This window comes from Candidatus Neomarinimicrobiota bacterium, assembly GCA_021734025.1.
In the GTDB taxonomy this organism is placed as follows: domain Bacteria; phylum Fidelibacterota; class JAANXI01; order JAANXI01; family JAANXI01; genus JAANXI01.
In genome coordinates, this window is the sequence record JAIPJS010000005.1 from 1 (window position 1) to 57,671 (window position 57,671).

Consider the following 57,671-nt stretch of genomic DNA (forward strand, 5'->3'; position numbering starts at 1 on the left):
TTGGCGGTTCGGGTTGTTTTACGTCAACGTGTTGCATGCAGCCCTCCGAAATTCAAAAAAATAGTCCGTCAAAGCAGCCCGTATTTGTGGTGTAAAAACCATAGATAGCATTAAAGTTTCAAAAGACATGCCATTCTCCCAAACCCCTGTAAAACCGAACGGATAGTAAATTTCCTATGTAAAAACTTATCAATAATTGTAAAATTTGACGGATTTCTCTAAGGATTAGGAAATTTTACAGGGAGAAATTTTGGCGGTATTTAAGTCTGAGGGGGCGGGAATTCTTATAAATTCACAAATCTCACACTGATATGTGGTGGGGCTGAAGCCCCGCGTGGAAACACCTCGTTTCATCCCCGCCATGTCCCATGGGGATCCCGTTTGGGAATGGCGGGGCTATTCAGTGGTGCTATAAAAAAAGGGCTGGCAGCGATTGATTCGCTGCCAGCCCTGAGTTGCTTGCCATTTTATTTCAGGCTACTCGACATAATCCGGATCTACGAAATCCTCCAGACTGAACCGGCCTTCGTCCTCAAGCTCTTTCGCCGCGCTGACCAGTTTCTTTTGGGCGCTTTCCACCTTCCGGCGTGGCTGCGGCCCTTCCAGGAGGCGCATTTCATCTTCCAGAATAATCTGGGCGCGTTCTGGCATGTTTTCCATAAATTTTTCACGGGTTTCGTCCGGTTGGCCTTTCAGCGAGTAGGCAATTTCCTTTGGCTCCACCTGTTTCAGGACTTCCCGAAGTACATCGTCCGGAAGTTTCACCAGATCCTCAAATAACAGATGGTAGCGCTTGATCTCTTTCGCCAATTCAGGTGATTCCTTTTCCAGATGCTGCAAAAACTGCTTTTCAGTCCGAACGTCCATTTTTGTAAGAACATCGGCAAGGCCTTTGGCCCCACCGCTGGCGTATTTGGCTTTGGACGGCATCAACCGGGATTTTTCTCGGAGATCGGCGGCAATATTAACTACGCCTTCGTACGGTACATCCTCAATTTTGCCCATTTCCATGAGAATTTCAGCCTGCTCATCGGATTCGAATCGCTGCAGGAGGGAGACCTGTTTTTCAATATCCAGCTGGGCCACGGCAATCGCTCGTACCCGCGGTGTTTCATTCTGCAGAAGGTATACGACCTGATCCTCGTTGAGATCCTCGAGAAATTTGAACGGTTTTTTCTCTTTCGTTTCCCCTTCCTCAGGTTTCACCTTGTCCGCAATAAATCCAAAATAAAATTCCTCCAGCACCTGTTTCTTGACCCGAAATGGTGCGCGTTGCACCTGGGGATCGTTCATGGCCTTGCGAATCCGCGCCACGTCATTTTCTCCGATATCTTTAAAAAGAGACCGGGCCAGATTGTACCCCAGCGCCTTAAACAGAATGGCTGCTTTTTGGGTGCCGTTTAGTTGTGTCCCGTTTGCCATAACTCCTCCCTATACCGTCTCCTCGGTTGGCGGCTCAGTGTCCTCCGGAAGGAGATCTTCCTCTTCGGAGAGCCAACTATTCAATATATCGCTTGCCGCATCCGGCTTACCAACGCTCATTGATACGACCGATTGACGAATGGATTGCACTTCTTTCTTATCGGCTGGTGTATCCTGTGCCGCACGAGGTTGTTCTTTACTTTCCGGTTTGTCCTTATTTAATCGTTCCTGCTGTTCAAGAAGTTGCTCACGAAGTCGTTCTTCCTGCCGGGAAGACTCCTGTCGCTGAGAATGAACAGTATACCAGACGATCCCACCAATAATCAATGCCAAAATAACTAAAGCCAGTACCACGAGCCACGGATTAATTCCCATACCCTGTTGCATTGCCGCCAGGGCGCTGTCTCTGGAAGCGATATTTTCTCTGAGATCCTGAATGGTTGTCTGAATTTCTGACGCTCTGGCTTCCGTCGTTTCCCGTTCCGCTTCCTGGAACTGGCTGGTACGCAGCTGACTGCGCAGGTTTTCCAGTTCTTCATTCAGCTGCTGAAGTCGCAGGGAGTCCCGTCGGAGCAACACCTGCTCTCTTGCGCGCTGCTGCTCCAGCATACGCCGGGTTTCAGCCTCGTTTTGTCTCCGCTCAATTTCTTCAACCTTGTTTGCGATATTTTGCAGGAGGATTGCCTCCTCGTCCATCGCGCCCTGACCTGTTCCCTGGAATGAGGCGGTCATCATACTGAGCATATCGCCGCGGGACCGGTCAAAATGGGAAGCGACCTTAACGACCTGTCGTGCATTTTCCAGAAGTTCCGGCGAAATGCCGTCCTCAAGAATGACGCTGATATTGAGCCGTTTGATACGTGGCAAACCCATACTGGATTGTTCCACGGAATGGCTTACCACTTCGGCATTCATTTCCTGACGCGCCGCTGTATCCTGGGTACCTTCTACCTGCTGCGGTGCACGTTGCCCCTCAAATTCCACATCACTGGGAATACCGGGAAGTATCATCCCGCCGCCCGCGGAACCTGACTGGTCAGTGCTTTCGTTCGCCGTCCCCGGAAGGGCTCCACTTTGGGTTCCGGCACCAGATCCATCTTTGGGACGGTAGACAGTTTCCGTTCGCTGCGACGGCTGGAACTCGATTTCCGCCTGCACATCCACAACGAATTTTTCGTCCTCAAGGACTTTACTCAGTCCCTCGGATATGCGCTCCCGCAACGTATTTTCCAGCATCACTTTTTGCGCAAGCGAGGAGTTACTCTCCTGCGCCAGCAAACCGTTGGAGAACAGGCATCCAACAGCGAAACCTGTTAACAGCAGAACCAAGCTCTTGAAACCTGAGCGATTCATTGTTGACTCCTTTATTACAAACTCTCAGTTAAAAATTGAATTTCAACCCGGCGATTCTTCGCCTTGTTTTCCGGGGTGGTATTCGGTACCAGTGGTTCAGTGTCGCCCTTGCCAATGGCGATTAGACGGTTGGGTTGAACACCCTCATCAATAAAAAAACGTGCCACAGCAGATGACCGGGAGGCGGATAACTCCCAGTTCGACGGAAACTGCGCCGTCCGGATGGGATCGGAATCCGTATGTCCGATAATCGCCACCGGAAATACGCTGTTTTTGATAGTGGGTACCAATTTTCGCAGAAAGGGCTGTAACTGCTCGGTCATATCCGCCTGTCCCGTCGAAAAGGTTAGTTCACTGGGAATGTTCATCTTGACGCCGAAACGACCGCTTTCAACGTTCACCACATCCTGCAAATTTTCCTCCTGTACGATCTCTTTCATCGACTCGTACAAATCTGCCAAACTTGTCCGTTGTGATTGTTTTTTCGATGCACCCTGCAGACCACCAACGCCTTCGGCAAATTGTTCGAGTTTTACCGGATCGATGGATGACATAGCGAACAGGAGCACAAAGAAGGTCATCAGCAGGGTCATCATATCGCCGTAGGTCAGCAACCACGGCTCAGCATCACCGGAATCCTCCTCATCATCGAGGCCCTGGAGGTTATAATTTTTGTATTGTGATTCGTCCATGGATCATTCGTCAGTTATTCTCTTCGCCAGGCTTTTTCCATTCCCGTGGGGGAATGAATGAATTGAGTTTTTCCCGTACAATCAAAGGATGCTTGCGATGCAAAACCTGCACGGTCCCCTCAATCAACATTTGCTGGAGCGTATTTTCCTTCCGGATGCGGCTCTCAAATTTCTCTGCCATAGGATTAAAGAACAGGTTCGCCAGCAGCACCCCGTAAAAGGTCGTAATCAAGGCCGCGCCCATTCCCACACCGAGCTGGGCTGCGGCATCTGCCGTTGCTCCTTCGCCCATGGAATAGAGCATGACCACCAGCCCGATGAGCGTACCAATCATCCCAAAGGCCGGCGAAAATTTACCCATGGTTTTTAGTACATTCGCCTCGCCCCGTTCGCGCTTGGCCCGGTTTTCGATCCGGGTCATCATAATATCCCGGAGTTCCGGCTCATTGTAGCCATCGACCACCATCTGTATGCCATCCCGCAGGAACGGGTGGGAAACATCGGAGACGGAATTTTCCAGTTCTTTCATACTCTTACGCGAGGTATCCGCCAAATCCACAATCTCATCGATGAAGGGAGACATGCTGTCCCGCTCCTTTTTGAAGACCACGCCCATAATCCGGAAGATGCGAAACACCTCCTTCAGCGGGAAGGAAAGCAATGTGGCAGCGAGGGTGCCGCCGAGCACGATAGCCAGACTGGGGATGCTGAGGAACATATTGACCGCCTGCTCCTGCGCGTAGCTCCACATGGCCCAGCCGATGAGACCTAAACCCGAAAGTATCCCTAAGAGAGTTGCAAAATCCATAAGACTCTATCAGTTTCTGTTTATAGTTGAAGTCGTCTGCAGTCGGTTTTCGTTCAGCGCCCGGAGGATATTGCGCACATCGTCGTACTCCGGATCGATCTGTAAAGCTAAATTCCAGTTGATGGTCGCTCTGTCCACATCGCCGAGTTTGTAGTAGATGGATCCCCGGCGAGCGTACGCCAGCGCCAAATTATCGTTCAGTTCGATGGCGATATCCACTTCCTGCAAGGCTTCCTTATAATTACCCGCATAGAAGTAGCGCAGGGATCGGGACAGGTGCTTCAACGCCAGGTTAATATTCTGTTCAGTTACGTGTTTCTGGAGTTTCACCCGCTGGACTGAATCCTTCAGCACCGACGTTTGCTGCTGCAGCATGGCCACTTCGTTTTGGAGGCGATCGATTTCCGCCAGGGTAATTTTCACGGAATCTTCCAATGTCTGGATCCGCCTGTTTTTCACCCGGAGGATGGAATCAATCTTGGCTTCGTAGTGTTCCTGCATCGCCACCAGGTCTTTATCCGTCCCCAAAACCCCGCGCGGCGCCCTTTTGCCGAAATCCGTATATCTGGGTATCGTCATTTCCATGCCTAGTATGATACCGGGCCGCCTTGATACATTGGTACCGAGCTTCGGCAAATTGTCGATCCGCTGCACGCCAAAATTGATGTTATAATTCTCGGTAAACGGTATCTTCACACCAACGTTTAACCCCTGACCGTCATACTCTCCAATGAAATCCACGCCACCGTGATGCTGCAGGGTCTCTGTCGTCATCCGAAATCCCGCAAATACCCCCGCCGTACTAATGGAGGTCTCTCCTCCACCGGTGAAACTACTGGCCAGCAGACCAGTGCCAAATCCCATGTACGTATTCAGCACAAAATCGTCCATCTGCTTTTCATTTGCGATCACGGCGAACATGGACACGTTATTTTCCTGAAGCGTCAATTGATCGTTGGCAACATCGTTTTGGAACATCACGTTGTAGAGGCCGGCGCTCACTGATATTTCCTCGTAGGAAAATATCCGTTTCTTCAAGTGCAAACCGTACAGGACTGGCAGGGTATCATCTGCCCCCTTGATTGCGGAAAAGCCCAAACTCAGTGCATTAGCAAATTCCGTATCAAAATATAATCCCTTGCCGGACGCAAAATCCGGTGCAAATTTGTAGACCGATCCCACAAAACCCGCCCGGAACATATACGGCGCCCGGTGCTGAGACGATGTGGGAATATTCATGGTCATATCCGGCTTAGTAAACGGGATAGTCGTCTGCGCCGTTGTTGCACTTGCCGCAAACAACCCCAATATACATCCCAGTGATATGATTCGTTGTACGCTCTTCATTATTAGTCGTCTGGCCTCAGGAGGTAACATACCGCAACCGCCGTACCTCGCTCCGGGCAATTCTTGCATACTCGCTGTCCGGATAGTTTTGAACGACCCGCTCAAACGTGCCGAGAGCCTGTTCTAGTTGACCAAGTCGTTTTTGGGATAATCCGGTAATGACCAGCGCATCGATGCGATGTTTTGTTGCCTTGAATGCGTTAATGTATTGATCCATTTCTTGAATTGCTTGCGAAAAATTTCCCAGTTGATAATAGCATTCACCCATCCAGTATTGGGCTGTGGCTGCCAGTTCCCTGTCTTCCGATTGGTCCACGACCTGCCGGAACTTCTTCAGTGCTTCCGCAAAGTTACTGCCATAATACTGCCGGACTCCCAGCAGATACTGGCGCTCCAAATGTGGCTGCGCCGGCGGAGTCTTTGGCGGTTTCGGTTCATCCGGTCGGAGCGAAGCCGGTGTTGAACTCTTTTCCTCCTGCTTAGATACATTCGCCTGCTGCGTCCGTTGGAATTCCTGCTCAAGATATTCGATTTTTCTGGTGAGCTGCAGATTTTGATCCCGCAAATCCGCAATCTGCTCCTGATACTTGACTCGCAATGCGTTCATTCGCTCCTGCAACTCAGCCAACGTTATCAGGCTGTCCGATGATTGGCCTCCGGCCAAAGTTGGTTGCGCTTGTTGGATTGTCGTATCAGCGGCCTGCGCGGCGGAATCCAGAGCGGCTTCGTCCGCTTGCATTATGGAATCGATGCGGGCTCTGGCACGAGCCTGTTCTTGTTGCGCAATGTTCCGGGCGCTTTTGTTGGCCATCTGCTCCAGCTGTCTGGCGGCGGAATCTTTTTCTGCCTCAGTCGGTTCGACCTGGATACCAAGATCATACATCCGGAATTTGTTTTCCACGGCTGCGGAATCCGGCGACACGGTCGCAGATTCCGTCTCCGGTGCGGCTAATCCCGATTCCTGGGCAAATCCTGTAATCGCCGGGAATATACATCCCAACAACAGGAGGACCGACAGCTTATTGCGCATTATTATAGTTGGGTACCTCCATGTATTCTGTCACCCGGGGTAACAGATCGCTCTTTGGATAATCCTTTTTCAACGATTCAAACGCTTCCCTGGCTGCCATCTTGTTATCCAGTTTCAGGTAACAGAGAGCCCGTTTAAATTGCGCATGATCACCTTTATTGGTTGCAGGGAAGTTCAACACCCGTTCGAACTCCTCGGCGGCTTTCTTGTAATCCTCCATAGAATAATAGCTTTCGGCGATCCAGTACTGGGCGTTATCAGCGTAATCATTGTGTTTATCAATAATAAGGAGCGTCTGGAATTCGGCAATAGCCCGGTAGTAATTCGCCCGGAAATATTCGTTCAGCGCCTTGTTATAGCGCTCCCGGTACTCGTCCTTACTGATGGGATCCAGCATGCCGGAAAGGTCTTCCGACTTCGTATAGAGGGAGTCCGAGTGCTTGATTTCAGCTGCTATGGCTTTGTTCTCCGCCGACTGAAGATTCCGGGTAATGAGCAATTCGCGATACGTATCCGACAGACTGTCGATTTCCACGCCGCCGTCATCGCCCGTGATGATTCCGCTGCTGCTCCGATATCGCTGCCGCAACCGATGCTGCAGCGTTTGATTTTCCTCTTTCAGTCGGACAATTTCGTTCTTCAGATTGGAGACTTCATCGTGCAGGTTTTCAATTTGAGATTCCATTTCGAGTACATCCATCCTTTTTTGTTCCAGAAGTTCCTGCTTGCTGAGCTGGGAAGTATCCGACACCGCTGATTCCGAATGGGGTTCATCACCGGACACCTGCCGGGCACTGCTGCATCCGAGCAGTAGTAAAAGCGAGATTCCCACCGAGAAAAATAATAGAAACCGCTTATTCATATTCTTCCCAATCGATGGAGTAAGAGTATCCAATGTAATTGCCAAACGACTTAGGCACATAGAGCTCAAACGTCCCCGAAGCCTCCGGCGGTAAGGCGGCATCGCTCTCAACGCCGGACTGATACTCGTATTGGATGCCGTCCACAAAGGCGGTCATCGTTTTGTTGTCGCCGCTCCAATTTCTCCGAAACTGGAAATGCACTTTTACAAAATCGGCGCGCCGTTGACCGGTGTTCTTAATGGTGCCAGAGAAAATATGGTTCCCGGAAGCGTCGGTGCGTTCTTTGATGCTGCCAACCAAAACGCAATTCGCGCTCTGATCCAGTCCCTGCGGAGCCGGCTCCTGGCTCCCGGTCATGGATTTCAATGGCTTGGTCGTTGAACTTTCACTTTTTTCGGCGGCAGGTTGAGGGGCCGGCTTTGGGGATTCTCCGCCTTTAGTCGAAGTCGTTTCCTGTTCCTGGAACACGGTTGCCTCGTTATCCACAATACGTTTTACGGCCGATCGTTCCAGCGATAGATAGCCAATTAACGTCTCTACCTTAATGACCCGCTCATCCTGGGCAACGATCTTTCCAAAGACGGAAGTCCCGTTGTTCAGAATTATTTCCTTATCATAGACAGAGAGCGGATTCAGCCAGATAGAGGCTTTCGCCTGCAGTTCATCCAGTTGATTCTTCACGTAATCCACCTCAGCCCGCTGCTTCTTCAGCTGGAAGTTCAGCTCGTCGACCCGCATTTCCAGATCACTCCGGGAAGCCGCCGAACTAGCTGCCGTTCGCCCGGAAGTATTCTGTGCAGACGATGCGGTATCCGACGCAGTCTGCCCGGATTGGGAGGTTTGTGTTCTTTCCGCTGCCGGTGTGGACGTCTGTGCATCGGGATGATCCCTGAGCGTAAACAGACTACAGCTCGTCAGGAATACTGCTCCCAACAGCACGTTCGGAAGCCATCGGATCATAGATTTAATCCTTATACATGGTTGAGGCGATTCCAAAATTTGTGGCGTACGAGGCGTCCGAATCTGCAGAACGCAAATCCGGAAATTTGTTATGCTTGCGAAAATATAGTCTCCCCCCAGGGGCAAGTCAAGCGGGAATTCAATAATTTTAGCAGGTTACCCGAATGACTTTAAAATTTAGTTTAAGTGATTACAGGAGGATTTACAGGTAAGATTTGCGGTGAACTCGGGGGTTAGTCAGCAGGATGAAATGAGTTTTTTTGCGGAGTACGCATTGCGTGACAATTTTCGCGCAATCGAAAAACCAGTCATTCTGGCTAAGCGCAGCGAGATGTCCCGGCAAGGGCTTCAATGGAGGAGAAATCTCGTAAAGAAACTTCTGCAGAAATTGGCGGAGGTCAGGATAATCTACAACAAAACCGTCGGCGCCCCTGGGAGGGAGCACCGACGGATGAATTAAAGATCACATTTTGGGTAGATTTACCCCGTCTTCTGGATGGGATACCGGAGGATGGCGCCGACGTTGTCCAGGTGGCCCATGTCACCGGCAATCATCTCAATCGACGCCCCCTGTTTCAGTACATTGAAAATCAGGTTATCGATGAGATCCGGAGTCCGCCGTAATTCCGATCCGTCCAGCGGACAGGTCTGCTCTTTCACCGAGAGGTGGTTGCATTCCGGGCAGTACCACCCTTTGGTTGAGAAGTTATCCTGAACAATGAGCGTCTCGATTTGTCCGCGCTGCTGGGCGTTGAGCGTGCCGGGAATACCGCTGATTCCCCGCTGTCCACTGCCGATTTCATCGCTGAGGCGATCCAGGAGCTTTGTCTCGTAGTCCGACCGGGTCGATTCGGCCGCCTCATTTGCCTTTTTCAGCACCTCTTCCATGGGCGCGTGTGGCTCCACAACCAGGTGGCCCTCAATGCGTTCTTTGAGATAGGAGTGCAGCATGCCTTCGAATTCATTTATTATTTCCTGCCGGCCGCCGACGTAAATCCATTTATAGTCGTGCTGCTGATGCAGTTCCAGCGCCTTTTCCGCTACTTGCTTCAGGTGCCGGTGGACGTGTTCGTTGATATGCCGTTCAATCCGGCGCTCGCTGGTGCCGCCGAAGTCACCCTCTTTCACCTGATCCGGCATATCTTCTTCCAACACATGCAGGCGTTCAATGACTTTACCCAATTTGACCTCCAGAATGCGTGCCTTTGCGCGGTCCACGAGGATAATAGCATAATTTCGGTATTCGCTGGCCGCTTCGACAAACGGCCGGAGATACGGATGCGGATTAATGACCATCGAGGTCTCCATGGGCATATCATATTTTTGTGTTTCCCAGAGATCCTCGGCCGCACAGGAAAAAATGGCAACGCTCCGGCTGCCGCTGCCATCCTGATCATATTCCATGGAAATATAGTCCTGTATCTTTTCGAAATCCCGCTTTACGGATTCCTGGGCGCTTTCGCTGAGATTGTTAAAATATGTTTTCTCTGTTTTATATCGAAAGAGATCCTTGAGTACAATTTTATGTTGGTTGGTCTTTTTGGCTTCTTCATCGAAACTGAGGTACAGCGTGGTAATCGGAATATTCGCAGGTTGATAATTGAGGATGCCACTGAGTTGTTTTTCTGTGACCATAGAAACCTGTCCTTTCTCGCTGTTGGATATATGGGATTAGTAAATTGAACTGCGGAACAATGAGGAATAATGAATGATGGCAATGTATCCCCGTCGTTTAACTACTTCTGCCCACAATATAACCGGTGGGTGATACCCTGTCAAGCAGACCGGCACTGCCATAAATTTTATCCGGAGGAAACGAGTGGCTGGCTCAAATTATATTGGTTGATCCATTTGAGTGCGATGGGTGCGTACTGGGAGTCCTGATAGTCGGCCTGGAATTTAAACAGAATTTTTTGGGCTTCCCGGTACTCACGCAATCGCAGGTACGAGGAGGCCATCATGATAAGTGCATCGTCGTTCTTATTGGAATTGGGATATAAAAACACCTTTTCAAATTCGCGGATTGCTTCCCGGTACCGACCGAGTCCAAATTTACATTCACCGATCCAGTATTGTACGTTATCGGCATAGGAAACCGGCGGATCAGAAATTTGCAGTCGCTGCATCATGACCATTGTAGCGAGATAATCCTTATCCTGAAACTGGCGGAGTCCGTCGTCATACGTCTCAAGAAATTGCTGCCGATGATTTGTGCCAAATTCGTACGGCTCCACGTCCGGTAGGTCGATGAGGGATGTTGCGGTTGCGGGTTCCGGCGTTTCCGAGATGCGCTCCGGGACACTGGCCACTTCTTTTGTTTCGGAGGTTGTCGTCTCTGCTGCAGCACCGAGTTCAGCTTGTTCCATCGGCGCCTGGGTAGTGTCGGTTATCCCGGCCGTATCGGCGACCACTGGCTGAGAGACCTCATCCGTCGCGACATCTGTGGCAACCTCGTCACCCGGTCCCCGGAAAGCCACGATACCTATGATTATGACCAATACGATAACCGCAGCCGAAACAATATACGGCACCGTGCTGGAGCGCTGGCGGACCGGCGGCTCCCAACCGGTGCGCTGCCGTTTTTCCATCCGTTCTTCGAGAGTTTCTTCGGAGGTTTCCTCTTCGTCTTTTTCCGCATCCGGTTCTTCCGCGTCGGCGGCCGCTTCATCAGCGGCGTCTTCCGGTTCCTCTTCCCGTTTGCCTGACTCCTCCTCTTCGGTCGCCTGCTCCTCAGTCTTTTCTTCAGATTCGGGAGTCGCTTCACCTTGTTCAGCCGCTGTCTCTTCGGTTTCTTCCTCGGCAGGATGGGATTTCCCTTCCCGGATCAGGGTATCGGACGGCGTCCAGTATGGAATCCAGCGCCCCTCAATTTCAATCTCTTCCCCGGTTTGGGGATCCCGGCCGGTGCGACTTTTCCACCATCGCCGACCAAACTTCCCGAAGCCATAGATAAGTGTTTCCTGGCCCTCTTTTATGCGGTCGGTAATGAGATCCAGGAATTCATCGAGTATGGCTTCCGCTTCGGTTTCGTTCACACCTTCCGCTTCGGCTACCTGCTGAATCAATTCCTGTCTGGTCATAATCTTGTCCTTTACGGGTTGGATTTATTGCAAGGTGAAAAGGCTGATACAGCAGGAATAAAGTCTGCCTTTTTCACCAGGAGTGCAAGTCGAAGTGTTTCCGGAATATCCGGCGTAACTCCTCTGAACAATACTTCAGGTCCTTGCCAGAAGGATGTTACTCCTGAGGGGCGCTATCCCCAGGTGCCGTATTATCCCGCATTTGCCGCAACAGATCCTCCAGTTTATTCCACCGATCGCCATATTCAGCCCAATTGCCTTGTTGGAGGCTTTGTTGGGCCTGCCGGTACGTTTCCAATGCTGATTTCGCCATATCTGAAATATTCAGATTTTGAATCACCGAGGTAGAAGCAGCAGCCCGTTGATCCACTACCGGTGTTGGTCTTTTTTCACCGAAGAGCACGGCAAGGGCCTCATCCAAGGTCTCTTCCATCACAATTTGGTTGTCGTAGGAGAGAATGATCCGTCTCAGTTCCGGAATTTCCCCCTGATCCGATCGCATAAAGAGCGGCTCAACATAGAGCAGCGATTTTTCAATTGGTATAGCAAGCAGGTTACCCCGGATGACCCGAGACCCCTGTTGACTCCATAGGGTTAACAGCTCGGAGATCTGGGAGTTCTGATCAATCCGTGCCTCAATCTGCATGGGGCCATAGATCAATTCACTCTTCGGGAATTCATAGAGCAGAAGTTCTCCATAATGTTCTCCATCAGAACGGCCGGCGAGCCAGGCAATCATATTGTCCTTGTTCACCGGTGTAAATGGATAAATCAGGATAAATTCTTCCCCTCGCTCCTCCGGTAATTCCATAATCAGATAGTACGGCTCAACCCGCTTTTCATTCCCCTCATAGACCTCTGTTGGGTATTCCCACTTATCTTCCTGATTATAAAACACATCCGGTTCAGTCATATGATACGACAGATAGACCTGCGACTGCACCTCAAACAGATCCGTGGGGTAACGGAAGTGCTTTTGAATCTCTGTCGGAATTTCAGATTTCGCCGTAAACAGGTTCGGGAAAATTTTCCGGTACGTCTGTAAAAGCGGATCTGTCTCGTCGACCACATAAAACTTCATGGTCCCGTCATATGCATCCACAACGACCTTCACCGAATTCCTGATATAGTTCGCATTTCCGCGTATCATCGGCTCGGCATACGGATAGTTCGAACTCAGGGTATAGGCGTCGATGATCCATTTTAATCCACCATTGATAATGGTGATATACGGATCGCTGTCATAGTGGAGGAACGGCGCGACGTTTTGCACGCGTTCCCGGATTTCCCGGTGATAATGTACCCTGGAATCTTCCGTAAAATAATCGGAGATCACCACCTTTAAGCTGCTGAACTCATAGGCATACAACAAACGCCGCCACAACGAACCCATTGGTACGCCGCCATTACCGCTATATTGCGTATATTTATTTTCATCCCCCATGGGATAATCAAATTCTTGTTCGGTTGTGCCGGTGAAAATATGGTAGTTAGACACTTCGCCGTAATAAATAGCCGGTCGCGTGATGTTGAAATCGGCCTCGGACACCGGGGGGATATTCTTGATAAAAAGGTCGGGCAATCCTTCCTCTGTCACGATATTCACGGGACTCATGACTGCCCCATATCCGTGGGTGTATGTCAGTCGCTGATTTTGCCAGGTCTGGGCTCTTGTGGGTACCTGGTTATAGTTAAACTCCCTGGCTGACAACATCACCTGTCTGTAATCTCCGTCGATGAGATAGCGGTCAATATCCACGTCCTGAAAGGTGTAATACAACCGGATTTCCTGGAGCTGGCGATAGGTGCTCAGCAGGGGACGGGTATCCCAGAGACGAACATTCTGCATGGTTGGCTCGTTCTCAGCCAACACTTCTTGATTCAGGTTGGATTCTACAGGATAGTTCTTCCGCTGCACGTCGTGTAAATCGTAGGCATTCCGTGTAAATTCGATATTATACTTGATATACGGCCGCTCACGATCCAGTTCGTTCGGTTCCACCACGAACTGCTGCTGAAACCAGGGATAAATTCCATTCACGAGGACCAGCGCGATGACAAACACCGCCACGCCGCTGATCAATAAGTTCACGCCTTTCCGAATCACCGAAATGATAAACAGGACAGCCACGCCGATGGTCAACAAGGCCATTACCCAGTAGGATAACAACTTCGCATGGACGTCGGTATACCCCGCTCCGTACACGACTCCACTAGACGAGAACAATAAATCATACCGGTCAAGAAAGAATCGCGTGGCAATTAATATCGCAATACCGACTAGCAGGAGACTGATATGGGTCTGCACCCCGCCGGAAAAAATATTCTGCCGGGATTTCACAAACCGAATGGCCCCCTTGAGAAAGTAGACGGCGCCGGACAATAACAACCCCAACAAAAACAATGAAAGCAACCAGCTCTGGGCGCCATTGTAAAAGGGCAACTGGAAGAAATAAAACCCGATATCCTTTCCAAAGATGGGATCGACTGTGCCGAAGCTGCTGGGATTCATAAACTTCAGTATCGTTTCCCAGGAGGGCAACGTGGCCCCGGCGGCAATAAACGAGATAACGAGAATCAGTGCCCCGACAATGTAGTTAAAAATCTTTTGCCCCGGCATCTTTATGTCGGAATTCTGGAACTGCCGGAACGGTTTGTTTTTTGTCAGCCGATTTGCGACCCGGTAATTAATCCAGAGAAACGCAGCAAAGAGAATAAACGAGCCGATCCAGACAATTATTTTCCAGGTAATGACTGTCCAGAATACCTCAACAAAGTTGACGGCTGAAAACCACCAGGATTCGGTGATAATATTGGACAGACTGCTGATCACCGTCAATAAAAGAAAAACGGCTACGATAAACCATATCGCCTTGTTTTGTTTGAAATTCATTAAAACCTCCTGAAGTCAGATCCCCCCGAACAAATCAGGGGGAATGAAACCAATGTGGTGGGGTGGTTAATTACGTTCCTGAATGTCTTCCAGCTGATCGCGGATGCGTGCGGCATCTTCATAGCGTTCGAGCCGGACGGCTTCTTCCATATCCGCCTTGAGTTTTTCGGATTTGGAGAGTGGTTTTTCTTCCAGTACAGTTTCACGCCACTCTTCCAGAATTGTGATCTCTTTCCGGGATTCCTCTGAATCCTGGATCCCCCATTTTTTATTAAAATCCCGAATTGCTTTAATACTCTTATCTATATCTTCCAGCGCACTGCGATACGTCTCATTTTCCAATGCCTGTTGAATTTTCGCCTGAGTCTGCATCATTTTCACATAGGGATAATACTGCATAAACGCCCAGGCACTCTCTTCATCTTTCGCGAATTCTTCTACAAATTCCAACACTTCCAGATTATGCGCTGTATCCCGGATAACTCCGGAGTAATCACCTAATTCGGCAAAGCAAAGATACCGATGATAATACTGTATCGATTCCTGTTGCAGCTCGCGTAAATCATCGGCTGTCAACTCAAACTGATCTTCCTCACCGGCCTCTCTCAGGGCATAATACTCCGACTGTATAAAATCCAGCACATTGGTATAGCCCTTGTACTCCTGTCCGTCAGGGCGTCCCTGCGCTTCCATCTGCAACAAGCCGAGATCGAGCCGGAGCTGTATCTTTTCGTTTCCGTCGCGACCAGTGATCTTCCGGACATTCAGTATATCCGGATCAAATTCCCAGTTATTTAATATATCTGAAATATCTTGCTTGCTCATAATATCTCCGTGTTATCGAAATTAAGACCTCCCCTTATGAATATAAAGAAAAAACGACAGTCTCCTGCCCTTCTGCGCGTACTTTTTTACAATCCATCCTTTGGTGTTAGTTGAAATTGAGTTGTACCAGCCGGAGTAAAATAAAGTTTCGCTCGGTAGTGCACGAACTCAGAGATCCCCGGGAAAAATCCAGTTGCTTGTCAGCTCATTTCTCATCAAATTCTGCTGGGGAGAATTAACAAACTCAAGGGGAATTGAGGGTACAGATGAACTGGTTAAAGCTAGAAGATGTTGCGCAGTGGATAAAGTCGCCGGGAAAAGCACAGTTGACTCCACAAGGGTTTCCGATGTTTCAGACGCCCAACGTAGAAATCGTGAAAAAAACTGAAGCAGACCTGTCAGGTCGTGGTTCGGTTATTCTGGCCGAAAATATGGATGCGATTTGGTACGTCGAAACCAAAGATCGGAAGACAAAATTTAATAAACAGGACAGCGAACGGTTCCTGCGATTAAAAGATGAGCTGAAGGAGCAACATCCCGATCTCTACATTCGGGGAATCATGTTGACCTCGGCTCCAATCGATGAAGAATCCCAGGAAAATTTGAAGGAAGAGGACTGTTTGCTAATCCACGTACCGGAAGAAAAGCGGGGGAATCATTCAGCCAGCGGCGAAAAATGAAAAGATCATGGCTCGCGATTCATTAACTTCCCAGTTAGAATCACTGGCAGATGATGCGCCGGATCCGGATTCTTTTTGCACGGATGCCGTCCGGCTCATAAAACAATCCAATGGAAAATACGATTGGGTTGGGATTTATGCTTCCCGGGAAAACCGGTTAAGCCTTCCGGAGTCCTGGTTTCAGGGCGCCACTCCTGAACATACGGAGATCTCCTTCGACGAAGGTATCTGTGGGGCTGCCGCCCGTGAGCGGAACACCGTTGTTGTTGATGACGTCAATTCCGACCCCAGGTACCTTGCCTGTAGTATTTTTACACAATCCGAGATTGTGGTGCCGATACTCTCAGAAGACGGCACCCTTTACGGCGTTTTAGATTTGGACAGCGACACCCCGGCAGCATTCCAGTCGGAAGAACAACAATCCCTGGAAAACGCCGCTGCCATAATCGCCCGGTATTTTTCCACACATCAAAATTAATCCGATTCTGACTATCTAGTGAAATTATGGGAATTTTCTTTACCATAACCATTGTTGTCGTACTGCTGGTCGCCGTTCCAATTGTCGCCGGACACGTCGCGTTTTCCGTGACGCCGCAACCGAGCAAGCGCACGCCTGAATCGCTGGGACTGGCCTTCCAGGACATTTATTTCCGCAATGCCAATAACGAAGTCCTGCACGGCTGGTGGATCCCGCACAGTGAGGCCTCCAAAGAAGAGCCCTGCCCTACGCTGGTATTTGTCCACGGATGGGGCCGAAATTGTGAGCGGATGCTGCCCTATATGGATGCGTGCAGGGATTTGCCGGTAAATTTGTTAGCCATTGACGTCCGGGGCCACGGCGAAAATGCGAAGAATAATTTTATCACCGAGGTCGGTATTGCTGACGATATCAACGCGGCAATTGACTGGCTGGTGCTGCAGCCAGGAGTCGATATTCAGCGTATCGGACTCATGGGGCATTCCTTTGGGGCTGCTGCCACCATCATGGAATCGTCCAGAGATAAACGCATTGCTGCCTTCGTAGCCGACGGCAGTTTTGCCAATCCCATGGATATACTGAAGGAGATGATGGAATCCAAAAAGGTCCCCTATATTCCCCTGGGATGGCTGATACGCCAATATATCCAGATGCGACTGAATGCTACATTCGACCAAATCGCACCGGAGAACCGGATCACCTCCACTCAGTCACCCGGCTTACTCATACACGGCGATAAGGATCCCGTGATACCGGTGGAAGACAGTCACCGGATCCTGGGGAATGCCGGAGAAAATGTCCAACTTTGGATCGCCAACGGATGCGATCATTCCAACACCCCAGAACATCCTGACTTTCAGAACGTTCTGCGGAATTTTTTGCGACAATCACTGATTGACCTGCCCCCCGCTCCGGGAGATTCTCCGGCGGAAGAGCATTTCTCACCCATTGTAAACTGAAGAATTCAGCGTAAACTCATATCATGGAATCGCGAAATCCGAGACACATCGTCGGGCAGTTTAACGACGGTATCAATGCTCATGATATTGACGGGATGGACCGACCCAATTTTCTGCAGAAAGTCCGAAAATACGCTGAAATTCTCTCAGGTTATTTGTTACTAGTGTCAGGTGTTCGCTCAGAGCATGCGCACCAATCATCATATCATAAGCGTCGATGACGTTGCCCCGCCTTTCTAGTGTCGCACGGACTTTTCCGAATTCCTCCACCACCTCTCCAGCGAATGGTAAAATATCGAATGGTGAGAGAAATCCCGCCAGAGCGATACGGTTTCGTTCCTGTTGTTCGCTTTTTTCGACACCGTACTGAAGTTCGGCCAGGGTTACCGATGAAATACAAAGATTTCCGACGCCGAATTCCCGAAACTTCGTGATCACCGGCTTCGGTTTTCGCTTTATAATGTAAATACAGATATTCGTGTCGAGCATGTATTTCATTCGGGATTATCTCGGTCCTGCACTCGCGGCTGATTCCGATTCTCCATGAAATTGTCGGAAAAATAGGCCCGGCTCTCTTCCATTACGGCCCACGGGCTCTCCTTCGGGATCAGCATTACAATATCCCCGAGTTTTTCCAATAGACCTCGGACGCGTCGAATCGGTATTCCTTTGGCAGGCGAACTGCCTGGCTTCGTCCGTTTTTAAATAGCTTGGCGGTGTCCATAGGTATCTCCTATTCTGAAGGAGACATCCAAAAACGCTTTTCCCGCCAAACGGCTTAATCTATCAGTTTTTACCGCGTTCGCCGGACTCACTGCCTGGGAACTATTTCAAACGGTGTGGGGCTATCCGGTGGATCTGAACGATATACTGATGAGCAGTATCGGATCCATTTTCACTCTCCTGGTAGTCAGGGTGTTCTACAGAGTTTAAGGCGGGAACGGGTTAAAAAATCTTCCGGTTAAACCGGCGATACAGCAGGATAAACAGTCCTGTGTGAGTAAAAATTCCCACACCCAGGTTGATTAGATAGACAAGAAATGAGTCCGCCCAGTACGCTTCGGCAATCCAGAAGACCGGTGAGAGTCCAGCGACGTACTGGACGGGAGACTGGACGAGGAAGCCCACAATCAGCGCAACTATATAGATGCCCATGGCCTTGCTCAGCGCGAGTCCTTCAACTTTATTTTCCGCCAGCCCCACCAGGAACATTCCGGCGAGTAACGCCTCTGTAGATAACAGCATTGCCAGTGGAATAAACCGGAGAAGTTTGCCGTTTCCGAAGCCGGAAAACCAGAAAAACACCAGCAGAAACAGGAAGGCCATCAGGGTCGGCAGGACAAATTTTCGCCGGATGTAGCCGTTCCGGGAAAGCGGCGTGACTGCCACGAACCGAATAATGTCTTCGTCCTGCTCGTCCAGCAGTACCAGTCCGATGAGCATCCCGTAGATCATCGGCGGCAGGGTGCAGAGAAAGATAAAGATCAGCGGCGTGTACGGGGTCAACTCGAAGGCAAACTGTGTCCAGAGGACAGAAGCCAGTTCCGGGATCCCGAACCGGAGCAGACCGAAGATCAGCACCGGCGCACACAGGATCAGCACGTACATGGCATCTCTGGTATAGTGCCGTGTATCGCCGGCCAGGAGTGTCAGTGTACGCTTCACAGATCCGATCCTATGCTTCGTATGACGTATTTATTGAACCAGCTCGCCGCCCACCACCAGGCCAAACCGTTCCAGATAACCAGGTTTATAACAGCTAATCCCATCTCTGGAAAAGAAACTGCCCTGAACGGTGCGCTGACCAGTACTATCAGTCCATAGGTCGGCAGTATGCGGAAGAAAACGCTTTCGACGAGGTGAAAATAGTCCATGAGGGGCAGCGCCAGGACAATTGTATAGACAATGGCCCGGAAGAAATAGCCATTCAGCGTGCGGGAACGTGCGACCACTGCGATGCCGATGAGGATGAAAAAGATCGAACCCAACACAGCGCCAATAAGAAACCAGCCGATATTCGCTTTGGTCTGTCCGCCGCCGAGGAGTACGACCAGACTCACCAGCACGGCGAGCGCGGACAGGGTGGCGGTTTTTGACCAGAGATATTCCCGGGGACGGAGCGGCGTGACGAACAGGCTGTCCAGCGTACGTTGCCTGCGCTCCAGCAGGATAATCCCTCCAATAAAGAAGAAGCCAAGTACGGAAGTATCGGTAAAGACCAGATACGGGATCAGCACAGCACGGACTTCCGGAGAAAGGCTCAGCAGGGCGGCAAGGTACACCGCGGTCACCAGCGCGTACGCAGCGTAAAATCCGTGGCGCCACTGGAATTTGAGATCGTATTGTATTGCGGCTGAAATTCTCATTGCTTATTCGTTCTATGTAAAAATTGAGTGGTTATCATTGGAAGTATTGCGTACTGCGTATTGCGTATTCGTAATCATTCGCACCTTGCTTTGAATGACCCTTTCAGGGGTCTGCGACCCCTGAAAGGGTCATTTTTACTTGTCTCCGTTGGTCCAGCAACCGCCAGTGTTTTTGTTGTGGTAAAAACGACCGACGGGAATTCTTTTACGCAATACGTAATACGCACTATTCGTTCACACTAACCGTCGCCCGGTCGTCTTTATAAAAACATCCTCCAGTGACGCCTCCTGGGTATGGATGGTCTCGACCTGGTTTTTGCGTAGTATATTAAGGAATTCGGCGTTTTCTCCCAGCGAATCGATAGGAAAATCCCTTGTTTCGGTTTGACCCTTTAATTGATATTCGACCCGGACGAGTTTCTTGCCGTCCCGGAGTTTCAGTTCCCGGGGCGAATCACACAGGACGAGTTCGCCGTCCACAATAAAGGCTACCCGGTCGCAGAGTTCGTCGGCCACGTGCATGTTGTGCGTGGTGAGGAAGACTGTGACACCTTCGTCCCGTTTTTTCAACACGATGTCCCGGATTTTTCTGGCATTCACCGGGTCCAGTCCGGCAGTCGGTTCATCCAGGAAGACCAATTTTGGATTGTTCAGGAACGCCCGGCAAAAGTTCAGGCGCATCTTCATTCCCTTGGAGAAATTACCAACCCGGGTGTTTGCATCCCCCGAAAGCCCGACCATCTCCAACAGTTCACCGGGATTAGCCGTATTATCCTTATAGAGCGCGGCAAAATAGTCCAGATTTTCCATGGCGGTGAACTTGGAGTAAAAGTTCGGGAATTCGAACGCCACGCCGACCTGCTCGTAAAAATCCGGTGAAATGTTGCTCAGTTCCTGTCCCAGCACTTGCACTGAACCGGCGTACCGTTTCAGGATCCCGATGAGGACGCTCTGGGTGGTACTCTTTCCTGCGCCGCTGGGACCGAGAAAGCCAAGAATTTCGCCGTCATTAACTGAAAAGTTGAGTGTGTCGAGGGTAAATCGTTCGTTTCCGGGATAGGAAAATGTCAGGTCACGGACAGTAATCATTAGGGGCGTTCCTCCGGGATCAGCTGATTCGCGATGCTCTCTGCCAGCAATTCCACGGTATCATCGAAATAGTCGTCACCGATTTCGTTTCGGTGAAGGATCATGAGAAACAGGGCGCGGATGGCGCTGGTGATGATCTCCGGGTCACGCCGGATCATCTGTCCGGCATCCTGCCACTGGTGAATCAGCGGCGTGAGCTCGGAGATATCTTCGGACGTGTGTTGGTCGAGGTATTCCTGCGGGAGTTTTCGTGCCAGGTATCGGTACTCGTCCTCCAGGTACATCCGGCGGATAATCGGATTTTTGCCGATGAGCCGAAACGCCTCTAGCAGGAAATCGCGAAACGTGGGTGCAGAGAATTCCTTCCCGGAGAGCTGCATCAACACCTTGCCCTTGAGTTTCTTTTCTTCCCGCCGGAAGATTTCAAAGTAGAGTACCTCTTTCGATTCAAAAAACGAATAAAACGATCCCTTGGCAATCCCGACTGCTTCCGTGAGATCCTCCACGGTGGTCTTTTTCAGCCCGAAGGTGCTGAATAGATCTTCACCCGTCTGAAGCAGCGCGTTTTTGATCTCCGTTTTTTCCTCAGAACTGAACGATTTTGGCATCTCTGGCAGCCTTAAATGTTTTTGTGACTATTTTATTCATTTGGTCACACAATATTTACAACCCGGAAATCTTATTGTCAAGCGCTTTTGTGACTGAAAAAATTATTTGGTCATAAAGAGTATTGCGTATTGCGTATGACGTATAAAATGATACAGGAGTGAGATTTACGCAATACATCATACGCAATAAAAAAACAAAACCCCGCCGCCAATTCCCTGGCGACGGGGTATGATTAACCCTGGTCTCTTTATCCGGCGTTACGCCGTTTTGCCAATATATTGGACGGCCAGCTGTATGCCGCGGTCTCCATTCCAGAGCTGTATTACGATTTCTGTCTCTTCGGTTTGCCAAGACGTTTGTAACTGTACCTCGCCGTTTTCCAGCCCCTCAGCCGGTTTGTCCTGATATTGCTCTGCCTGGACAAGTGTGGTGTCAACCTCGGGGGAACCGTAGTCTTCCCTCATGGTGGACTCCAATGATTCGAAATACTCGACAAACTGCGAGCCACTTTCAAATCCGGCATTGAGGATATATTGACCCTGGTTCAGCGTATTATTTTGGCCTTCGAACTGATAGACCACGTACACCTGTTCGCCTGCCAAATCGTCGGAATAGTACAGAACGTTGGCCTTTTCCTGGAGGAGCTGGTTATCTTCTGCTGATTTTACCTCAGATTTGGTCATGCCCCAGGATGTACTCCGGAAATCCGTGTCCTGTGCTATCAATGGCGAAACACCAATTAATAACATTAATACAAGTGCGGCAAATTTACGCATCTCGCGCCTCCTTTGGCTTTAATGAATCTCCTGTGTAAAAGGCTCAAATCTTTGCACAAAAAAAGAAAATATGTGTACGGATTACCGCGGAATCACCTCCCTGAAATTCTTTCTGCTTACTAGCTACGAATTATGGGCGGTAATCGCAAGGAATGCCCATTGGAACCGCGCCTGGGCGACGATTTCAGTTGTTTCACCCTGCGCGCTAGTCTATATTATTTTTGCTTCTTTCAGGTTATTCTCAGAACTATTACGTTCACATTGCTGTTTGTCAATCGAACTCCGAAGCGGATTGATATGATGCGGGTTTTACGAACGTTTATTGTACTCTTTATAACAACCGGAGCCGTCTTATCCCAGGAAACCATTCCCCTCCCTGCCGGGATTACCGCCGGCCTGGGAATCGGAAACTTTGGTGTGACAGACCAGTACATCTCTGCAGCGAAATATGCCGGCCTGACCAACAATTTCTATACAAGATGGGATAAAGATCATCAGAATTCCCACACGCGGATCGCATTCGGTTACCAGTACGGTGAAAAGATCGCCAATCACAATGTTTCGGCGCAGGTACGCCAGTTCTCGCTCCGCCGTGCAAATCTGTATCCGGTTGCCACAGAATCGTTATTTTCCAGAGATGTTGCTTTCTATTTAGGACCGTCGACGGAGTCATTTATCCATCTCAGACGCCAGCAGATTGCCAGCGGCGGCGCTGCATTCCGGACGTCCTACTCGTTTGCCGCCTTGTTTTCTCTGGGAATAAACGGAGAGTTGGTAACTCCACTTTCCGAGAAAACCGGTCTCCGGCTGGGCAGTAATCTGAGCTTGCTCTCTGCGGGACTCCGTATCATAGATTTGACGGGCGAATCCAACGATTCACCGCTCAAACTCCTGATTCCGTTCACCGGGATGACATTCTCCGCAAATGTGTCCATTGATTACCGGCTCCATCGCCGGGTCGCTCTATCCACCGGTTATGACCTGTTTGTCAGCCGGATTACCGCCTGGGAAAATTTTCTGGTTGCGAGCGACAATCTTTTCATCTCGCTGAGGTTTTTTCTGTGAAGAAACGGCTTTATATCATCAGTTTTTTCAGTATTACTCTGGTGACGCTGAGTTGCCAAAATCTTCTGGTGGAGCCTGCTTCTCAAAACGATAACATGGAAGACTTCATTACGGTCTGGCACACTGTGAATACGGTCTATCCGCTGTTGGAATTTAAAAACATCGACTGGGACAGTATTTACACCGCGTATCTTCCGCGTGCCGAGGCGGCCCGGGGTGACGAAATGTATCCCCTGTTAACCGACCTGCTCGGCGAACTGCACGATGGCCACGCCTCGTTGATCACTAACGGCGGATGGCCCATCTCAACGTGGGAATCCCCTAGGTTGCAACGCGATCGTCACGCCTTCAGTCCGCTGGTTGTCCGGAACTATTTTTCACATCCCCTGGAAATCGCCGGCCAGGGTAATCTGGAGTACGAATACATGACGCCGGACATCGGGTACATTTATATTTCCACATTTACCGAGGGAGACTGGAAACGTGCATTTGACCAAATACTGCGATATTTCGGTGACTCGAAAGGACTAATATTAGATGTGCGAAATAACAGCGGAGGCCACGGATCCACATTCTACTATTTACTGGCAAAGTTTCTGACATCCCCGGTAACTGTGACCGATTTTTCCAGAACCCTCACCAGAAAGACGACCATATCTCCAAGCACCGAAAATCAATACACCAAACCTGTGGTTATACTGTTGAACGGAACAAGCGCCAGCGCTGCCGAGATTTTTCCGGCGCTCATGCATGATGAGCAGGCGGTGACGCTAATCGGTGATACCACAGCTGGGTTGGGGGGGAATATCTACGAATTTGACCTGCCGTCCGGTAAAAGAGCACGGATTATCAACCGCTATTTTACCAGTTATGATGGCACTGTCATCGAATGGAATGGCGTCGTACCGGATATTCGCGTTGAGCAAACGCCTGCGGACTTACAGCAGGGCGCGGATTATCAACTTGAATTTGCCAGAGATTATTTGAGTGGGTTACCGAGCGGAAGATAAAACGCCTGATATGGTCCTTTGCGGGTCAAGTGGTGAACCGATACATTTTGATATTTCCGGATCTTGATTCATATTTACTTAAGTGTGTTATATTATTGAAAAAGATAAAAGGAGCGCGTTGGTGATACGAGTCCAATATGAGACGATAATTGACCGCTCCCTCACCGATGTGTTTGATCGCCTAATCGACATAAACGGTTACCCGGACTGGCTGCCGAAATCCAAAGTGTTTTTGCATTGTCGCAAGACATCGGAAGGGCCGATCGGAAAAGGAACCACATTTATCGATGAAACCAGAGTGGGAACCTATACAGGTGAAGTTCTGGAATTTGAGCGTCCCACCAAAATCACCTTTCGGAATGAACTGCGCTGGTTCGGTCTCAGGGTGATGGAAACCTATCCTGCCTACGAACTGGAGTCAGTGGAAGACGGAACCAGAGTACGTCACCATGCCGAAGGAAAAATGTTCGGCCTCTTCAAACTCATGCAGCCATACGTGGCCATGCGCGCGAAAGAAGAGCGGATACGGACGGTGGAAATGCTGAAAAAATCGTTAGAAGCGGAAGCCGCCTCGCAATGAGATTGCGAGGCTTTTTTGGATTTGATTTACGCAATCGATTAGCCTTGAAATCTAATTTCAAGGCATGCTCATCCCCACATTCCGGTACTCTTCAAATGGGGCTAATTCGGATTAATGTCGATCCTCAAATAAATTGAGGGTTAATACGCAGTAAGCAATATTTACCAAATAGAGTAAGATTATGATTAAGATTCAGAAACGCCAAAAACACCTGGTTTCCCACAGTATCCCTATCGTTTTAACGCCAGCGTCAACCCGTCGCTCAGCGGGAGCATGCTGAGATCGATGCGGTCGTCCTGGTGCAGTTTCTCGTTTAATGCGCGCATGGCGACGGTGTTTTCGTCGTCGGAGTTTTCGTTGAGGACTCGCCCCCGACGTAGCACGTTGTCGAATATAATCAGTCCGCCGGGTCGCAGCAGCTGCAGGCACTGCTCATAATACGTATCGTATCCGGTCTTGTCTGCGTCGATGAAGGCGAAGTCATAGCGGCCTTCTTCACCGGATTCTATCAGCTTTTGCAAAGTCTCGTCTGCCGGCGCGATACGAAGGTCGATCTTCTCTGCGACGCCAGCTTTTTGCCAATACTCCTGTGCCATCCTTGTCCACTCTTCACTCACATCACAGGCGACGACCGTGCCGTCCTCCGGCAGCGCCATGGCTGTCCAGAGTGCGGAGTATCCGGTAAACGTGCCAATTTCCAGCGTGCGTTTTGCGCCCATTAATTTTACCAGCAAATACATAAACTGGCCCTGCTCCGGGGAGATCTGCATCCGGGCCATTTCCATTGTGCCGGTTTCTTCGCGGAGATCTCTGAATACCTCCGGTTCGCGGAGGGTGACGGATAACAGATAATCGTGTAAATCTGGCGTAAGATTTATAGTTGAGCGGGACATTGGGGCTCCTTTTCATTCAAATAATTCAAGACAGCAATAAGTTTCTTGAACTTCGGCATTTTGAGGAATTTTATCTACCGGCATTCTTTCTTCTTTTGCCTTGATACAAAAGTGGAGAAAAAATCAAGGCTGCCAAATTAATTTCGGTATCGGCAGCAACGCCCTCCTTACCAGAACCAGAAACTCGTCCGGCAACTGCCGGACTCAAACAGCTGGTTCTGGCTTCACGTCGGACGTTGGCCGACAGAGCGAAATTAATTTGAAGGCCGAAACTCAAAAGCAAAGAGATTCGTTTTTCGGTCTCGCCATTCCTTAAGTACGAACGACTGGTGCGATGAGGACAGGATAATTCGGCTGTCTGACGGAGTGGAGCGACGGAGTTCCGAATTATCCCCGAATCGCAGCGTAGTTGTTCTAGAAAGGAATGGCATAACCGGATTTTTGCAGCACTTTTTCTAAAAAAGTGCGGAAGAAAAAGAAAGTTTATCTTTCGACATAGGTTAGTATTTATCAAAAACATTTACCTATTGTACCAGTCACATCAATTTGTTTGTATTCCCCTTTTGCCTTGATATAAAAGTGGAGGTCGGAGTAATACCAAACATTTTATGAGGAAAAAAGAACCACGATGGTCGACCAATTCCGAAATGATTTATTGTGATAAACTTTTCTCCTTTGACAATCTCAGTCGCTGCGGTAGGTTTGCACTATGCCTCTTCCAAATCTCACACTCACGAATTTTACCGGGGAAGTATCGTCAACTATCGTTGATAGAGGGCAGGACTATTTTTATCGCGATCTGGTAACTTCGCTTGAGGAATCGCTGGATGGTCAGTGGGTGGCGCAGGTCAGGGGTACCGCAACATATACCGTCGAAATATCACTTTCCAATGATGTGGTGGCGTCCTGGGCGTGCACCTGTCCTTATGATTATGGACCAGTGTGCAAGCACGTGGTTGCAGTATTGATGGAGTTGAAGGAGGGGAAATCTGCGAAAGCCGATCCGGAGCAGAAAAAGCGGTCTACCAGAAAATCACCGGAAAGGCGGTTTGATTCACTGGTCGACGACCTGCCGGTGGACGCGCTCCGGAAATTCCTCCGCGATTACGCGCAGTTTCATCCGGAGATGGAACGGGAATTCCTGGCAAAATTTACCACTGCGGACGTCCCCGACGCCTGGCGGGATTACGTCGCCGTGATCCGGGAATCGGCGCGGGCAGGCTCCGACCGCCATGGATTTATTAAATATTCGAACAGCTTCCGGGTTATGCAGCCGATCCATACGATGATTCAGCAGGCATACGAAAAATTGGAGTCCGCGGAATATCACGCCGCCTGGCACATCGCCCGCGCCGTAGTGCAGGAAGTGCCGAAACTCATCCAGCGGATGGATGATTCCAGTGGTGACGGCGGTTTTGTGACGAACAACGCCCTGGAGATCCTCCGGGAAGCCGGCACTGCCACCGAAGATGATGACTTACAGTCGGAGATTTTTCAGTTTTTGCTGAAAGAGTATCCAAAACAGCAGTATTCCGATTTTGGATTTGATGAGACTATCCTGTCTGTCCTGACAGCACTGATCAGGAATCCCCGGCAGGCTAAGCAGGTGGAGCGGCTCATCAAAGCACAGCTGGAAGCGGCGGAAAATGCGGAAGATGACTTTGGCTTCGATTACCGGTTTCAGCGAGCGCTGAAACATCAGATCGAATTCCTGGAGCAGACCGGCCGGGAGGACGAAGCCGCCGATATTATCGATGCGCATCTGGACATCGAGGAGTTCCGGGAGCGGCGGATTCAGGAAGCATTTGATCAAGAGGATTTCGACACGGCAAAATCACTGGTACGGGATGGGATTAAACTTATACGGGAGCAAAAGTATCCGCCTGGATACGAATATCGCTGGGAACAGTGGCTGTTCCGGATTGCCAAAGCGGAAGAGGACACGGAGAACATTCGTCAATATGCACGGTTCTTTTTCCTCCATCGACGGCAGGATATCTCCTGGTATAAGGAGCTCAGATCGACCTATACCGATCAGGAATGGCGCCCAATTCTGGCGGATCTGATTGAGGAGATCCGTTCGAAATCATACTTCCCGGCCCGGGCGCTGGCGGAGGTCTATGCGTATGAACATCACTGGGATGATTTGCTGCAATTGTTATCGGAGAACCCGGACCTTTCTCTGCTGAAGGAGTACGGCACTTATCTCAGGGAAGATTTTCCCGAAGACCTCCTCGCAATATACGGGGAGACCCTGCGCGCCTTTGCGGCGGAGTATACGGGGCGCAAGTATTACCGGGAGATTGTCAGGACGCTGAACAACATCCGGGACATCTCCGGTGGCGCCGATTTCGTGCGGAACCTGGTGGCGGAATTCCGGGAAACCTATAATCGCCGCCCGGCGATGCAGGAGGAATTGGATAAGGTAAAGGCATAGTGAGCCGGCCTACGTCATTGTGACCCTGCCAGGGTCTTTCGTCATCAATTCCTTTGCTCACCACAGCATTGCCCAAATTAAACCCAAGAATACAAGCAAATTGCCAAAGCAAGTTTTTTACGGCATCTGAAATCGTATTGTAGAACTTCTGCCGCGATGTCGGCAGGGAGAATCAGCTGTTTGACCGAGTGAAACGAGGGAGTTCTGATTCTCCCAGACGAGCGGTGTAGCAGTTCTTAATAGGATTTCAGCAGCCGGATTTTTGCAGCACTTTTTCTAAAAAAGTGCGGAGAAAAAGAAATTTATCTTCCGATACAGGTTCGGATTTATAAAAAAGGTTAATCTGTTGTACGGTTATGCAATCACATTAATTTAGTTTTAAGCATCCCCGTTTTGTCTTGATACAAAACGGGGTAAAAAATCAAGGCTGCCACTACAATTTCGGTATCGGCACCCATTCCCTCCGGGCCAGAACCAGAACTCCCTGCGGTCAGACAGCTGGTTCTGGCTGTCCTATGGTCATGGGCCGATAGAGCAAAATTGTAGTGGAGGCCGGAGTAAAAAACAACGGTGGCCAAAATTGAAAACGATGCCAAAACTAAAAAGTGAAGAGAAGCGTTGGTTTTATCGGTCTCGCCACTCCTTTGGTACGAACTACTGGTGCGATGAGGACAGGATAATATTAATGGCTCCAATTCTTTTTAAGATTTTCAAACGCATGCAGCAGTTTTTCATTTCTGCGATAGTATAAATTGTGTTCGAAGACCTGTTCTAACTTTACAATGGCTTCATCTGTCGTTAGGGTGTTTTCCATTACCATCCGATCAAAAGCCCACAACAACCCATGTGTCTTTATCTTGTGCTTTCTTCCCATTTTACGCAAAACGCCATCGCTGGTTAGCAGCAATGCACTTTCCTTTTTAGCAAGAAACCAAACTGAGCGGTCGGCAATCGAAAGGGACATGGACAGGTTGAAGGGATCCGTTTCGTCAATAAAGTTCTCTTCGATTTCAACAATAGTGAGTTTTTCTTTTTCTACCCATGTGGATAAAAATTCACGTTGGTCTTGATCTAACTCCATCCACACCTGATATGAGGTAATAATATTATGGGGTAATTGGAAAAAGGCATTACAAGCATCGCACAGCAGCAAATCGATAAATATCGAAGCATCTGTGACGGCTAATTTCATCTATCCCAGGAGGAAGTTGTGACGGAATTCGTTTATCGGCTGATTCTTCAGTGCTGCGGCCTTCGAAATAGAGATATACTCCTCTGCCAGCGCCTGGCCGATTAACTGATCGAATCGGAGAGCCTGTTCCTCTCCGGTGTATTCTGCCAGATCGGACTCATCCTGTCTCAGGTTATTGCTGTTGATAAATTTGTAAAAATCCCGGTAAGCCCCTTCACTCATAATCTCCAATTCCTTCAGCCGGGTCGCGATGGCTTGTATCGAGATCCCGTACTGTCGTTTCAGTGAAGCAAGTTCCTGTAAAGAAACTTTCTTCCGCTTTAAACCGAGTTCTGCTTCAACTGCCCGCTTATCCAGCAGCATCGCACCGGCAAAATGATGGCAAAGACTTTCCTGCTTCCGGTGATTCATGTGGTTAATATTCAAAAGGAGATGTCCGAGCTCGTGCATCGCATTGAACCGGTAGCGGTCAAGTGAACCTTTTTTCTCTTTATTCAGAACGATAACCGGGACAGAGTTGTTAATCCAGGAAGAAAAACCATCGATCGAATCGTCGCCACTCAATTCGATTATTTTGATACCCCGATCTTCCAGCAATTCCAGAACATTGTAGAGGGGATCGATGCCGAGATTCCATTGATCCCTCAATTGCTGCGCTGCGTTTTCGACATCCTTTTTATTGGTAATATTTTGTTCTTGTAGTGGATTTTTTACATGTGGCTGGGTACCGAGAATTTTTTCCAGCTCAAGATAGCGTTCCAGGAAATCACGTGCGGTTTCCACAATTCGGTTCTGTTCTTTTTTCTGGAGCCTTGACAGTTTTCTAAACGAAATCTCCTCGATTTCTACCGCATGATCCCGATAAAAGTAATCCGGTTTCAAATCCAAAGCATCTGCGATGTTTTGGATCATCACGTTGCCCGGTACGACCTGCCCTTTTTCATACTTGTGCAGCGCCTGCCTGCTGATTCTATTGTCGAGACGATCAGACAAGTCCTGCAACGAAAATCCCCGCATAAGACGCGCATGTTTTAAACGCTGTGCAAGTTGTGGCATTTTTACCTCCCAATCTTGTTGACAAGATAGATTAGTAATAGTAGTTTGTCAACCAAAGAAAGAACAATGTAAGGAGGTGATTAACCATGGCGACAAATGGCAAGTCCGGCGATAACCGTCGGCATGGTGCCGTTCGCAACCGCTCCCAGATTAAAAATCCGGTAAACGGCTTGTACATTAAACGCAACAGAAAAACCGGCCGGTTTATGGACGTGAAAACCAGCGGTGGCAGATTTAAAGGCGTCCGCCGGGAGAAGTGAGCGATGCGAGTCAAAAAGACCTTGACAGGTGTCCGGGACCCTGCCAGGGTCTATCGGCATCAATCATTCCAATTTGACTTTATTCCCCCTTTTGCCTTGATGCAAAAGGGGGCGAAAAAATCAAGGCTGCCACTACAATTTCGGTATCGGCACCCATTCCCTCCGGGCCAGAACCAGAACTCGGTCATTGCATTCTCTCAAACAGATAATACTGGCTTTACGTCGGACGTTGGCCGACAGAGCGAAATTAATTTGAAGGCCAAGTTCCAAAAGCACGAGAGTCGGTTTTTCGGTCTCGCCATGCTTGAGCCCCAGTTCCGGCGTCTACCTTTCGACAAGCTCAGCTCCGGAAGGAGCCTCTTCCGAGGGATGACGCCTCTAGGAGTCACTCTGAGCCTGTCGAAGAGTGGCAAACTCTTTGTCTATCGAATGTGAGGAATTTCCCAAATTGGAGTGAAAGATAAATTCATGAATTATTCAGGTTAGGTTTTCATAAAAACGTTTATCGATTGTATCGGGAAGCAATTATATCAATTTGACTTTATTACCCGTTTTGTCTTGATACAAAACGGGTAGAAAAAATCAAGGCTGCCACGACAATTTCGGTATCGGCACCCATTCCCTCCGGGCCAGAACCAGAACTCCCTTCGGTCAGACAGCTGGTTCTGACGATCCTCCAGTCATGGGCCGATAAAGCAAAATTGTAGTGGAGGCCGGATGAACAAAACAGTATACAATCTGAAAAATATCAGTAGTACACAAAATTGAAAGCGAGGCCAATACCTTAAAGCAAAGGGAATAATACTGTAGTTTATCTGTTGTACTTCAGTCACATCTTGGTAATATTACACCCGTAAACCGAGTCCTAAATATGGTACTTGGTAAAGTACCATTTTAAACGATGACGCTCACTTAAAATGACCGACGTTCACGAGCCGGAAGTCCGCAGTTACAATATGAGCCGGATTCGGGGTAAGGATACTAAACCCGAAATGCTGGTTCGGAAGTTTTTGCATTCCTACGGTTTTCGTTACCGGTTACACGTGAACAATTTGCCTGGAAAACCGGATCTGGTTTTACCAAAATATAACACCGCGATATTTGTTCACGGCTGCTTCTGGCATGCGCACGAAGGATGTGAGTACTTCAAAATTCCGCAAACCCGAACGGAATTTTGGAAAGAAAAATTATTCGGTAACAGAGAAAGGGACGAGGAAAACATTTCTGAACTCCGGAAAATGGAGTGGAACGTTATCGTGGTTTGGGAGTGTGAGTTAAAATCAGAGGAAAAGGAAGTGAAACTTCAGGAAATTGCAAATAAGGTTGAAGAAAATAAATGAGCATACCTGTTATTGACATTTTTGCCGGCCCTGGAGGCTTAGGAGAAGGATTTAGTTCCGTTATGAATGAAGAGGGAGAACGGTTTTTTAATACAGTCCTCTCTATTGAAATGGATGAGTATGCTCACGAAACGTTAGAGTTACGAAGTTTTTTCCGCCAGTTTGCGCCCGGCAAGGCTCCTGAAGAGTATTACAAGTTTTTACGGCAGGAAATCGATAAAGAAGAATTATTTAAGTCTTGGCCTGAGCAGGAAGAAAAAGCAAAAAATGAAGCTTGGAATATCAAGCTTGGATTTGATGAAAGTTCAGTAACCCCAGATGAAGTCGATCGAAGGATAAGGGTTGCATTAAACAATGAAAAAAAATGGGTTTTGATCGGTGGCCCTCGTTGCCAAGAAAAGCCTATGCCGACTCTCAATGGCCAAAATCTGTGATTTTGTTCCTATTGAGTTATCGGTAAAACTCGCTACACTCAGAAAATCTTTAAAAAGTTATTAGTTCTGAGTCTGATTTTTATTATCATATTAAGGAGACTTTCGAAGGGTTTTCTCAAATAATTGTATCGATCAAAATTCGAATTGTGCCCAGTGGTGATGAAATTTGTCGCTGGATCGATGATAACCTGAATTCGGCAAAGATTCCAAGAGAAGTAATACTCGAGGATATAGGTGATGGACTCAATTCCTTTGGCGTACACTTTAAAAACTATGACCCCAAAGCCAGGTTCGCCGATAAAGAAAAAGTGAAGAGGTTGTCGAGGTTGGTGTAGGAGGGATGATGAGAAACCATATACTATCCTGAAAATTCTTATTTTATAAATGACTAAGTTTGTTCATTTTAGAGAAAGTTAAACAACTAATTTATTTCAGAATAGCTTAAATTAATGAAATACATAGATTTATTTGCGGGTGCCGGCGGTCTTTCTGAAGGTTTTTACAGGGAAGGATTTGAAGCTGTGGCTCATATTGAAAAAGATCACCATGCTTGCCAGACTATTAAAACCCGGACTGCCTTTCATTATTTAAAGCAGGAAAATCATATCTCTGAATATATTCGTTATCTGAACCAAGAAATAACAAGAGAAGAATTCTATGATTTAATACCTGATGAAATACTTGATACGGTAATTGACGCTGAAATATCGGAAGAGACCTTAGAAGACCTTTTCAATTTAATTGACCAGAAGCTTGAGGATGAAGAACTTGATTTAATAATTGGTGGCCCTCCTTGCCAGGCATACTCTAGTGCCTCCGCTTATATTGAAGAAAAAAACGAAAAATTAATTTATTTATATGAATTATATGGTGAATTCCTTGATCACTTTACTCCAAAGATGTTCATCTTTGAAAATGTACCTGGAATTTATACGGCAGATGAAGGAAAATATTATGAAGGGCTGAAAGAATGCTTTAAAAATGCGGGCTATGAATTTGAAGATAAAAAATTGGATGCTTCTGAATTTAACGTACCACAGAAGAGAGAACGGGTAATCATAATTGGTTGGAGAGAAAACTTAGATTTATCATATCCTGAATTTGAAAAGAAAATACCCGATACAAAGATTGACGAATTATTTAATGATTTACCAGACCTTGAACCAGGCAAGTCTTACGATCCGGGAAATCACTACACACAAGGAGGATCTGAGTATGTTAATACCTATATCCGAAACGGAATAGATGTATTGACACACCACATTGCCCGCCCTCATAATGAAAGAGATTTGAATATTTACAGAATGGCTATAGAAAGATGGGAAGGAGGTGCGAGGTTAAAGAATTCAGATATTCCTGAAGAGATGAGAACTCAAAAAAATATCTCATCTTTTTTGGATCGTTTTAAAGTAGTTGATGGTGAAGGTTTTTCTCATACTATGATAGCTCATATCGCCAAAGATGGTCATTACTACATTCATCCGGATCAGAAGCAATTACGCTCTATTTCAGTTAGGGAAGCGGCCAGAATTCAGTCTTTTCCAGACGATTACTTTTTTGAAGGACCTCGAACTTCTGTATTTACTCAAATTGGCAATGCTGTGCCACCAATTCTTGCACAAGAAATAGCACGCAAAATAAAAAGGGTCCTTTGATGACTAATTATAAAGAGATATCAACTTATTCTTTTACTCCAGGGGCAATGTCAATTATTCAGATGGGCGAAGAACTCATTGGGCAACCCAATACTGCTATTAATGAATTAGTAAAAAACGCCTATGATGCCGACGCAAAGAATTGCGAAGTTTATTTTCACAGTGCTGAATCAAAAGAATCATCCTTTACTCTAATTTTTGATGATGGAAATGGGATGGATGAGTCTATTCTATTTGGTGATTGGCTTAAGCCTTCTGTAAGTGATAAACGAAAGGAGGGGGTTAAAAGTCCTGTATATGGAAGAAATTTATTGGGTAGTAAAGGAATTGGCAGACTTGCTTCTATGGCCCTGGGCAGGCTTGTTACTGTTATTTCAAGACAAAATCCTTCGGATGATTATAACTGGATAACAGTAGACAGGGAATTATTTAAGGAGGAAGCTTTACTTAAGGATATCAAATTTCCAGGCTCAAGCATTGAGAACTACCTAGATTTATTTAGAGATGAGGAGTTACTAGAAATTAGAAACTCTTATGAAAATGATGAGCTTTTTGAGGTTCTGAAAAAAAATGACCTTGATCATTTTGAGAAAGGCACATTAATATTGATTGAGGAGTTTGATGAAGCGGTAGTTAAAATTCTCAGGAAAGATTTTCTCGAAAGTAACGAGAAATTAAATGAGCACTCTCTGAAGAGTACCAATTTCTATAAGTCTTTAGCCACACTTATTACTCCGATAACTTTAAGTTCGGAAATCCAGGATGAATTATTAGAAAGAGAAATAATTGATGCGAAGAAAATCATTGCATCAAAAGATGATTCATTTGAAATAAGTTTTGGAATCAATTTGCTCCCTGATCAGGAAAAATCTGAAATAGAATGGCAGGATATAGACCCAATTCCAATACTTGATGTTTTTGATTACAGGGTCTTTGGTAAAGTTACTGGCGAAGGTGATGTTGATGGATATCTTGGCTTCAACAGACTTGAAAAAGATGGCCATGAAATAACTTTTTCAATTTCTCGGAATGAAATTAAAGATAAAAGCTTACGCGGTAAGGATCAGCCGACATTATTTGATAATGAAAGTGATTCTGAAAATGAAATGGAGACAGGCGAATATTACTTTGACTTCCGAGTATATGATATGGGAGAATCTGATAATCGGGCAAAACTATCTGAAAAAGCTGGGTTCGAAAATATAAATACCTTTAGAAGTACTTTTAAAGAATTTCAAGGGCTTAGGGTTTCAAAAAATGGATTTGGTGTAAAGCCATATGGGGAAGAGGTCGAAGACTGGATAGGTTTATCTAAAGCGAGAGTTCAGAATCCAGGTCAAAATGTTAATACCAATCAGATTATTGGTTATGTCTTTTTCTATTCCCCGGAAAATGATCAGATTGAAGAAAAGACTAACAGAGAAGGTTTTCTTGAAAACACAGCTTTCATTCAGGTTAAGGAAACTTTAAAAGTTATTTTCAAAAACCTAGGACGTAAAAGGTATAACTATCGATTAAAGCATGGTCTTGGCAGGGTGCCTTCCAGTAAACATAAAAGACCTAACATAGATAAGTTTCTAAAGTCTATTGAATCCAGTAAAAATGTAGATCAGGCCAGAAAAAAATCAGAAAAATTTGTCAAAGAGATTACGACTTCTTTGGATAATTTAGAAGAGGCATTAACATTTTCAGAACGATTAGCATCTCTTGGTAGCGGAATAGAACTGGTGTATCATGAGATGGTACAGCCTATTTCAACTTTGAGAACTACGAAATCTTCCTTAGATCTAAAGAAAGAGAAAATTGCTGAGGCGGTTAAAGAGATCTTCCTCAACGATATAAATTCATTGAATAGTGCAACTGATGTATTAGCAGAGTTAAGAAATTCTCTTCAACCTGCAATAGGGAGAACAAGAACTAAAAAATTCAAACCTGTTGATACCTTTTTGCGGGTATGCACCTTATTTAAAACGGATTTTGAGGATGCAGAAATTAGTATAAATCTTATTGGAGAAACTGAAAATTTTACTCTGAAAGATTATGAATACCCCTTCTGGATAGCTTTCCTGAATATTTTAAATAATGCCGTTTATTGGATAAAAAGGTCGGAGGAACCAGGAACTATTTATTTTCAAATAGACAATGGAAACATAATAGTAGGTAATACAGGACCGCTTATATCAGAAGATATTATAGAAGATATTTTTGAATATGGTGTCACAACCAGAAAAGAGAAAAATGCAACCGGATTAGGCCTTTCTTACACGCAAAGTATTCTCAGTAAAAATGATTGGGACATAACAGCTGAGAATCGAAAAAATGGACCGGTATTTATAATAAAAAAGCAAGAAAGTGAATAATTTGGGTACAATAATTCATTTAGACAACGATGAAAAAATTCTTCAAGATTTTAAAGGGCTATTCGATCAGTCCGGTATTAATCTTGATTTAGTCACTTGCCAAACAAAAGATGAATTTTATAAGCTTATTGAAGAGCATAAAAATTCTCTAAAGGCATTGGTCTTTGACTTATTAAGTTCTGAGCCCGGTAAAGAAGAACTACACAAAGGTGATGCAGAATTTCTGGACTCTGTAGAGGATAGTTTTTCTACGGTTAGTATTCCTATTTTCATTTACAGCGGGTTTTTAGAAGCTATTGAGGAACAATTTGAAACCCATGGAACTGTGTTTAAAATTGATAAAGCAAATGGGCCAGACGAAATACTCAGGCTGATCAAGCTTTTTGATGAATCTGGATTTTTAGACGTATTTAGCCCGGGTGGAAAAATTGAAAAAGATTTTCATAATGAATTAAATAAATCTTTTATATCTCAATTCACAAATAACAAGCAAATAGAAGAAATAATTAACACTGTTGCTGAAGAGGATGTCAAAGAATCTAAAGAAAGGGTTGAAAAGGTCTTTAAGAGAATTGCCTTAAGGTCACTTTTAACCGTGCTTCAGTTATCAGAAAATGAAGGAGATGAGGAATACCTTAATCCGGTTGAGCACTATGTGAAAAGAATTAATGATCAAAAGATTGTAACTGGAGATATCTTTTTTAGCCAAGAAAAAAACGAGCATTTATTAGTAATGACACCCAGATGTGACCTTGCTAATAAAGATCCTCAAGAAATTTTAGTATGTAATATTGATACAGAAAAATTTCCAGATAAGACGACAAGTAACACTCAGAAAGGTAAAATTCTTAATGCTATTACTGATAATCCTGAATATTCAGGTTATGACAGATACTTAGTTAGGTCCCCTTTTTTTGTTGGCGGCTTAATAAAAATTGGATCTTATTCAATGATAGCAAAGGAAGAATTACTGTCTAGTTACGATCTTCAGATAACATTAAGTGATGAACTTACAAATGAAATACTGGGTAAATTTGGATCTTATTTTTTCCGTACTGGAATTACAACATGGGATCTTGACGAAACTGTAAAATTCATAGAGTCGATAAAGGAAGATTAAAATTGACCTTCAAAAACTGGCTCATATCTACTGGACGAAAACCAATTTCAGCAAAGAAATATGAAAGTGCCGTATACGGATCAATTTCTGGTTGGGCAGAAGAGGCTGGAATAGTAAAGTCAAACCTAATTGATGTCAATGATCCTGAAGAGTTTGAATCACTTTCCAATAGGATTAAAGAACTTGAGATTTTTCTGGAAAGAAATACTGATGGACATCAGATGTACAGCGCTGCATTAAACAGGTACTCAGAATACCTGATAGCTATCCAAAATGAAATTGAAGAGGATATAGACAAAGTATCAAATGATGATTCTGTTTCTGAAACTGAAAAAGACAGTCTTATTAAATCCCGTCTGGGTCAGGGCGTTTTCAGAAAAAGTCTGATGGATTACTGGCAGAGATGTGCAGTAACCGGCTATCAATCCTCTAAATTATTAGTCGCTTCACACATTAAACCATGGAGAAGTTCCGATAACAAAGAGCGTATGGATGTGTTCAACGGCCTGTTATTGATTCCAAATCTTGATAAAGCTTTTGATAAAGGCTTCATATCTTTCAAAAAGAATGGTAGCATTATAATTTCAGAGTTTTTCCAAAAACCGGCTTCATTGGGAATAAAATCTGATTTAAATCTTAAGATTTCTAATAGGCACCAACCATATCTTGAATACCACCGTGATATAGTATTTCTGCAAGCTAATTAATCAGTTCATTTAGAAGATTTACTACAGAAGATGAAATTACGATAGTTATTGATCAGATATATCGTTTGTACAATTAAATTTTAGTTTAATCCGTGGTTATCTGCTGTTTCTGCGATCCGCCGAAGGCGGACAGCGTGCTATTTGTTTTTTCTCACCGCAACTTCTTCCGGTGCTTCTTCATCTCCTTCACATCCTTATAGATCTGTTTCCAGTACTCCTCGCGCTCGCGGCGGGCCGCTTCGTCCTGTTTGGATTCCAGGTAATCTAATTCCTTCTGGAGTTTCAGGTAATTCTCGTAGTGCGACTCCGGAATCTCGCCGGACTCCACCGCTGCCAGCACCGCACACTCCACCTCGTGCGTATGCGTGCAGTCATTGAATTTGCACTCTGCCGCCAGATCCAGGATGTCGTCGTACACCTCCTCCATCCCCCCGCCGGACCACAGTTGAAACTCCCGCATCCCCGGCGTATCGATAATCAGTCCGCCATCCGGCACCAGGATCAGTTCCCGCCGGGTCGTGGTGTGGAGCCCCTTGGAGTCGAACTCGCGCACCTCCTGGGTCTTCTGGCGCTCCTCACCGAGCAGCGCATTGATAATCGTCGACTTGCCCACGCCCGACGATCCCACCAGCGCAATCGTCTCGCCCGGCTGAATCGCAGATGCCAGTTCGTCGATTCCGTTGCCCGTTTTAGCACTCACCACAAACAACGGCACCGTCCCAGCGATGTCCTGAGCTGCGTCTTTCTTATCCGATAAATCTTCAGCCAGGTCCGATTTGTTCAGTATGATGCCCGGCTGAGCGCCGCTCTCCCGGATCATCACCAGGTAGCGCTCCAGGCGATTCGGACTGAAGTCGCCGTCCAGACTCTGCACCACATACACGTGATCCAGGTTTGCGCCGATGATTTGTAATTCCGTCCGTTTCCCCGAGGCTCTGCGGGTAAACGTTGTCTGTCGCGGCAGGATGTCGTGGATGATGGCTTTGCCCTCGTCACCCATCACGGAGATCGCCACCCAATCGCCAACCTTGGGATAATCCGCCGCCGATTCTGCCGAATAAATGAGCCGGCCAGTGATCTGCGCATCCAATTCCCCGTCTGCTGACATTACCAGATAATTATCCCGATTCTCGATTGCAATTCGTCCCGGCTCAAATCCCCGGGATTCGAACTCCGCGAATTCGGAGGCGAAAAAGTCGTTCCAGCCCAACTGTTCCAATGAATAGCCCATAACGCGGTTAAGATAGTATATGCCGGGGTTGGTTCAAAAGGTAAAAAACCGTGAGATGTGAGACGTGAGATGTGAAACGAAAATCAGTCAGCAGTAGGCAAAAATACACAACCGGGGGAATGACAGGCGGCTTCAGGAATTCGTGATAATTATTGGAAAAAAGGAATAGGGATTACGGAATAAGGAAAAAAGAACGCCCCTTTGGGGCTGGATGAAAAACCATGCGTACCCATCAATGGGCACATTCGTCAATTGCATAAGACAAATGACCCTTTCAGGGCCATTCGACCTCTGAAAAGGTCTTTATGTAACATTTTCAATCGTTCGTATGAATACTACCGTCACCGACGCTGTTAGCGATCGGCGACGGGATCATTTTTTTCCGAATTCCATATTTTACGTTGAATTCCAACAAATATGTCAACCCCGTGGGAGTCAGACTAGAGAGCTCGGGAAAATTTTGCATGCATTTTTTTATCTCCCACGTAATTCGTGTATAGTCACGGATAGGTTTTTCAGTTGTTATCTGTGTAATCAACTGACAGTTATTTCTTCGTGTCTTTGAGCCTTCGCGGCAAATTTTTTCGGTTTTCTTTGGCTCTTTTTTCTTAGCTCTTGGTTCTTTCGGTTTAGTTAAAAACGAATTTCTGCCTGAATCATGGAAAGAAACGCTGTGCGGTTGTTTTCGTCCCGAACCGGCACGACAGAAAAAGAGGGAATCACATCAAATGATTTCCGGGATTCAAGAGTAGAGTAGGTGCCATCTCTGCTGACATCCAGGATGGAGCGCGTCAGAAAGAAACCGCCGGCGCCACCGGCCATAACCATTGCAGAGATAACCTTTCCGTCGTTGATAGAAGTCAAAGCGGCGGTACCAAGGCTGAACGCCATACCGGAACCTGTACCCAGTGCCATAAGTACCGCCTCTCCAAACTGGTAATCATCTTTGGAAATGTACCGATCCATCAGAAAGGCACCACCCAAACTTCCGACTGTTCTCATTGTCAGGCTAAGCGAGGACTCCAAATCGATATCTGCAATCTCCGAAAGTAACCCTGCGTACATCAGGCCAAGCAACCGTCCCTCGTAGAGCATAAGGGCGTCACCGAACGTATAATTCCGGTCGCCGAAGTACCGGTGTCCCAGGTAAATACCCAGTGGATAGCCGGCCATCTCCATGAGTGCATCGGTGCGTTTCCATTCCTGATATTTTTGAAGAGCCTGATTATACTCTTGCTCATGAAAAATGTATTGGCCTGACCAGGGGTTATATTCTTCATATTCCCATTGCTCTGGTTTGTCTTCTGTGCCGGCCGAAATACGGTGCAGGTTCCTTGAAGCATAGCCTCCTAATTCGCCCCACAGACTGAGTGCCCAGGAGTGGCCATGACTCGGCTTCCACTGTTTATACAGGTAATCTCCAGCCCATATCCCAGCCGGAACAGAAGCCATTAACGACACAGCCCAGCCCTTGGAACTGTTGGTAAAAAGGTCAACTTCGGAAGGCCATAATTCGAAGACATCATTGACTAAATAGCCATATCGTAGTCCCAGCACCGATCCGCCTCGCATCATCTGGGCACGGCTGTACGGTATGTTCATATTTTTTGTGTACTGGTAGGTCAAATAAAATGCACCGCCGATTGAAAGCATTTCCGTCCCGACATACCACTTGGGATTCTCGGCATCCAGGACAAACGGAATCGTCCAGCCGTACAATCCGCTGCCGATAGCAATATTTTGGAGGACGACCGGCCAGCGGCCGGACTGGTCTAACCGGTCAGGTTGATTTCGGATGATGTCGTTTTCGAGCCGGGTAACCAGATTGTCCGGTAGATGAAGAGAGGACTGGAGAGTCCGCAGCAGATACCGCTCATTCTCATCGATGGATCCGTCACGGAAAGCGGAACGCAACAGATTTTCGTAAATTCCTTGCGGATTCAGGGAATCGGAGGGTATAGTATCTGCGGCAGTGGTTTGACCCGTTGCCGTGACTGTAAGGCAGCACAGCACCAGTATTACTGGAAACGCATAGAGGTATTTCATGGTTGGAACTCCGGTGTTATTGGTAATCGAAATATATCTGTGGATTGCGGTTCACGCAATATGAATAGTGATAAACAACAAAAAGACGGAAGTCACTAATAGGCAAAAAGTAACGAAGATATGGGAGAATGACAGCCGACGGAGACGCCATTGTACGAACAAGCGGACGTCTCCAGGCATTCGTGATGATATCGGATATGTGGAATTGGGAATAGGGAGAATCGTGATGCAAAAAATATACAGCAATCGTGAAAAGGGGATAGTTAATATGGGTTGGCGCGTCCTTTAAAAGTCGTGAACAGGAATTAATGAACCGTAAAAAAGCAAGAGGGGTGTACACCAATTTAATATCAAATAAATGAAAACCGATAATTGAGCCCCGAAGGGGCGGTCGCAATTAGCCCACCAATTAATTGGTGGGATCCGGGTATTCCCCCAAACAATCAAGTACGGTGAGGCGCGAGGGACGACCTGGTGTGGGTTGTCGAAGCTACCGCGGCCTCATCAGCAGGCACGCTGTTTCGCATCAAGACGTATGAAAAACAGAATATCGGAGAGGGGCATCTGCCGTTCCTCCTTGGGTACGTCCAGGGGCAATGTATGTATGCGATTTATCATGTCCTGAAATCCAGCGCGCCTCGCCCAGTCCCTCAGGAATACAAGGGTTGGCGGTAGTACTGTGGTGTTTTCAGATACTTTAAATATTTCTGCCTTACGGTGGTTCATTCCGTAATTCGTGTTCATTCCTGTCTCTTCGTGGACAATATTTTTTCACGTCCTTGAGACTTCGTGGTAAACTCTATCGGTTTTCTTTGGTTCTTGGTTCTTCTACAGGTCGTACAACTCCGGATCGCGCCTCAGCGGCCGCACCTTCGGCTGGATGCCTTTCTTCCCCTTGAACTCGAACGGCATCTCATCCTCGTCGAACATGTCGCCCATCTCCTCTTCAATTTTATCGGGATCCTCGCCGGCTTCAAGGCGGCCGAGAGCCTCTTCCATCTGCTCGTTGTATTTGAGGCCTGTTTTATCGGCGAATTTCCGCATGAACTGCGCCATAGAGCGGGGATCGTCTTCGTTCATATTCTCTGCCTCCGAGGCCAGGGACATCATCGCCTCCTCCATCTTGGATTCGTCGATGGGCAGATCCCCGAACTCGTCGTCGCCCTCACCGGCGCCGCCGGAAATTATGGCGGATTTGGAGACCATGCGCTTCAGTTCCTCCCGGTCGCACTTGGGGCAGCCGGGGATTTTATCAGTATTAATTCGCTGGGACCAGAAGCTGTAAACCGTGTGACAGTCCGGGCAGTAGAATTCGTAAACGGGCATGTTATGTGACCTCCGTGATTTTCATTTTGGTGCTCCGAAAATTTGTGGTAAAAAATACCGAGATTTTTCCTGTAGGGCAAACTGCAAACTACATGAAATTGATTTCAAAACAGCATCTATTTTTTGGTACTTTTGGCCAGCCCCAAAAGTACCAAAAAAGGCCTGCCTCCAAGAGATCCTTACGGGAGAAACTCAGAACTCGCACTGCTCTTTTGATGGATGGTCTTTCATAATACTATTTGGAACTCGAATTTGATATATCGCCATCAATTTGGGTGCTCAAACACTGAGTTTCCGGGTTAAATGCAAAGAACCCGGTACCCAGCGGCCTTGCTATTCATTTTGGGCACCGCTTCAACGAGTGGAGGCAAACAGAACCAGACTGTCCGAGTCCGGCGGCAGCCGGACGAGTTTCTGGTTCTGTTCCGGAACGAGTTGCTAAGCGGTCAAAATGGATAGCACCGCCTTGATTTTTTTACATCCTTTTGTATCAAGACAAAAGGATGAAAGAACAAAGCTGTTGTTCACTCATCATGCAAGCCTCAAAGATATTCCCACGGGAGAAACTCAGAACTCTCCCGTACATCTTTATGACAAGCTATTCACCACCAAGGCAATCTCGTCTTTTGTAAATATATAGGAAATACCAGGTTCCTTACACAAGAGTGAGTAATAATTCTACTTACATTGCCCGTTTTTTCTTGATAAAAAAACGGGCAGAAAAAATCAAGGAAGCTCAGAACTCGCACCCGTATGTCGAAAATTGGTCTTTCACAAATACCTTGTAATATTAGTAAATAATAATTGTTTTCTGTCGGGGTGCTCAAACACTGAGTTTCCGGGTGAAACAAAAACACCGCTTGTATATGGCCTTGCAATTAATTTTTAGGCCCTTTTAGCGTGCAAATGTTCCACACAAGCGCATCAAGGCAAAAGGGCACTTACATAAAAAAATCACAAAGGTGAAGTCAAAGCATCAAAGATAACAGCTTTTATTCCAAAAGATAGACGCCACCACCACAATCCCATAACACCCCAGCGCAATCCCCATCGTCACCGTAAACCCGAACTCCATGGATAGCATCACACCCAGCGGCGCGGCCACCACCGAGGCAAATCCGTTGATCCCCCACGCCCAGGGAATAAGCGGTTCGCTCCGGTTTTCCAGGATTTCGATGCCGGCGGGAAAGAACCATCCCATGCAGAAGGCCAGCGGAAACAGGGCGATAAACGTCACAAGGAAGCGGACTGCGGTTCCGAATCCGATAAATAGGTTCAGGAAGGAATCCAGTCCCAGCAGATAGAGTCCTGCGATGGCAAGTAAACCAATCCCGGCGGCCTGGATTCGCCTGGCGGCCGGCATGTTGATACGTCGCTGGGATGCACTTCCCAAACCTGCGAATACCAGGATAGCGGTGAGCGCCGCCGCTACACTATAAATCGGATCGCCCATAAACTTGGTGAACCGCTGAATATAGACCATCTCCAGGAACATAAAGCCGAATCCGATGCCGGCGAAGTGAAGGAGCGTCCAGCCGGACGTTCGGTTCAGTGGCAGCGACCGGTTCCGGAAGAAGAGCGGCAGCAGGATGAGCACAAACGCGATGAGGGAAACCTCGATGAGTGTAATAACCAGCACCGCGTACCCAAGCTCCAGTCGCTGGAGCCACTGTCTGCCGTAGGTTTCCATAAATTGATCCACAGAACTCCACTTAAAGAAGTTGAAAAAGTACGGCTGCTCGTCGGTGGCGGGACGCACGTTATACGCCCAATTCTGATAAAATTGTTTGGCATTTCCGGCGATTATCCGTCCGGCAGCGTGATGCAGATAAGAATACGACTCGCCTTCCGGCCCCGCTATTTTGTTTCGCTGCTCCAGCGCCGCTCCGGAGATCCCGGGAAACCAGCCCGCATCCATGATCAGCGAATCGCAGACCGCGCGGAATGCGGTGATCTGCTCCGTTGAAATTCGCGACTTTGCCAGAATCGTATTCGCCGCCAGGTAATTTCGGCTCTGCAGCATATGATATTCCGGACTTTCGACTCCGGATGACTCCAGAGATTCGTAAAACGTGGCAAAGATCTTGATATTATCCCTGGGCGGTGACTGGATTCCTCGTGTGATGCTTAGGAGTCCGTCCGGTGTTAATCGCTTAATACACTGCGCAATACCCTCAACCGTCAACAGGTAATTCTCGTGTAGCGACTGCAATCCACTCACACCAGCGGACATTCCCTCCACACCCGCAATCTGGATGATGTCGTACTGTTCCTCGGTCTGCTCCAGAAACAGCCTTGGATCCTCGTTGATTACCGTGACGTTCCCCTTCAGATATATCCGCCCCGACTCCCCTGCGAATTCATTTTTCATTAAATTCGTCAACTGCGGATTGGTCTGTACTACCGTGATCGATTCGGCGCCGAACCGCCGCGCAAGCCAGGCGTTCGTCCCGCCAACTTCACCAAGGAGCAGTACCTTCGGATTTTCCGTCAATCGATACGGAACCGATTGGGGCGTGTAATCCAGGATTGCAGTTTCATCCAGACTATCGACGGTAAAAATGGTGCCGGCCATTCCTCCGTCCATGAGCAGGGAGAACTGGGCAGGAGGCATTGCCTGAGATTGGAGTCCGGCGAACAACGTCTGATGCACCCTTTCCGATTGATACACATCAATCCGCGCCCGTGGACCGGGCTCCTGAATCAGAGGGGTTGCATCTCCCTGCGCTTCCAATCTTTGGAAATTCGCCAGCGCTTTGTACTGGTCGACCGTCTCCAATGGATGGAGAAACACCGAAATCCCGGTAACGATAATCCCGGCTCCGAGGAGGAAGAATGTGAACGGTTTCCGCTCCCCGAAAAAGCTTACCGGACTTGAGAATATCAAGCATAGCAAACCAATCAGAACGGTGAGCGCAAGTTTCAGGGGCAGGGCAATCGCCGGGATAAAAAACATAGCCAAAACCGCCAACATACCGCCGATTCCGCTTCCCAGGAGATCTGCTGCGTACAGCGTGGAAACTTCTTTGCGAAAATAGGAGATTGCCGCGCCAACAATTACCGCGCCGAAGAAAAACGGCAGGAGTATCAGCAGGTTGTAGAGCAGCATCAACAGTTGCTGGCGGGCGCTGAACAGGACATATCGTGTGTCAATGGGTAACGACTGAGCGGCGAGATAGCTCACTGGAATTGAGATCAGGAAGACCAAGTAGAAAAGCGGAACCCAAAACGCAAACCGGGATTTCATTCGCTCATAGAAAAACGCGAGAAATGTCCCGCTCACGCCAAAACCCAGCAATGCCGTGCTGATCACCAGATACGAGAAGTGGTGATACCGCACCACGGAAAGCGCCCGCATGAGAAAGAGCTGAAGTCCCACCAGCGTCACAGACACGAGGAAGATGGAGAGGAGTGTATATCGGTTGAACTGAAATGACCTTCTTTTATCGGCAGAATTCATCCGGATTAAGAGTAAGAGTATAATTAGGATTAAGAGACCCCGTGAAAATTAGGGCATTACCCATTATACCTTATACCCTATATCATATTTTCCTTCCTGTCTGAAATCCGCGGTTATCCGTTGTTTCTGCGATCCCCGATTTGTCGGGGACAGCGTGCTATTCGTTTTCCAGCGCCTCCCCCGTCATCGGGACGAACCGCACCGGCATCAGGCTTTCAGTGCGCATCTTTCCGTCCTCGCCCGTGGTGACCTTCATCAGGGTCTGAGTCACGTACGGGCTGCCCACCGGAATGACCATGACGCCATCCGCCTTCAGCTGCTTCAGTAGTGGCGGTGGGACGTGTCCGGCAGCTGCGGTCACGATGATAGCGTCGAACGGGGCAGGTTCCTCCCAGCCATAATAGCCGTCGGCAATTTTTACATGGATGGAGTCGTAGCCGAGTTTGTCGTATCGTTCTTTCGATTGTTGTCCCAGCGCTTCAATGATTTCGATGGTGTATACGTGTGGCGTGATCTCCGAGAGCACCGCGGACTGATATCCGCTTCCGGTTCCAATTTCCAGCACCTTCTCGTCGGGAGAGAGGTTCAGTATTTCCGTCATGTACGCCACGATATACGGCTGAGAAATAGTCTGTCCGTGTCCGATGGGCAGCGGCCGATCCCGGTAGGCATTTGATCGCTGACTCTTTGGAACAAACAGGTGTCTGGGCACATGGCGCATCGCGTCAAGAACGGCTTTGGAGTTCACACCTCTGGCGGCGATTTGATTTGCTACCATCTTATGACGCTCACTTTGGCGCTCGTCAAAACGTGGAGGGGACCAATCTGGCGTATCCGGTGGAACAGCTCCCGACATCTCTGGGAGGAAAACCACTGCAATGAATAAACTGAATACCAATGATAAAAATCTTCTCATGATTTCACCTCATCCGGTGACGGGTGAACAGAGTGAACATCTCTTATGGTTAAAGTATCAGGTGGGATGGTGAGGTACAACAGGAGATGCGGGTTTTTCTTTAATTTGGCAGCCTGATTTTTTTCATCTTTTAGTGTGCACACGCTTCCGCCGGTGCGTAGCGGGTTTGTAGAAATGCATTAAAATAATTAGCCTGAATTATTCATAAACTCGTGGACTTGTGATAAAAAATATCGCGCTTAGTTGTTCAGAATCAACGATTTGTAGAGACACGCCATGGCGTGTCTCTACCCACGAATATTTTGGCAGCGGAGTACTGCCCATTCATACCATACATCCGGTCAGTACTTCAATGCACAATTCCGAAGATCTTTTTATGAATAATACAGGTTAGAAAAGAATAATCGCACTATTGAATACCCGTTTTTTCTTGATATCCCATAGGGATCCCTTCCGGGGAAAAACGGGTAGCCTCGTAGAGATCCCTACTGGAGAAACTCAGAACTCGCACTTGTTATATCAATGATGTCCTTTCATAAGAATATTTGGAATTCATGTTTGGCTTATCGCCCTCAACTCGGGTGCTCAGACACTGAGTTTCCGTTTTAAAAGCAAAGAGTCCGGTTCCCAACGGCCTCGCTATTTATTTTGGGCACCGTTGCGATGAGTGACGGATAGCCAGAACCGGCTGTCTGAAGGAGCGCAGCGACTGAGTTCCGGTTCTGGCCCGGAGCGAATTGTGAAACGGTCAAAATGGATAGCACCGCCTTAATTTTTTACATCCTTTAGTGTCCAGGTATTAATGTCCAAGTATTCCATACAAGCCCGCACAAGCGTATCAAGACAAAATGAAAGAAAATTAAATCTGTGCCTCACTTAATATTGAGTGACGCTCCACGGCAAGGTGGCCTCAACCTGATCTCAGCGAAAAAAATAAGAACACTGGTTGAATGTCCCCTTTTTCCTTGATGAAAAAGGGGACAGAAAAAATCAAGAAAACTTCGAGCTCACGCCTCCGTAATTAATGGCTTTCCCATTTATGATGACGGTGATCAAAATCAATGCTCAGGTAGATATTTCTAGGGGCGTTCAGACAGCGAAGTTTTCGAAAACGTCAAAGCAGTTTATTATTGGCCTTGCTATTCATTTTGGGTACCGCTTCGACGAGTAGAGGCAAACAGAACCAGACTGTCTGAGTCCGGCGGCAGCCGGACGAGTTTCTGGTTCTGTTCCGGAACGAGTCGCTAAGCGGTCAAAATGGAAAGCACCGCCTTGATTTTTTCACCTGTTTTGTATCAACACAAAACTGGAAAGAAAAAATCAGCCAATCGCCTCAAGCGCCTTCCGGTGCGCTTCCAGCGTCCGGTCGATATCTGCCTCTGTGTGTGCCAGAGAGACAAATCCGGCCTCGAACGGCGACGGCGCGATGTAGATGCCGCTGTTCATCATCTCCACGAAGTATGTATTGAACTTGTCCCGGTCCGCGTTGCTGGCATCCTCGAAGTTTTCCACCGGATTGTCACTGAAATACTGGCAGAACATAGAGCCGACCCGATTGATTGTTGCCGGTACGCCGGTCTCTTCCAGGTTTTCAAGCATCCCCATTTCCAGACGATTGGAGATCTCTTCGAGGCCTTCGTATACCATTTCGCTCTGGATGAGTTGGAGCGTTTTAAGTCCCGCAGCCATGGCCACCGGATTACCGGAGAGCGTTCCCGCCTGATACACCGGGCCAGTTGGTGATACGTGCTCCATAATCTCCTGTTTGCCGCCGTAAGCGCCCACCGGCATCCCGCCACCGATGATTTTACCGAGTGTCGTGAGATCCGGCATCACGCCGTAACGGGCCTGGGCGCCACCGAGTGCAACCCGGAACCCGGTCATGACCTCATCAAAAATGAGCACGATGTCATTGTTATCACAGAAGGAACGAAGCCCTTCCAGGAATCCGGTCTTTGGCGGAATCGTTCCCATGTTACCGGCCACCGGCTCCACGATAATCGCGGCGAAGGCGTCTCCGCCATGATCCCGCAGGAGCGCCTGCACCGAATCGAGGTCATTGAACTGGGCAATGTGCGTATCTTTGGCAGTACCTTTCGTAACTCCCGGTGAATTCGGCTGTCCGTGCGTCAACGCGCCGGAGCCGGCCTTGATGAGAAAACTGTCTCCATGACCGTGATAGCAGCCCTCGAATTTGATAATTTTATCCCGGCCGGTATAGCCGCGCGCCAGCCGAATAGCACTCATCGTCGCTTCGGTCCCGGAGTTGACCATCCGGACTTTCTCAATCGATGGGACTATTTTAATAATTTCTTTGGCGAGTTTCGTTTCCAGGGCAGTTGGTGCCCCGAAACTCAGGCCATTATCCATCACGATTTTTACGTATTCCATCACCTCGCGATCGGCGTGGCCCAGGATCATTGGTCCCCAGGAACCAACGTAATCCACGTATTCATTCCCGTCTTCATCCCAGAGAAGTGAACCGCGTCCGGATTTGATAAAGGGTGGATCCATCGGCACCGAGCCGAACGCTCGCACCGGGGAATTCACACCGCCTGGAATCGACTTTTTCGCCTGCTCGAATAGTTGTGCGTTTCGTGACATATTTACAACTCCTCCTCGTTCATTTTTAAATATTGACCGATAGAAAACGCAATTTCAGGAAATGCGTCGAGTACTTGTTGGTCCTCCGTGACCAGGGGCGCCCCGACATCTTTGGCCAGAGACACAAATTCGCAATCGTAGGCGGAGCAATCCGAATGACTTGCGAGTTGCAGTATCGATGCGGTGTCAACACTATATTCCAGTCCATGGAATCTGTTTTGCGCCAGCTCGAATATCTCCAGCGATTGGTTCAAATCGAGAATTTCTTTCCGGATATACATTGTCAGAATACTGCGAAACTCGCTCCGCCAGAGTATCGGCACGCCCCATTCGTGATCCAACCGGTGTAAGGCTTGTGCGCTTTCGGTTTTGACAGAATGCAGGTAAAAATAGGCGATAACATTCGTGTCGACAACGATCATGGGCGGCCGTGTGCTTTAGCATCGGCAATTTCTTTTGGGGTCAGGGTGTGAGACTCCGTTCGTTGCCGAAATTTTTGCGCGCTTTCCAGATGTTCCTCGGGATCGAACGGCCGTGCTTCCACAGCCTGTGATAAGCAATGAATGATCTCTTTATTTACGCTGCGTCGATGGGATTTGGCATGATCCCGGATCTTCTCGTACAGGTCATCAGGAATATTTTTTACCGTGATATTTTTCATGAAGAAAGGCCCTCACCTTTATGCCGGTTTCATTATGGAACCAATTTGGAAATTTTTAGGGTGAGTGTCAAGAATTCAGTGGGGTACTGTTACTGCGGTTGAGGGCCCAGAGCCATCAGTCTCCGGTCAAAGATAGTGAGATGTGATTCGCCGCAGGTGAATTCAGATGTGAAAAACGCATTACGCACTGCGTATTACGTTTTGACAATGTTGTGGTTTGAAAGTTGTGAGAACTGGTTGGTAGTCCCCTCTTTAGAGGGCCATTCTGTTGGTTGTTAGTGGTTTGTAGTTCGTTGACCTGAGAAGAAAATGCTACTTGTATAAGTTTCCATTGATCTTTACGGCTCGATATTTTTTCACAACAAACAACGAACCACGAACAACTAACATTTTTTCCGGTTTCAGGATTTCCCCCTATACCTTATACCCTATTCCCCCATACCTATCCGTTTAAAAGTCTCGCCGCCTCCTGAGCAAAGTACGTCAAAATCAAATCCGCCCCGGCGCGCTTGATGGACGTCAGAGTTTCCAGCATTACCTTGTCCCCGTCCACCCAGCCGTTCTGTGCTGCGGCTTTAATCATGGCAAATTCACCGCTGACATTGTAAGCCGCTGTCGGCATTGCGAAGGTATCCTTTACTTGTCGGATGATGTCCAGATACGGAAGCGCCGGCTTCACCATCACAATGTCTGCGCCTTCCCGGATGTCCAGTTCCACTTCGCGGAGTGCTTCATCGGCATTTGGCGGATCCATCTGGTAGGACCGGCGGTCGCCAAACTGCGGCGGTGATTCCGCGGCATCCCGGAACGGACCGTAATAATTCGAGGCAAACTTGGCAGAATATGCCATCACTGGAATGTCGTCGAAGCCATTCTCATCCAGCGCTTCGCGGATGTAGCCGATACGTCCGTCCATCATATCCGACGGCGCGACCATGTCGGCGCCGGCTTCGGCGTGGCTCAGCGCCTCTTTGGCGAGCAGCTCCAGTGTGGGATCGTTGGCGACATCCTGGTTCTCGATGACGCCGCAGTGCCCGTGATCCGTGTACTCGCACATGCAGACGTCGGTGATGAGGTAGAGTTCCGGCACTGCTTCCTTGATCTCCCGGAGCGCCCGCTGGACGATACCATCTTTGGCATATGCTTCTGAGCCGATTTCGTCTTTTTCCTCCGGAATACCAAAGAGGATAATCGCCGGGACACCAAGATCGAAAGTTTCCTGGCTGACCTTCACAGCTTCATCGATAGACAGTTGATATTGCCCCGGCATACTGGGGATTTCGTTCTTTATGCCTTCGCCTGGACGGACAAAGATCGGATAGATAAAATCGTCCGGTGAAATGTGAGTTTCTCTGAACATCCGGCGGATGGTTTCGTTTTTGCGTAAGCGGCGCATGCGGGTGATTGGGAAATTCATAAAAACCTCAAAAGTGTTAGTGTGTTATGGTGTTCATGTGTTCAAGTTAAAAAAGCGTGTTAATGTGTTACCGTACCGTGTTATAGTTAAAGCCGGTCGGACGCCCAGTGTCCACAGTCACTTCACGTGTTGGTAGTTCCCGCTTTAGCGGGTATTTGTTCGTTTTTCGTAGTTTGTGATTCGTTGTATTCTTTTATTTTCGGTGTCTTTCCGTTTTATTTAATCTGTTTTTCTTTTCTCTGCGTCTCTGCGGTGGAATCCGTTTTTGTTTTCAGGTACTCATAAATTGCTTCCGCGCGCGGTTCAGAGTGCTTAATACAGTCCGCCACACTGATGCCGCCCCGATGATTCCCGGTGATGAACAGGCCGGGATGGTTCTCCTCGAAGGTCTCCATCCGGGCTTCGCGTTCCAGGTGCCCCAGCGTGTATTGGGGAATGGCCTTTGGCCAGCGGCGGATAAAGAGTTTTTCCGGTCGTGCTTCGACACCCATAAGAATGGCAAAATCTTCACGCATCTGCTGCAAAAGTTCTTCGTCGGATAGCTCTAACTTCTCTGGTTGTCGTCTGCCGCCGACGAATGTGGTGAAGGAGACTTTGCCCTCCGGCGCCCGGTTCTCGAAGACCGTCGTGGACCAAATAGTGCCAAGGATATTCATTTCCTCCTTCTCCGGAATCAGGTAGCCGAATCCGTCCAAATCAATGGGCACGTCTTTCTTGTCAAAGGCGCTGTACATCATAATTGCCTTGGCATACGGAATAGCGTCCAGCGCGGCAGCGGTCTCGTTATCCAGATCCCGGATAAACTCCGACGCCACATACGCAGGTACCGCAAACAGTACAGAATCCGCACTTACTTCACGCGATTCACCATCTTTGGAATAGGTAACTTGCCATTCATCGTCACCTGATGCAACGCTTTGCACTTCAACGCCCGTTTCGATGGAATCCGCCAGTTCACTTCCCAGCGATTCGGTGAGCGTTCCGAGTCCGTTCCGGAAGGAGAACATCTGGGCGCTCTGTTTGGACTCCTCGCCCTCTTCCAGCCGCTTTTTTCGCTCACGGCGTCCTTTAATGACGCCCTTGAAGATTCCGCCGTAATTCTCCTCCAATGCAGCCAGCTTCGGGAACGCAGCTTTCACCGACAGTTCTTTGGGATCGCCGGCGAACACGCCTGCCACGAACGGATTGATAGCGTAATCCAGAAATTCCGGGCCCAGGCGACGGCTCACAAATTCGGCCACGGTCTCCTCTTTATCCTCCGGTGCTTTGCCAATGAACAGTTCGAGAGGCACTCGCCACTTGGCCTTCCGGCTGAACAGTTTTGTCTTAAAAAATTTCAGCGGAGCCATAGGCAACGGATGCAACTCTTTGTCCCGTACGATGTAGCGGTTGTTGGCTTCGTCGTTGGCGTAGATCATCTGATCTTCCAGTCCCAGCGATTCCACCAGCTTTCCGATCACCGGATTCGTCTCCATCCCGCTGTTCGGCCCGTGCTCGATGATAAATCCGTCTTCCCGCGTGGTCTGGATAGAACCGCCGATCCGGTCGGCCTTCTCCAGGATTTGTACCGAATGTCCCTGTTGTTTCAGCCAATAGGCCGCAGATAGTCCCGATACTCCGGCTCCGATGACAACGACGTCCACGTGTTCATTCATTTTTCGATCTCCTCAAGTACCCGTTGTGCAAGCGCGTCGATAAATTCCGGGGAGTCATTCAGCGCCGGCATCACGTGGTAGTGTTCTATCCCGGCATCTTCAGCAATCTCACGATCCTGAATATTCAGTTCGTGCAGCGTCTCCAGATGATCACTGACAAACGCCACCGGCACCACCAACAGATGCTTGACTCCTTCTTCACCCAATTGCTCTAACTTATCTATGGTCGAGGGCTGTAGCCACTTCTGCGGACCGACCTTGCTTTGATAGCTGATATGGTGTGGATAATCTGTGGATAACCCGTCCATTACGTGTTTGACAGTGGTTTCGATGTGATCTTGGTAGGGATCACCGGATTTGATTACCTTTAACGGCACACCGTGCGCGGAAAAGAGCAAATGCAGCGGCTCATCCGTCTCGCAACACCCGTCGATAGTGCGTTCCACTTGGTTGACCATGGCATCGATATATGGCTGATAGTCGGGATACGCACGAATCGCATCGCTGGGTAAATCGGACAGTTTTGTGCCATTTGTCACACGTTCCCACTCCTTGAAGCTGCTGCCGGAAGTGGTTTTGGAGTAGTGTGGATAAAGTGGGAGTAAAACAAGGCGATCCACATCGGCGGCTTTCACTTGCTCAGCTGTTTCTTCGGTCAGCGGGTGCCAGTAGCGCATGGCAACGAAGGCGTGGTAATCCCGCCCCGGATCGCGCTTACGGAGTTCGTCCCGGAGCAACTCCGCCTGCTTGTTGGTGATCTCCCGGATTGGCGAAGGGCCGCCCATTTCGCGGTACAGCTCCTCCACCTCCTCGCTCCGTCGGCTACTGATAAACTTCGCCAGCGGCTTCCTGAGCAGAAAACCGAGCGGTATATCAATGATATCCGGGTCGTTGAACAGGTTGTTCAGGAAGGGTTCGACGGCGGCGTAACTATCCGGCCCGCCGAGCTGGAAAAGTACAACACCGACTGATTCTTTTTTTTGTGTGTCTGGGGATTTATGAGTTTTGGGTTCCATGCAGCCCTTTAGCTAATAACGACGTGTTATTGTGTTATAGTGTTAGCGTGTTATAGTTCTGCGTTTCCTTAACATTTATATAGTGTCAGGGTCAATGAAATTTTCAGGGATCGAGTAAGAGGCGTTAAGAGTTCCTTCAACTGAGTATTCAGATTCGGGTTCTTTAACACTGCCCCCCGGTCTGTCGTAATTTTTAAGATATCGTACCAAACCGAAAATTAATTTCCGGACATTATTAGTCGATACCGAAATAATTGAAAACTGCTCCTTGGTGATGTAATTTTGGTCCAATGCGATATATAATTGACTCTTCAACTCTGAAGCAGAGCTTTGTGCAATGTCAAGAAAACGAACGAACTCTTTTTTGTGATATCTCCCAAATCCCTCGGCAATATTCGACATTATTGAGATTGCAGCGCGTCTTGTTTGATTTTTCAACTCAAAGTCCCGACTGAAATCACCGTCATTTGAAATGGAATATATTTCATTAACTAATTCCCGCGATTTCTGCCAACAAATCAGTTCCTCAAAATCCTGAATCTTAGGCATTTTATTATCCTAACCTCGACTTTGTGCTCCGGTTTTTAACTATAACACAGTAACACAATAACACTTTAACACTACCGTCACACTGTACGCGAATACGTCGGCGTCTCCTCTTCCTTCTCCCGTTTGAGATACGAATCAAACGTCATCGCGATATTGCGGATGAGCAGGCGACCAAGTGGTTTGACCTTAATGACATCTCCCTGGTATTCCACGAGATCGTCGGCGATGAATGGCTCGAGCTCGGGCAGATTAGCGGCAAAATAATCACCGAAATCGATGCCATATGCTTTCTCTACTTCACTGGGATGGAGTTCGAAGTCGCACATCAGCCGGGTGATGACCCAGCGGCGAATCTGATCGTCCCGGTTGAGTTCGTAACCCTTGAATACCGGCAGGCGACCCTCGGAAATCCGCTGGTAATAGGCGGAGTTCTCCTTAACGTTCTGCGCGTAAACGTCCTGCGTCTGGCTGATGCTGGTCATGCCGAGCGCGTAGAGATCAAGCCCGGCTCTGGTTGAGTAGCCCTGGAAATTCCGGTAAAGTTTTCGTTCCTGCTGGGCAAGGGTGAGTTCGTCGTCCGGTTTTGCAAAGTGATCCATACCGATAAAGACGTAGCCGGCATCGGTGAACTTGTCGATAGCCATTTTGATTATCTGGAGTTTGGTCTCCGCAGTGGGGAGCCAATCCTTCTTGAAATAATTCTGGTGCGGCTTCAGCCACGGAACGTGCGCGTAATTGAACAGCGCAATCCGCTCGGGGCTGATATCGATGATAGAATCCACCGTCCGCTCGAAGCGTTCCGGCGTCTGGTGCGGTAGTCCATAGATGAGATCGATGTTCAAGCTCTGGTAGCCAAGTTCCCTCAACGAATTGAAGTGCCGGCGGGTCAACTCTTCCGGCTGAATGCGGTGGACGGTCTTCTGTACCAGCGGATCGAAGTCCTGTACGCCCATGCTGGCGCGGTTGAATCCCATCTCCCGGAGCGCCTGGAGCCTGTCGTAGGTCAACTCCCTGGGATCGATCTCCACTCCAGCCTCGATATCATCGGAAAATTCGAAGCGTTCACGAATGTACCCCATAATATCGCGGATCTGATCCGCGGTGAGATACGTCGGCGTTCCGCCGCCCCACTGGAACTGCCGGACTTTCCGGGTGCGATTCTCCGGCAGATACGACGCCAGCATATCGATCTCTTTCTTCAGATATTCGATATATTCGTCGATCTTCGCCGGCGTTCTTGTGATAATCACATTGCATCCACAATAGAGACAGAGCGAATCGCAGAACGGGAAGTGGAAATAGAGCGACAGATCCGGCGCGTCCTTCCTGGCGTTTGATTCCCGCAACTCCTCATCCCACGACTCCTCGTCGAATCCCTCGTGAAAGTGCGGCGCAGTGGGATAGCTGGTGTATCGCGGGCCGGGTTTGTCGTACTTCTTCAGTAAATCTATATCGACGATGACGTCTTGGTTGACACTCATTTTATAAACTCCACTTTTACCGCTGAGAACACAGAAGAAATATATTTGTAGCCACCAAGACTCAAAGACACTAAGAACAGATTTATACTATTTTTAGCCATATTTTTGTCTTTCTCTGCGATCTTTGCGTTCTCTGCGGTGAAATTTTTTCTATTTGTAGTTTTTCACTGCATCCACAAACGTCCTCGCGTTTTCCACCGGTACATTGGGCGTTATACCGTGGCCCAGGTTGACGATGTGCCCCGGGCCATCGCCGTAGGAATCCAGCATTTTCCGGGTTTCGGTTTCGATGGTCGCCGGATCGGTGAGCAGAATCGCGGGATCGAGATTGCCCTGCAGCGCAACTTTGTCACCGACCTCTTCTCTGGCATCTCCGAGGTCTATCATCCAGTCCAGACTGAGTACGTCGGCACCAGTTGCTGCCAGAGATGGTAGATGTGTCCGGGCTCCCTTGCTGAAGACCGTCACCGGCGTCTCCGGGTGGCGTGCTTTTATTCCCTCGACAATAGTTGTAACAGGTTCAAGCGCGAATTCCTTAAATGCGGCCGGAGTTAAAATTCCGCCCCATGAATCGAAGATCTGCACGATGTCCGCCCCGGCCTGTATTTGCATGTCGAGGTATTCGATGGTTTCGACCACCAGTTTGTCCAACATGGATTTCAGTAGTTCCGGTTGGGAGTAGAGCAGCTTTTTCACCACCTTGAAATGCTTGGACGAACCGCCTTCAACCATGTACGTCGCCAGCGTCCAAGGGGCTCCGGTAAAACCGATAACCGGTACCCGTCCATCGAGTTGACGGACTGTTTCCTCAATGGCTTTGCCTACGTATTCCAACTCCGGAAGAATTCCGCTACGGAGATCATCAACATTCTTATCGTTCCGTACCGGATTATGAAAGACCGGACCGCGACCGGAGACGAACTCCAGATCCAGTCCCATGGCTTCGGGAATCGTAAGGATATCGGAAAAA

The 57,671-nt window shown here is 48.1% G+C and carries 51 protein-coding genes and 1 pseudogene (1 of these 52 running past the window's edge); 16 read left to right on the top strand and 36 right to left on the bottom strand.

Translation table 11 applies throughout. The features are described 5' to 3' along the window. Positions 1–477: 477 nt before the first annotated feature. The 8 genes from K9N57_07360 to K9N57_07395 are packed head-to-tail and all read right to left on the bottom strand — an operon-like array spanning position 478 to position 8,475. The gene (locus tag K9N57_07360) at positions 478–1,422 is read right to left on the bottom strand and encodes a hypothetical protein (GenBank protein ID MCF7803990.1); all 945 of its coding nucleotides are present in this window, start codon (positions 1,420–1,422) and stop codon (positions 478–480) included. A gap of 9 nt (positions 1,423–1,431) precedes the next feature. Then, entirely contained in the window at positions 1,432–2,775 is a 1,344-nt protein-coding gene (locus K9N57_07365) for a hypothetical protein (GenBank protein MCF7803991.1), read from the bottom strand. Positions 2,776–2,789: 14 nt separating this feature from the next. Next, complete coding sequence (locus K9N57_07370) at positions 2,790–3,467, bottom strand: OmpA family protein (protein MCF7803992.1); 678 nt, start codon at positions 3,465–3,467, stop codon at positions 2,790–2,792. 10 nt (positions 3,468–3,477) lie between these two features. Further along, positions 3,478–4,275: a MotA/TolQ/ExbB proton channel family protein gene (locus tag K9N57_07375; GenBank protein MCF7803993.1), complete on the bottom strand. Its 798-nt coding sequence runs from the start codon at positions 4,273–4,275 to the stop codon at positions 3,478–3,480. A 9-nt stretch (positions 4,276–4,284) separates the two neighbouring features. Further along, positions 4,285–5,622 (bottom strand): hypothetical protein, encoded by a 1,338-nt coding sequence (locus K9N57_07380; GenBank protein MCF7803994.1) that lies wholly within the window; start codon positions 5,620–5,622, stop codon positions 4,285–4,287. A 16-nt stretch (positions 5,623–5,638) separates the two neighbouring features. Then, positions 5,639–6,652, bottom strand: coding sequence for a tetratricopeptide repeat protein (locus K9N57_07385; GenBank protein ID MCF7803995.1), 1,014 nt, complete (start codon positions 6,650–6,652; stop codon positions 5,639–5,641). Next, positions 6,642–7,514, bottom strand: coding sequence for a tetratricopeptide repeat protein (locus tag K9N57_07390; protein ID MCF7803996.1), 873 nt, complete (start codon positions 7,512–7,514; stop codon positions 6,642–6,644). The genes K9N57_07385 and K9N57_07390 overlap by 11 nt, the downstream gene beginning before the upstream one ends. Further along, positions 7,507–8,475, bottom strand: a complete 969-nt coding sequence (locus K9N57_07395; GenBank protein ID MCF7803997.1) for a hypothetical protein — start codon at positions 8,473–8,475, stop codon at positions 7,507–7,509. Before K9N57_07395 ends, K9N57_07390 begins: the two co-directional genes overlap by 8 nt. 250 nt (positions 8,476–8,725) lie before the next feature. On the opposite strand from K9N57_07395, the gene K9N57_07400 reads away from it, so the two are divergent. Then, the gene (locus tag K9N57_07400; GenBank protein ID MCF7803998.1) at positions 8,726–8,935 is read left to right on the top strand and encodes a hypothetical protein; all 210 of its coding nucleotides are present in this window, start codon (positions 8,726–8,728) and stop codon (positions 8,933–8,935) included. A gap of 20 nt (positions 8,936–8,955) precedes the next feature. On the opposite strand, the gene K9N57_07405 is transcribed toward K9N57_07400, so the two are convergent. From K9N57_07405 to K9N57_07420, 4 genes are all read right to left on the bottom strand, one after another. Further along, a complete protein-coding gene (locus tag K9N57_07405) occupies positions 8,956–10,110 on the bottom strand; it encodes a hypothetical protein (GenBank protein MCF7803999.1) in 1,155 nt (384 codons plus the stop codon). A 167-nt stretch (positions 10,111–10,277) separates the two neighbouring features. Continuing rightward, a complete protein-coding gene (locus K9N57_07410) occupies positions 10,278–11,555 on the bottom strand; it encodes an HU family DNA-binding protein (GenBank protein ID MCF7804000.1) in 1,278 nt (425 codons plus the stop codon). 157 nt (positions 11,556–11,712) lie between these two features. Further along, entirely contained in the window at positions 11,713–14,448 is a 2,736-nt protein-coding gene (locus tag K9N57_07415; GenBank protein MCF7804001.1) for a UPF0182 family protein, read from the bottom strand. A 66-nt stretch (positions 14,449–14,514) separates the two neighbouring features. Beyond that, a complete protein-coding gene (locus K9N57_07420; GenBank protein MCF7804002.1) occupies positions 14,515–15,273 on the bottom strand; it encodes a UvrB/UvrC motif-containing protein in 759 nt (252 codons plus the stop codon). Positions 15,274–15,539: 266 nt separating this feature from the next. On the opposite strand from K9N57_07420, the gene K9N57_07425 reads away from it, so the two are divergent. From K9N57_07425 to K9N57_07435, 3 genes are read left to right on the top strand one after another with little or no spacing between them, the layout of a single operon-like run. Beyond that, on the top strand, positions 15,540–15,953 hold the full coding sequence (locus K9N57_07425) for a hypothetical protein (protein MCF7804003.1): 414 nt from the start codon (positions 15,540–15,542) through the stop codon (positions 15,951–15,953). A 7-nt stretch (positions 15,954–15,960) separates the two neighbouring features. After that, positions 15,961–16,431: a GAF domain-containing protein gene (locus K9N57_07430; GenBank protein ID MCF7804004.1), complete on the top strand. Its 471-nt coding sequence runs from the start codon at positions 15,961–15,963 to the stop codon at positions 16,429–16,431. A gap of 26 nt (positions 16,432–16,457) precedes the next feature. Beyond that, positions 16,458–17,390, top strand: coding sequence for an alpha/beta fold hydrolase (locus K9N57_07435; GenBank protein ID MCF7804005.1), 933 nt, complete (start codon positions 16,458–16,460; stop codon positions 17,388–17,390). Positions 17,391–17,462: 72 nt separating this feature from the next. Here the strand turns inward: K9N57_07435 and K9N57_07440 are convergent, their stop codons facing one another. From K9N57_07440 to K9N57_07470, 7 genes and pseudogenes are all read right to left on the bottom strand, one after another. After that, positions 17,463–17,888 (bottom strand): type II toxin-antitoxin system VapC family toxin, encoded by a 426-nt coding sequence (locus tag K9N57_07440; protein ID MCF7804006.1) that lies wholly within the window; start codon positions 17,886–17,888, stop codon positions 17,463–17,465. Further along, positions 17,885–18,114 (bottom strand): annotated as a pseudogene (vapB, locus tag K9N57_07445) (type II toxin-antitoxin system VapB family antitoxin). Before vapB ends, K9N57_07440 begins: the two are co-directional and overlap by 4 nt. 221 nt (positions 18,115–18,335) lie before the next feature. Continuing rightward, positions 18,336–19,055: a hypothetical protein gene (locus tag K9N57_07450; GenBank protein ID MCF7804007.1), complete on the bottom strand. Its 720-nt coding sequence runs from the start codon at positions 19,053–19,055 to the stop codon at positions 18,336–18,338. After that, positions 19,052–19,756, bottom strand: coding sequence for an ABC transporter permease (locus K9N57_07455; GenBank protein MCF7804008.1), 705 nt, complete (start codon positions 19,754–19,756; stop codon positions 19,052–19,054). Before K9N57_07455 ends, K9N57_07450 begins: the two co-directional genes overlap by 4 nt. A 234-nt stretch (positions 19,757–19,990) precedes the next feature. Then, positions 19,991–20,845, bottom strand: a complete 855-nt coding sequence (locus K9N57_07460; GenBank protein ID MCF7804009.1) for an ABC transporter ATP-binding protein — start codon at positions 20,843–20,845, stop codon at positions 19,991–19,993. Continuing rightward, entirely contained in the window at positions 20,845–21,453 is a 609-nt protein-coding gene (locus tag K9N57_07465) for a TetR/AcrR family transcriptional regulator (protein ID MCF7804010.1), read from the bottom strand. Before K9N57_07465 ends, K9N57_07460 begins: the two co-directional genes overlap by 1 nt. A gap of 258 nt (positions 21,454–21,711) precedes the next feature. Beyond that, complete coding sequence (locus tag K9N57_07470) at positions 21,712–22,230, bottom strand: hypothetical protein (GenBank protein MCF7804011.1); 519 nt, start codon at positions 22,228–22,230, stop codon at positions 21,712–21,714. A 297-nt stretch (positions 22,231–22,527) separates the two neighbouring features. Here K9N57_07470 and K9N57_07475 point away from each other — a divergent pair, with 297 nt between their 5' ends. The 3 genes from K9N57_07475 to K9N57_07485 all read left to right on the top strand — a co-directional run bounded on the left by K9N57_07475 (position 22,528) and on the right by K9N57_07485 (position 24,885). Further along, complete coding sequence (locus K9N57_07475) at positions 22,528–23,295, top strand: hypothetical protein (protein MCF7804012.1); 768 nt, start codon at positions 22,528–22,530, stop codon at positions 23,293–23,295. Next, positions 23,292–24,305: a hypothetical protein gene (locus K9N57_07480; protein MCF7804013.1), complete on the top strand. Its 1,014-nt coding sequence runs from the start codon at positions 23,292–23,294 to the stop codon at positions 24,303–24,305. Before K9N57_07475 ends, K9N57_07480 begins: the two co-directional genes overlap by 4 nt. Before the next feature lie 121 nt (positions 24,306–24,426). Continuing rightward, a complete protein-coding gene (locus K9N57_07485) occupies positions 24,427–24,885 on the top strand; it encodes an SRPBCC family protein (protein MCF7804014.1) in 459 nt (152 codons plus the stop codon). Positions 24,886–25,115: 230 nt separating this feature from the next. Here K9N57_07485 and K9N57_07490 read toward each other — a convergent pair whose 3' ends face one another. Then, on the bottom strand, positions 25,116–25,778 hold the full coding sequence (locus K9N57_07490; protein MCF7804015.1) for a class I SAM-dependent methyltransferase: 663 nt from the start codon (positions 25,776–25,778) through the stop codon (positions 25,116–25,118). A 709-nt stretch (positions 25,779–26,487) separates the two neighbouring features. Between K9N57_07490 and K9N57_07495 the strand changes: the two genes are divergently transcribed. After that, positions 26,488–28,215: an SWIM zinc finger family protein gene (locus tag K9N57_07495; protein MCF7804016.1), complete on the top strand. Its 1,728-nt coding sequence runs from the start codon at positions 26,488–26,490 to the stop codon at positions 28,213–28,215. Positions 28,216–28,897: 682 nt separating this feature from the next. Here the strand turns inward: K9N57_07495 and K9N57_07500 are convergent. Together K9N57_07500 and K9N57_07505 are read right to left on the bottom strand one after the other, a co-directional pair. Then, entirely contained in the window at positions 28,898–29,407 is a 510-nt protein-coding gene (locus K9N57_07500) for a hypothetical protein (GenBank protein ID MCF7804017.1), read from the bottom strand. Then, the gene (locus K9N57_07505) at positions 29,408–30,463 is read right to left on the bottom strand and encodes an ImmA/IrrE family metallo-endopeptidase (protein ID MCF7804018.1); all 1,056 of its coding nucleotides are present in this window, start codon (positions 30,461–30,463) and stop codon (positions 29,408–29,410) included. 86 nt (positions 30,464–30,549) lie between these two features. Here K9N57_07505 and K9N57_07510 point away from each other — a divergent pair, with 86 nt between their 5' ends. The 7 genes from K9N57_07510 (at position 30,550) to K9N57_07540 (ending at position 38,339) form a co-directional block, all read left to right on the top strand. Further along, entirely contained in the window at positions 30,550–30,723 is a 174-nt protein-coding gene (locus tag K9N57_07510; GenBank protein ID MCF7804019.1) for a hypothetical protein, read from the top strand. Positions 30,724–31,640: 917 nt separating this feature from the next. Continuing rightward, entirely contained in the window at positions 31,641–32,063 is a 423-nt protein-coding gene (vsr, locus tag K9N57_07515; GenBank protein ID MCF7804020.1) for a DNA mismatch endonuclease Vsr, read from the top strand. Continuing rightward, positions 32,060–32,497 (top strand): DNA cytosine methyltransferase, encoded by a 438-nt coding sequence (locus tag K9N57_07520; GenBank protein ID MCF7804021.1) that lies wholly within the window; start codon positions 32,060–32,062, stop codon positions 32,495–32,497. Before vsr ends, K9N57_07520 begins: the two co-directional genes overlap by 4 nt. 449 nt (positions 32,498–32,946) lie before the next feature. Then, positions 32,947–34,152, top strand: a complete 1,206-nt coding sequence (locus K9N57_07525) for a DNA cytosine methyltransferase (protein MCF7804022.1) — start codon at positions 32,947–32,949, stop codon at positions 34,150–34,152. Next, positions 34,152–36,512, top strand: a complete 2,361-nt coding sequence (locus tag K9N57_07530) for an ATP-binding protein (protein MCF7804023.1) — start codon at positions 34,152–34,154, stop codon at positions 36,510–36,512. The genes K9N57_07525 and K9N57_07530 overlap by 1 nt, the downstream gene beginning before the upstream one ends. Before the next feature lies 1 nt (position 36,513). Beyond that, a complete protein-coding gene (locus K9N57_07535) occupies positions 36,514–37,632 on the top strand; it encodes a hypothetical protein (protein ID MCF7804024.1) in 1,119 nt (372 codons plus the stop codon). A 2-nt stretch (positions 37,633–37,634) separates the two neighbouring features. Further along, entirely contained in the window at positions 37,635–38,339 is a 705-nt protein-coding gene (locus K9N57_07540; protein MCF7804025.1) for an HNH endonuclease, read from the top strand. A gap of 151 nt (positions 38,340–38,490) precedes the next feature. Here K9N57_07540 and rsgA read toward each other — a convergent pair whose 3' ends face one another. Further along, complete coding sequence (gene rsgA / locus K9N57_07545; GenBank protein ID MCF7804026.1) at positions 38,491–39,570, bottom strand: ribosome small subunit-dependent GTPase A; 1,080 nt, start codon at positions 39,568–39,570, stop codon at positions 38,491–38,493. Between the two features lie 633 nt (positions 39,571–40,203). Then, positions 40,204–41,616 (bottom strand): hypothetical protein, encoded by a 1,413-nt coding sequence (locus tag K9N57_07550; protein ID MCF7804027.1) that lies wholly within the window; start codon positions 41,614–41,616, stop codon positions 40,204–40,206. Between the two features lie 474 nt (positions 41,617–42,090). On the opposite strand from K9N57_07550, the gene K9N57_07555 reads away from it, so the two are divergent. After that, positions 42,091–42,291 (top strand): hypothetical protein, encoded by a 201-nt coding sequence (locus tag K9N57_07555; protein ID MCF7804028.1) that lies wholly within the window; start codon positions 42,091–42,093, stop codon positions 42,289–42,291. Positions 42,292–42,444: 153 nt separating this feature from the next. On the opposite strand, the gene K9N57_07560 is transcribed toward K9N57_07555, so the two are convergent. From K9N57_07560 to hemE, 12 genes are all read right to left on the bottom strand, one after another. Then, positions 42,445–42,942, bottom strand: coding sequence for a zinc ribbon domain-containing protein (locus K9N57_07560; GenBank protein ID MCF7804029.1), 498 nt, complete (start codon positions 42,940–42,942; stop codon positions 42,445–42,447). Positions 42,943–43,918: 976 nt separating this feature from the next. Continuing rightward, a complete protein-coding gene (locus K9N57_07565) occupies positions 43,919–46,402 on the bottom strand; it encodes a hypothetical protein (GenBank protein MCF7804030.1) in 2,484 nt (827 codons plus the stop codon). A 157-nt stretch (positions 46,403–46,559) separates the two neighbouring features. Then, positions 46,560–47,318 (bottom strand): protein-L-isoaspartate(D-aspartate) O-methyltransferase, encoded by a 759-nt coding sequence (locus K9N57_07570; protein MCF7804031.1) that lies wholly within the window; start codon positions 47,316–47,318, stop codon positions 46,560–46,562. Positions 47,319–48,638: 1,320 nt separating this feature from the next. Next, positions 48,639–49,922, bottom strand: coding sequence for a glutamate-1-semialdehyde 2,1-aminomutase (gene hemL, locus K9N57_07575; protein ID MCF7804032.1), 1,284 nt, complete (start codon positions 49,920–49,922; stop codon positions 48,639–48,641). Positions 49,923–49,924: 2 nt separating this feature from the next. Continuing rightward, positions 49,925–50,344, bottom strand: coding sequence for a type II toxin-antitoxin system VapC family toxin (locus tag K9N57_07580; protein MCF7804033.1), 420 nt, complete (start codon positions 50,342–50,344; stop codon positions 49,925–49,927). Continuing rightward, positions 50,341–50,583 carry an Arc family DNA-binding protein gene (locus K9N57_07585; GenBank protein MCF7804034.1) on the bottom strand — a complete coding sequence of 81 codons (243 nt, stop codon included), beginning with the start codon at positions 50,581–50,583 and terminating at the stop codon, positions 50,341–50,343. Before K9N57_07585 ends, K9N57_07580 begins: the two co-directional genes overlap by 4 nt. Positions 50,584–51,025: 442 nt before the next feature. Then, complete coding sequence (gene hemB, locus K9N57_07590; GenBank protein MCF7804035.1) at positions 51,026–52,000, bottom strand: porphobilinogen synthase; 975 nt, start codon at positions 51,998–52,000, stop codon at positions 51,026–51,028. 215 nt (positions 52,001–52,215) lie between these two features. Then, positions 52,216–53,655, bottom strand: a complete 1,440-nt coding sequence (hemG, locus tag K9N57_07595; protein ID MCF7804036.1) for a protoporphyrinogen oxidase — start codon at positions 53,653–53,655, stop codon at positions 52,216–52,218. Then, entirely contained in the window at positions 53,652–54,671 is a 1,020-nt protein-coding gene (gene hemH, locus K9N57_07600; GenBank protein ID MCF7804037.1) for a ferrochelatase, read from the bottom strand. The genes hemG and hemH overlap by 4 nt, the downstream gene beginning before the upstream one ends. Before the next feature lie 75 nt (positions 54,672–54,746). Further along, complete coding sequence (locus K9N57_07605) at positions 54,747–55,220, bottom strand: four helix bundle protein (protein MCF7804038.1); 474 nt, start codon at positions 55,218–55,220, stop codon at positions 54,747–54,749. 77 nt (positions 55,221–55,297) lie between these two features. Next, the gene (hemN, locus tag K9N57_07610) at positions 55,298–56,701 is read right to left on the bottom strand and encodes an oxygen-independent coproporphyrinogen III oxidase (GenBank protein ID MCF7804039.1); all 1,404 of its coding nucleotides are present in this window, start codon (positions 56,699–56,701) and stop codon (positions 55,298–55,300) included. A 150-nt stretch (positions 56,702–56,851) separates the two neighbouring features. Beyond that, positions 56,852–57,671 carry the 3' portion of a uroporphyrinogen decarboxylase gene (hemE, locus tag K9N57_07615; protein MCF7804040.1) on the bottom strand. It continues 221 nt past the right edge of the window, so 820 of the gene's 1,041 nt are visible here — the last part of the coding sequence; its start codon lies beyond the right edge, outside the window — the gene reads right to left on this strand; the stop codon is at positions 56,852–56,854.

Coding starts and splice junctions, on each gene's coding strand:
- K9N57_07360 (MCF7803990.1), bottom strand. CDS start 1,422: ATGGCAAACGGGACACAACTAAACGGCACCCAAAAAGCAGCCATTCTG.
- K9N57_07365 (MCF7803991.1), bottom strand. CDS start 2,775: ATGAATCGCTCAGGTTTCAAGAGCTTGGTTCTGCTGTTAACAGGTTTC.
- K9N57_07370 (MCF7803992.1), bottom strand. CDS start 3,467: ATGGACGAATCACAATACAAAAATTATAACCTCCAGGGCCTCGATGAT.
- K9N57_07375 (MCF7803993.1), bottom strand. CDS start 4,275: ATGGATTTTGCAACTCTCTTAGGGATACTTTCGGGTTTAGGTCTCATC.
- K9N57_07380 (MCF7803994.1), bottom strand. CDS start 5,622: ATGAAGAGCGTACAACGAATCATATCACTGGGATGTATATTGGGGTTG.
- K9N57_07385 (MCF7803995.1), bottom strand. CDS start 6,652: ATGCGCAATAAGCTGTCGGTCCTCCTGTTGTTGGGATGTATATTCCCG.
- K9N57_07390 (MCF7803996.1), bottom strand. CDS start 7,514: ATGAATAAGCGGTTTCTATTATTTTTCTCGGTGGGAATCTCGCTTTTA.
- K9N57_07395 (MCF7803997.1), bottom strand. CDS start 8,475: ATGATCCGATGGCTTCCGAACGTGCTGTTGGGAGCAGTATTCCTGACG.
- K9N57_07400 (MCF7803998.1), top strand. CDS start 8,726: ATGAGTTTTTTTGCGGAGTACGCATTGCGTGACAATTTTCGCGCAATC.
- K9N57_07405 (MCF7803999.1), bottom strand. CDS start 10,110: ATGGTCACAGAAAAACAACTCAGTGGCATCCTCAATTATCAACCTGCG.
- K9N57_07410 (MCF7804000.1), bottom strand. CDS start 11,555: ATGACCAGACAGGAATTGATTCAGCAGGTAGCCGAAGCGGAAGGTGTG.
- K9N57_07415 (MCF7804001.1), bottom strand. CDS start 14,448: ATGAATTTCAAACAAAACAAGGCGATATGGTTTATCGTAGCCGTTTTT.
- K9N57_07420 (MCF7804002.1), bottom strand. CDS start 15,273: ATGAGCAAGCAAGATATTTCAGATATATTAAATAACTGGGAATTTGAT.
- K9N57_07425 (MCF7804003.1), top strand. CDS start 15,540: ATGAACTGGTTAAAGCTAGAAGATGTTGCGCAGTGGATAAAGTCGCCG.
- K9N57_07430 (MCF7804004.1), top strand. CDS start 15,961: ATGGCTCGCGATTCATTAACTTCCCAGTTAGAATCACTGGCAGATGAT.
- K9N57_07435 (MCF7804005.1), top strand. CDS start 16,458: ATGGGAATTTTCTTTACCATAACCATTGTTGTCGTACTGCTGGTCGCC.
- K9N57_07440 (MCF7804006.1), bottom strand. CDS start 17,888: ATGAAATACATGCTCGACACGAATATCTGTATTTACATTATAAAGCGA.
- K9N57_07455 (MCF7804008.1), bottom strand. CDS start 19,756: ATGAGAATTTCAGCCGCAATACAATACGATCTCAAATTCCAGTGGCGC.
- K9N57_07460 (MCF7804009.1), bottom strand. CDS start 20,845: ATGATTACTGTCCGTGACCTGACATTTTCCTATCCCGGAAACGAACGA.
- K9N57_07465 (MCF7804010.1), bottom strand. CDS start 21,453: ATGCCAAAATCGTTCAGTTCTGAGGAAAAAACGGAGATCAAAAACGCG.
- K9N57_07470 (MCF7804011.1), bottom strand. CDS start 22,230: ATGCGTAAATTTGCCGCACTTGTATTAATGTTATTAATTGGTGTTTCG.
- K9N57_07475 (MCF7804012.1), top strand. CDS start 22,528: ATGATGCGGGTTTTACGAACGTTTATTGTACTCTTTATAACAACCGGA.
- K9N57_07490 (MCF7804015.1), bottom strand. CDS start 25,778: ATGTCCCGCTCAACTATAAATCTTACGCCAGATTTACACGATTATCTG.
- K9N57_07495 (MCF7804016.1), top strand. CDS start 26,488: ATGCCTCTTCCAAATCTCACACTCACGAATTTTACCGGGGAAGTATCG.
- K9N57_07500 (MCF7804017.1), bottom strand. CDS start 29,407: ATGAAATTAGCCGTCACAGATGCTTCGATATTTATCGATTTGCTGCTG.
- K9N57_07505 (MCF7804018.1), bottom strand. CDS start 30,463: ATGCCACAACTTGCACAGCGTTTAAAACATGCGCGTCTTATGCGGGGA.
- K9N57_07510 (MCF7804019.1), top strand. CDS start 30,550: ATGGCGACAAATGGCAAGTCCGGCGATAACCGTCGGCATGGTGCCGTT.
- vsr (MCF7804020.1), top strand. CDS start 31,641: ATGACCGACGTTCACGAGCCGGAAGTCCGCAGTTACAATATGAGCCGG.
- K9N57_07520 (MCF7804021.1), top strand. CDS start 32,060: ATGAGCATACCTGTTATTGACATTTTTGCCGGCCCTGGAGGCTTAGGA.
- K9N57_07525 (MCF7804022.1), top strand. CDS start 32,947: ATGAAATACATAGATTTATTTGCGGGTGCCGGCGGTCTTTCTGAAGGT.
- K9N57_07530 (MCF7804023.1), top strand. CDS start 34,152: ATGACTAATTATAAAGAGATATCAACTTATTCTTTTACTCCAGGGGCA.
- rsgA (MCF7804026.1), bottom strand. CDS start 39,570: ATGGGCTATTCATTGGAACAGTTGGGCTGGAACGACTTTTTCGCCTCC.
- K9N57_07550 (MCF7804027.1), bottom strand. CDS start 41,616: ATGAAATACCTCTATGCGTTTCCAGTAATACTGGTGCTGTGCTGCCTT.
- K9N57_07560 (MCF7804029.1), bottom strand. CDS start 42,942: ATGCCCGTTTACGAATTCTACTGCCCGGACTGTCACACGGTTTACAGC.
- K9N57_07565 (MCF7804030.1), bottom strand. CDS start 46,402: ATGAATTCTGCCGATAAAAGAAGGTCATTTCAGTTCAACCGATATACA.
- K9N57_07570 (MCF7804031.1), bottom strand. CDS start 47,318: ATGAGAAGATTTTTATCATTGGTATTCAGTTTATTCATTGCAGTGGTT.
- hemL (MCF7804032.1), bottom strand. CDS start 49,922: ATGTCACGAAACGCACAACTATTCGAGCAGGCGAAAAAGTCGATTCCA.
- K9N57_07580 (MCF7804033.1), bottom strand. CDS start 50,344: ATGATCGTTGTCGACACGAATGTTATCGCCTATTTTTACCTGCATTCT.
- K9N57_07585 (MCF7804034.1), bottom strand. CDS start 50,583: ATGAAAAATATCACGGTAAAAAATATTCCTGATGACCTGTACGAGAAG.
- hemB (MCF7804035.1), bottom strand. CDS start 52,000: ATGAATTTCCCAATCACCCGCATGCGCCGCTTACGCAAAAACGAAACC.
- hemG (MCF7804036.1), bottom strand. CDS start 53,655: ATGAATGAACACGTGGACGTCGTTGTCATCGGAGCCGGAGTATCGGGA.
- hemH (MCF7804037.1), bottom strand. CDS start 54,671: ATGGAACCCAAAACTCATAAATCCCCAGACACACAAAAAAAAGAATCA.
- K9N57_07605 (MCF7804038.1), bottom strand. CDS start 55,220: ATGCCTAAGATTCAGGATTTTGAGGAACTGATTTGTTGGCAGAAATCG.
- hemN (MCF7804039.1), bottom strand. CDS start 56,701: ATGAGTGTCAACCAAGACGTCATCGTCGATATAGATTTACTGAAGAAG.